We start from the raw sequence: 56,770 nt of genomic DNA, 5'->3' as shown, positions 1-56,770 counted from the left end.
CGCCGAGGCGGGGGTGCCTGTCACCGGTGTCGAGGACGTCACCGGCTTCCCCGAGTGCCTCGACGGGCGCGTGAAGACCCTGCACCCCCGGATCCACGCCGGCATCCTCGCCGACCGCCGTCTCGAGGAGCACAACCGCCAGCTCGAGGAACTCGAGGTGGCACCCTTCGACCTGGTGGTCACGAACCTGTACCCGTTCGTCGAGACCGTGGCGTCCGGCGCGTCCGAGGACGAGACCATCGAGCAGATCGACATCGGCGGGCCCACGATGGTGCGCGCCGCAGCGAAGAACCACGCCTCCGTCGCGGTCATCACCTCCGCCGACCAGTACCCCGGGCTGTTCGAGGCGCTGGCGAACGGCGGCTACACGCTGGAGGAGCGCAAGCAACTCGCCGCGGCCGCGTTCGTGCACACCGCCACCTACGACGTCGCCGTCGCCTCCTGGATGGGCAACGTCGTCACCGACACGTCCGGCGGCTCCGGCTTTCCGGGCTGGGTGGGTGCCACCTGGGACAAGGTCGCGGACCTTCGCTACGGCGAGAACTCCCACCAGAACGCGGCCGTCTACCGCAACGGCTACGGCGACGCCGGCCTCGCGGGCGCGACGCAGTTGCACGGCAAGGAGATGAGCTACAACAACTACGTCGACGCCGACGCCGCGAGGCGGGCCGCCTACGACTTCGCAGAGCCGGCCGTCGCGATCATCAAGCACGCCAACCCCTGCGGCATCGCCGTGGGTGCCGACGTGGCGGAGGCGCACCGGAAGGCACACGCCTGCGACCCAGTCTCCGCGTTCGGCGGCGTCATCGCCGTGAACCGGCCCGTGAGCGTCGACATGGCTCGCCAGGTCTCCGAGGTGTTCACCGAGGTCATCGTGGCCCCCGACTACGAGGACGGCGCCGTGGAGGTGCTGGCCGCCAAGAAAAACCTGCGCATCCTCGTCGCCGACGCGGCCCGCAACAGCGGCATCTCCCTGCGGGAGATCGACGGCGGCATGCTGCTGCAGGAGACGGACGCCATCGATTCCGAGGGTGACGCCCCGACCAACTGGCAGCTGGTCTCGGGCGAGGCCGCCGACGAAGCCACGCTGCGCGACCTCGAGTTCGCCTGGCGGGCGGTGCGCGCGGTGAAGTCGAACGCCATCCTGCTCGCCGCCGACGGTGCGTCGGTGGGCGTCGGCATGGGGCAGGTCAACCGCGTCGACTCCTGCCACCTCGCCGTCGACCGCGCCGGGGACCGCGCGCGCGGTTCCGTCGCCGCGTCGGACGCGTTCTTCCCGTTCGCGGACGGCGCCCAGGTGCTGATCGACGCGGGCGTGAAGGCGATCGTGCAGCCCGGCGGCTCCGTCCGGGACAAGGAGGTCGTCGAGGCGGTCGCCGCCGCTGGCATCACCATGTACTTCACCGGCACCCGCCACTTCTTCCACTGAGGAGCGCCATGACCGCCAAGACCCTCGACGGCAAGCTGACCGCCGCCGCGATCAAGGCCGAGCTGACCGAGCGCGTGGCGCGGCTGCGGGACCGTGGCGTCCTGCCCGGACTGGCGACGGTCCTCGTCGGCGACGATCCCGCCAGCCACAGCTACGTCCGGATGAAGCACCGCGACTGCGAGCAGGTGGGCATCAACTCCATCCGCGTCGAGCTGCCCGCCGCCGCGACCGCCGCGCAGGTGGAGGAGGCGATCGTCGGCCTCAACGAGAACGACGCCTGCACCGGCTACATCGTGCAGCTGCCGATCCCGAAGCACCTCGACGAGAACTGGGCGCTCTCGCTGATCGACCCGGACAAGGACGCCGACGGGCTGCACCCGATCAACCTCGGCCGCCTGGTGCTCAACGAGCCCGCCACGCTGCCCTGCACCCCGCGCGGCATCGTCGAATTGCTGAAGAGGCACGGCGTCGAGTTGCGCGGCGCGGAGGTGTGCGTGATCGGGCGCGGCGTGACCGTGGGGCGCCCGCTCGGGCTCATCCTCACCCGCCGCAGCGAGAACTCCACCGTGACGCTCTGCCACACGGGGACCCGCGACCTCGCCGACCACACCCGCCGGGCGGACATCGTCATCGCCGCGGCCGGCGTGCCCGGGATGGTGACCGCCGACATGATCCGGGAGGGCGCGGTGTGCGTCGACGTGGGCGTGAGCCGCGTCGACGGCGTCACCACCGGCGATCTCGCCCCGGACGTGTGGGAGAAGGCCGCGTGGGTCACGCCCAACCCCGGTGGCGTCGGCCCCATGACCCGGGCCATGCTGCTGAGCAACGTGGTCGACCGGGCCGAAGCGCTGCATGCCTGACCGGCCGCCGATGGCGGACCAGCCCGACCGGCCGGCGGAGGCGTTCCCGAGCACCCTGTGGCCCCTGCTCGTCGTGCTGCTCATGGTGGGCGTCGGCGTCGTGTACGGCGCCTTCGAGCACTGGCGCCGCGCGACGGTCGCCGTCGGCGGGGCGATGGGCGTGGCGGGGTTCCTGCGCCTCGTCCTGCCGCCCCGGGTGGCCGGACTGCTGGTGGTGCGCCGCAAGGCGTTCGACGTGACCGTCTACCTCTTCCTGTCGGTGGCCATCGTGATCGTCGCGTTCGTCGTGCCTCCGGCGCGCTGACGCGAGTGAACGACGGGTTGCCACCAGTTCCGGGCCGCGGACGCCGTCCTTGCGCCGGCGGGTTATTCTCTGTGCGTGCAGGACATGGACACCCGCGACCGGGACGCTGACGACTACGCCGATTCCGTGTTGGACGGCCCGACCCCCAGGGACCGACATCTGCTCTTCGGGGAGATGCTGGTCTTCGCCATCATCTCGCTGGTGGCGTCCTTCGTCCTCTCCTACGACGCGGTGCTCCTTGCGGCCAACCCGGACGTCGCGCTCGCATGCTCAATCAACTCGGTCTTCGACTGCGCCGAGGTGGGCCGGAGCTGGCAGGCGCAGGTGTTCGGCTTCCCGAACGCGTTCCTGGGCCTCATCTCCGAGCCGGTGGTCATGACGATCGCCGTCGCCTCGCTCGCCGGGGTGCGCTTCCCCCGCTGGTTCATGATGACGGCCAACGCGGTGTACCTGCTCGGCGTGATCTTCGCCTACTGGCTGCTGTACCAGTCCACCTTCGAGATCGGCGCCCTTTGCCCGTGGTGCATCACGGTCACGATCGCGACGACGTTCGTCTTCTACTCGATGACCTACTGGAACATCCTCGAGGGCAACATCCCGTGGTCCGCCGAGACGCAGGCCAAGGCCCTCCGCTTCGCCCGCGGCGGCTGGCTCACCATCGCGCTGATCGCCTGGCTCGCGATCGTCGTCGTCATGGAAGTGGCCGTCTGGGTGCTGCCGCCGCTGGGCTGAGGCCGGTTCACGCGCCCCTCGCGGGGAGCGGTAGAGTCGGGGTCGTACGTCGACCCTTTCTGAGAGGAACCCGATAGTGAGCACTGCCGCTCCCGTGAAGATCGCCGTGACCGGCGCAGCCGGCCAGATCGGCTACAGCCTGTTGTTCCGCATCGCCAGTGGCGCGGTGCTGGGCGACACCCCCGTCGAGCTGCGACTGCTCGAGATCACCCCGGCGCTGAAGGCGCTCGAGGGCGTCGTGATGGAGCTCGACGACTGCGCCTTCCGGACGCTCGCCGGCGTCGAGATCGGCGACGACCCGAAGAAGGTCTTCGAGGGCGCCAACCTGGCAATGCTCGTCGGTGCCATGCCGCGCAAGGCCGGCATGGAGCGCGGCGACCTGCTGAGCGCCAACGGCGCCATCTTCACCCAGCAGGGGCGTGCGCTCAACGACGTGGCGGCCGACGACATCAAGGTGCTGGTGACCGGCAACCCGGCCAACACCAACGCGCTCATCGCAATGACCAATGCGCCCGACATCCCGAACGAGCGCTTCAACGCCCTGACGCGCCTCGACCACAACCGGGCGCTGTCGCAGCTGGCCGCGAAGGTCGGCCGCCCGGTCACCGCCATCCAGCACATGACCATCTGGGGCAACCACTCCGCCACCCAGTACCCCGACCTGTTCAACACGCTGGTCGACGGCCAGAGCGCCGCCGAGCTCGTGAACGACCAGGAGTGGCTGGAGCAGACCTTCATCCCGACCGTCGCCAAGCGCGGCGCGGCCATCATCGAGGCCCGCGGCCTGTCGTCGGCGGCCTCCGCCGCCAACGCGACGATCGAGCACATGCGCGACTGGGTCGGCGGCACGCCGGAGGGCGACTGGGTGTCGATGGCCGTCCCGTCCGACGGCTCCTACGGCGTCCCGGAGGGCCTCATCTCGTCGTTCCCGTGCACCGTCACCGACGGCAAGTACGAGATCGTGCAGGGGCTCGAGATCAACGAGTTCTCCCGCGCCAAGATCGACGCCTCCGTGGCGGAGCTCGAGGACGAGCGCAAGGCCGTCACCGAGCTGGGCCTCATCTGACCCGTTGACGACGGAACCCCCGGCGAGCGCATGCTCGCCGGGGGTTCTGCGTCCGGTCGGTCAACCGTGGGTCAGCTGGGCTGCTCGGTCCAGCGCGGCGGGACGTCGGAGCCGACCTCCTCGGCGTGCTCCGCCTCTTCCTTCGTCCTGTGGACGATGCCGTAGGAGTGGTGGACGGGCGCGTAGATCGTGTACAGGCTGATGGGCTCGTCACCGGTGTTGCGGACGTCGTGCCAGGTGCCGGCGGGCACCTGGATGCTCCAGCCGTCGGACACCTCCTGCTCGAAGTCGAGCTTGTCCTTCTCCGGCCCCATCACGCACACGCCCTTGCCGCCGTCGATGCGCAGGAACTGGTCGGTCTCCTCGTGGACCTCGAGCCCGATCGACTCGCCCGGCGGGATCGACATGAGGGTGACCTGGAGGAAGTGGCCGGTCCAGACGACCCGTCGGTAGACATCGGTCTGGAGCGCCGCCTCCTCGATGTTGAAGGCGTTGGGCCTGGGTCCGTGGTCTTCCATGGATGCTCCTTTCGTCGCTTTCCACCATGTTGTCAGCACCCCGGTCCACCCGTCCGCGGAACCGGGAAAAGGCCGCGGGCGCCGCGTCCCCCGGGGAGGGAGCAGCGCCCGCGGGTTCGGGGGTCAGTGGTCGAGTGCGCCCTCGGCGCCGGCTCCGGTCATGGAGCGGACCTCCATCTCGGCGGCCTTGTCGGCGAACCGGTCGCCGTCGGGCTTCACGACGGAGCCCAGCCAGCCGAGGAAGAACCCGAGCGGCACGGAGACCAGCGCGGGGTTGTCGAGCGGGAACCAGGCGAAGTCCACGCCCTCGCCCAGCATCGACGTCGGCGAGCCGGAGACGGCGGGGGAGAAGGCGATCAGGATCAGCGCCGAGAACAGGCCTCCGTAGATCGACCACGTCGAGCCGGCCGTGGAGAACTTCTTCCAGTACAGGGAGTACAGGATCGACGGGAGGTTGGCGGAGGCGGCGATCGCGAAGGCGAGCGCCACCAGGAACGCCACGTTCTGGTCCTTGGCGAAGATGCCGCCGGCGATGGCGAGGATGCCGATCACGAGCGAGGTGATCCGCGCCACCTTGACCTCCTGCGCCGGATCGGCCCTGCCGTCCTTCATCACGGAGTTGTAGATGTCGTGGGCGAAGGACGCCGACGCGGTGATCGTCAGGCCGGCGACGACCGCGAGGATGGTGGCGAAGGCCACACCGGCGATCACGGCCATGAGCACCGTGCCGCCCAGTTCGTAGGCGAGGGCCGGGGCGGCGGCGTTGGCGCCACCGGGCATGCCGGCGATCGCGTCGGGGCCGACGAGCCACGCCGCGCCGTAGCCCAGCACCATCGTGAAGATGTAGAAGGCGCCGATGAGCGCGATGGCCCAGGTCACCGAGCGGCGGGCCTCCTTCGCGGTGGGCACCGTGTAGAAGCGCATCAGCACGTGCGGCAGGCCTGAGGCGCCCAGGACGAGGGCGATGGAGAGCGAGATGAAGCCGAGCGGGTTGTTGCCGTAGCGGCTCATCGGCTCGAGGATCGCCTCGCCGATGCCCCGCTCGTCCGTCATGTGGCGGGCCACGGCCTCGGAGAGCAGCGCGGAGAGGTTGAAGCCCTTGAGCGCGAGGATCCAGATGGTCATGATGAGGACGCCGGTGATCAACAGGATCGCCTTGATCATCTGCACCCACGTGGTGCCCTTCATGCCGCCGATCAGCACGTAGCCCACCATGATGGTGCCCACGATGGCGACGACGACGTTCTGGCCGAGGTCGTTCTCGATGCCGAGCAGCAGCGACACGAGGCTGCCTGCGCCGGCCATCTGGGCCAGCAGGTAGAAGAACGAGACGGCCAGCGTGGACACCGCGGCGGCCATGCGGACCGGCTTCTGCTGCATCCGGAAGGAGAGCACGTCGGCCATCGTGTACTTGCCGGTGTTGCGCAACGGCTCGGCGACGAGCAGGAGCGCGACCAGCCAGGCGACGAAGAAGCCGATGGAGTACAGGAAGCCGTCGTAGCCGTACAGCGCGACGGCGCCGACGATGCCGAGGAAGGACGCCGCCGAGAGGTAGTCGCCGGCGATGGCGAAGCCGTTCTGGCGGCCGCTGAACTGCGCGCCACCGGTGTAGAAGTCGCCGGCCTTCTTCTTGGCGCTGCCCTGGGAGACCCGGATGACGATGGTCATGGTGACCACGACGAAGACGGCGAAGATGGAGATGTTGATGATCGGGTTGCCGACCGTTTCGAGGGCGATCACAGTGCGCTCCCTTCGAGGTCCTCACGCAGCCTGGCCGCGATGGGATCGACCTTCTTGTTCATGTGGCGGATGTAGAGCCAGGTGATGAGGAACGTGGTCACGAACTGCAGGAGCCCGAGGATGAGCCCGAGCGTGACCTCGCCGAAGACCTTGATGGACATGAAGCCCGGTGCGAACACCGACAGGCCGACGTACAGTGCGTACCAGACGATGAACGCCACCGTCATCGGGAAGGCGAAGCCGCGGAAGACTCGTCGCAGTTCGCGGAAGTCGTCCGACCCCTGTACCCGGCGGAACTCCGCCGTGGGAATCTGACCCTTGCCGGGGGGTTGCCCGTGGGCTCCCGGCAGGTCCGCGTCGGGATGGTGGACAGAGTTGGCCATGGGTACTCCTTCGTCCCAGAACGTCGTTGCAACGCAACCTATCGGAGGTAGCCTGCCCCAAAAGCGGGTCACTTACAAGAGCCTTCGTATATCTTTTTCGCGGATCGTATATGGTCCCCGTTTCCGGTCCAGAACGGGCGCGAAGCCATTTGCAATACAGTGTGGCCATGTCCGAACTTGTCCTGACGTTGCAGTGCCCTGACCGGCCCGGCATCGTCCATGCCATCACCGCGGCGATCGTCGCCGCGGGCGGCAACATCACCGAACTCCAGCAATTCAGTTCGCCCGATTCCGGGCAGTTCTTCACGAGGATCGAGGTGCAGGGCTCGGATGCCGCGGAACTGCGGGAGGCGGTGGGGGTGCAGACGGCCGAGTTCGGCGCCAGCTTCCACGTCGACGACGCGACGAGGAGGACCCGCACGCTGATCCTCGCCTCCAAGGCCGGCCACGCACTCAACGAGCTGCTCTACCGCACGCACTCCGGCACGCTGCCCATCGAGGTGGTGGGCGTGATGGCCAACCACGACGTGCTCGCCCCCATGGCGCGGTTCTACGGGGTGCCCTTCGAGCACCGCTACGTGACGCCGGAGTCGAAGCCCGACTTCGAGGCGGAGATCCGCCGCGTCGTCGATGAACAGGACGTGCAGCTCGTCGTACTGGCGCGCTACATGCAGATCCTGAGCCCCGAGCTCTGCGCCTTCCTCGAGGGCAGGGCGATCAACATCCACCATTCCTTCCTGCCCGGCTTCAAGGGTGCGAACCCCTACCGCCAGGCGCACACCCGGGGCGTGAAGCTCATCGGTGCGACGGCGCACTTCGTCACCGGCGACCTCGACGAGGGGCCCATCATCGAGCAGAACGTGGTCCGGGTGGACCACACGATGAGCGTGCCCAAGCTGGTGCAGAAGGGCCAGGCGCAGGAGTCGCAGACGCTCGCCGAGGCCGTGCGGCTCTTCGCCGAGCACCGGGTGCTCGCCGACGGTCACCGCACGGTGATCTTCCGGTAAGCCCATGTGGATGGACATCGCGCTCATCGCGCTCTTCATCGTCATCGGCGGCACGTTCGCGGCCGCCGAGATGGCGCTGGTCACCCTCCGCGACTCCCAGGTGCGCCAGCTCGCCACCAAGGGGAAGCGCGGCCGAGCCATCGAGCGGCTCACCCACAACCCGAACAACTTCCTGTCCGCGGTCCAGATCGGGGTCACCGTCTCGGGCTTCCTGTCCGCGTCGTTCGGCGCCTCGGCGATCGCACCGACGGTGGCGCCCTGGCTCGAGGGGCTGGGCGTGCCCGACGGGCTGTCCGACACCATCGCGCTGGTCGGTCTGACGCTGATCATCGCGTACTTCTCGATCGTGGTCGGCGAGCTCACGGCCAAGCGGCTGGCGATGCAGCGGGCGGAGACCTTCGCCCTCGCACTCGCCCCGCTCGTCTCGGGGATCGCGAGGCTCATGAAGCCGGTCATCTGGCTGCTGGACGTCTCGACCAACGCACTGGTGCGCATCCTCGGCGGCGATCCGGACCAGGCCCGCGAGGTCGTGACCGACGAGGAACTGCGGCAGATGGTTTCCAGCTCGGAGACGCTGGGCTCCGAGGAGCGGCGGATCGTCGACGAGGTCTTCCAGGCGGGGGAGCTGAGTCTCCGCGAGGTGATGGTGCCCCGGACCGAGGTGGACTTCCTGCCCGTGGACATGCCGATCCAGAAGGCCTACCGGGAGGTCCGCGGCGCGCCCCGGTCCCGCTACCCCGTCACGGAGGGTTCGGCCGACCGCGTGATCGGGTTCCTGCACGTCCGGGACCTCATGGACGTGGAGGGCACCGCGCGCGGCGGTGACCTGCGCAGCCTCGTCCGCCCGATCCTGAACCTCCCCGAGACCGTGAAGATCCTGCACGCCATGACGGCCATGCGGAAGGCCAGCTCCCACATCGCGATCGTCCGCGACGAATACGGCGGCACCGCGGGCATCGTCACCCTCGAGGACCTCATGGAGGAGCTGATCGGCGACATCACCGACGAGTACGACGTGGACCAGGTGCAGCGCCCCGAGATCGACCAGGTGGACGGCCTCACGACGATCGAGGAGTTCGCCGACCTCTCCGGGTTCGTGATCCCCGAGGGCCCCTACGACACGGTCGCGGGCTTCTTCATGACGGTCAAGGGCTCGCTGCCCGAACTCGGGGACACCGTGACTGTGCACCTCTTCCCCGTCCAGCCGTCCGACGACGAGGAACCCCGGGCGCTGACCTTCGAGGTCACCGAGATGGACGGCCGCCGCGCCGCCTGGTTCAAGCTGAAGCGGGAGGACGACGTTGCCTGACGACGGCGCCTCCCTCCTGACGGGGCCCGACGTCGCCCCGCTCCTGCAGGCCGCCGTCCGCCACGCGGGCGGTGAGCTCGTCCACTGGCAGCTGGACCACGTCGACCAGGCGCCCGAGCAGTCCACCACCGCCACCTACCTGGCGACGGTGCAGTGGCCGCACGGGCGACGCACCGAGTTGCTGGGGGTGTCGGCACGCTCCGGCGAGCTGCAGCCCAGCGACGCCAACGCGGAGATCTTCGCCGACGGCAACCGCCGCGTCGCCGTCTGGGTGTACCCGAACGACCCGGACCTCCCCGGTCTGGCGCGGGCCGCCTTCCCGGACCGCATGGCCGAGGTCCTGACCGCCGGGGGGCTCGCTCCGGCCCCGCTCACCGGGGACCAGCTCTCCCTGTCCATGATCGGCTACCGGCCGCGACGGCGCGCAGTGGTGAAGGTGCAGGTCGGGCCGCTCGTCTTCTACGTGAAGGTGCTCCGTGAACGGCACTTCCACGGGGTGCACCAGCGTCACCTGCTGCTGCGTGACGCGGGCATCCCCGCCCCCGAGGTGGCGATGACCACCGAGGACCACCTGCTCGTCACGCGGGAACTGCCGGGCGAGCCGCTGGCGCGCGCGCTGTTCGCGCCCGGCGACCCGTGCACTCCTGAGGCGCTCATCGAGCTGCTGGACTCCATGCCGGCCGCTGTCACCGGGCTGGAGCGTCGTCCGCCCTGGGCCGACGCGGCCGCCCACTACGGACGCCTCGTCATCGCCCCGTTGCCGGAGGCCACGAGCGACGTCGAGTGGCTCGTCGACAAGATCGAGCGCGGCCTCGCCGGCTATCCGCCGGGTGACGAGCCGACGCACGGGGACTTCCACGAGGGGCAGGTCCACGTGGCCGACGGCCGGGTGGTCGGGATCCTGGACGTGGACACGATCGGCCCGGGCCGACGCGCCGACGACCTCGCCTGCCTGATCGGCCACCTGTCGACGATCCAGCGGATGAACCCCGTCCAGGAGGCCAAGGTCCGCGAACTGCTGGCCCGCTGGGTGCCGGTCTTCGACCGGCGGGTCGACCCCGTCGAACTCCGGCTCCGTGCGGCCGCCGTGATCCTTTCACTGGCCACCGGCCCGTACCGCGGGCAGGAACCCGACTGGCGCGAGCAGACCCTTTCCATGGTGCGCGCCGCGATGGCGCTCGTGCAGCAGGTGGTCTAGGTCGCGGTCAGATAACGATTGGGGTGCCGGATTAGTTGTCGGATCATCACACGCAATAATCTCAATCAACCTGATTGCTTCCAAGGAGGAACAAAAAGTGAAGAAATCGCTAATGCGCGTCGGCGCGCTCGCCGCTGCGTCGCTGCTCGCGCTCAGCGCCTGTGCGGAACCGCCCGCCGAGAACACCGCCGCCCCTACCAACGACGCCAGCGCGACGGCCGGTGAGAGCTCCGCTCCCGCGGAGACCGAGAGCGAAGCCACCAACGCCGACTTCAAGGCCTGCATGGTCTCCGACTTCGGAGGCTTCGACGACAAGTCCTTCAACGAGACCTCGTACAACGGCCTGCTCCGCGCCGAGGAGGAGCTGGGCATCGAGGTCAACGAGATCGAGTCCAACGCCGAGTCCGAGTACGCCGGCAACATCCAGTCGATGATCGACGAGGGCTGCAACATCATCGTCACCGTCGGCTTCGCGCTGGCCAACGCCACCGAGGCCGCCGCCAAGCAGAACCCCGACGTCGACTTCGCGATCGTCGACTTCAACTCCTTCGAGGGCGTCGACAACGCGAAGGGCCTCCTGTTCAACGCGGCGCAGCCCGCCTTCCTGGCCGGCTACACCGCGGCCGCGATGACGGAGACCGGCGTAGTCGGTACCTTCGGCGGCGCCAAGTACCCGACGGTCACGATCTTCATGGACGGCTTCGACCAGGGCGTGAAGTACCACAACGAGACCAAGGGCACCGACGTCCAGCTGCTCGGCTGGAGCGAGGAGGCCCAGGACGGCCAGTTCATCGGCGGCAACGACCCGTTCGGTGATATCCCCGGTGGCAAGAACACGGCGTCGACCCTCATCTCGCAGGGCGCGGACATCATCATGCCCGTCGCCGGCCCCGCCGGCCAGGGTGCGCTCCAGGCGGCCCAGGAGTCTGGCGGCAAGGTCAACGCCATCTGGGTCGACACCGACGGCTACGAGTCGGCCTCCGAGTTCGGCAGCGTCATCATCACCTCCGTCGCCAAGGGCATGGACGTCGCCGTCTTCGAGGCCATCGAAGCCTCGATGAACGACGAGTTCACCTCCGAGGAGTACATCGGCACCCTCGAGAACGAAGGCGTCGCGCTCGCCCCGTTCCACGACTTCGAGGACGACCTGCCCGAGGGCCTCACGGCCGAGCTGGACGACCTGAAGGCCAAGATCATCTCCGGCGAGATCGAGATCACCTCTCCCTCGCAGCCGTGATCCTGCACTAGCCGGACGCCGCCTCTTGGCGGCGCCCGTCGGACGGGAGGGGCGCCCTCGGGTGCCCCTCCCGTTTCTCACTCGGCAACGGTGCCGAGCCACTATGTTTGTTACCGCCGACGACGGCGAGGAGGAACCTTGAGCACCACCACCCACAGCGCTCCAGTGCTGCACCTCGAGGGCATCACGAAGCGCTTCGGATCGTTGACCGCCAACGACTCCATCACGCTCGACATCACCCCCGGCCGGATCCACTGCCTCCTCGGCGAGAACGGCGCCGGCAAGTCCACCCTCATGAACGTCCTCTTCGGGCTGCTTGAGGCCGACGAGGGCCGGATCACGATCGGCGACCAGCCCCTGCTGGCGAAGGGCCCGAAGGAGGCCATGGACGCCGGCATCGGCATGGTCCACCAGCACTTCATGCTCATCCCCGTCTTCACCGTCGCGGAGAACATGGTGCTCGGCTCCGAGCCCGGCCGCGCCGGGTTGCTGAGCATCAGCGACGCCCGTGCGAGGGTCCGCGAACTCTCCGAGCGCTACAAGCTCGACGTCGACCCCGACGCCCTCGTGGAGGACCTCCCCGTGGGCCTCCAGCAGAGGGTCGAGATCCTGAAGGCGCTGGCCGGCGGCGCCCGCTACCTCATCCTCGACGAGCCCACCGCCGTGCTCACACCGCAGGAGATCGACGAGCTCATGGCCGTCATGCGGGCCTTGCGCGACGAGGGCCGCGCGATCGTGTTCATCACCCACAAGCTCCGGGAGGTGAAGGAGGTCGCCGACGACATCACCGTCATCCGCCGCGGCAAGGTCGTCGGCCAAGCCACGCCGGACGCCTCCGAGACCGAGCTCGCCTCGATGATGGTGGGCCGCGACGTGTCGCTCCAGGTGAGCAAGGCGCCCGCCCGGCCGGGCGAGCCGCGCCTCGTCCTCGACGGAGTCACCGTCGCCGCGCCGTCGGGGGCGGTCGCGGTGGACGACCTGTCGCTCACCGTGCGCGGCGGGGAGATCGTCGTCATCGCGGGCGTCCAGGGCAACGGCCAGACCGAACTCGCCGAGGCGCTGCTCGGCACGCTGCCCGTGGCGATCGGGACCGTCACCCTCGACGGCGTCGACATCACCGACGCGCCCCCGGCGGAGACGCTCAGAGCAGGGCTCGGCTACGTGCCCGAGGACCGGCGCCGCGACGGCTTCGTCGGCGAGTTCTCCATCGCTCAGAACCTGGTCATCAACAACCTCCGGGAATTCGCCAACCGCGGCAACCTGAGGCTCGACGCCATCGAGGCCAATGCGATCGAGCGGATCGAGGAGTTCGACATCCGCACGAGCTCGCACACCGCCCCCCTCAACTCGCTCTCGGGCGGCAACCAGCAGAAGGTGGTGCTGGCGCGGGAACTCTCGCGGGACCTCAGCCTCCTGCTGGCCAACCAGCCCACCCGAGGCGTCGACGTCGGCGCCATCGAGTTCCTCCACAAGCGCATCGTCGCCGAGCGTGACGCCGGCACCGCCGTGCTCATCATCTCCACGGAGTTGGAGGAGGTCGAGTCGCTGGCGGACAGCATCGCCGTGATGTACCGCGGCCGCATCGTCGGCATCGTGCCGCCGGACACGCCGCGCGAGGTGCTGGGCCTGATGATGGCCGGCGTGAGCTACGAGGACGCGATCGCGGGAAGGGAAGGCAGCGGTGAGTGAGGCCAAGCGCGTCGAGGAGGCGCCACCGAAGGACCACAAGCCCGAGACGAAGCCGAAGGCGTCGTACAGCAAGTGGCTGAACTCGGCGGCGGTGACCTTCTGGTCCCTCGTGCTGGCGTTCATCGTCGGCTCGATCGTGATGATCATCCTCGACCCCGAGGTGGGGGAGAAGTGGGGCTACTTCTTCGCCCGGCCGGGTGACGCGCTGGGCGCCTCGTGGGAGAAGATCTCGCTGACGTACATCTCCCTGCTCCAGGGCTCGTTCGGCTCGTGGGTGGCGTTCACCGAGACCACCGCGCAGGCGACGCCGCTCATCCTCGCCGGGCTCGGCATCGCGCTCGCCTTCCGGGCGGGCCTCTTCAACATCGGTGGCCAGGGCCAGGCGATCATGGGCGCCATCTGGGGCGCGTTCATCGGCTTCACCGTCAAGGGCCTGCCGCTGTTCGTGCACCTGCCGCTGGTGATCCTCGTCGGCGTGGCGATGGGCACCATCTGGGGCGGCATCGTCGGCTTCCTCAAGGCCAAGACCGGGGCCCACGAGGTCATCGTGACCATCATGATGAACTACCTCGCCGTCTACCTGCTGCAGTTCCTGCTGCAGCGGCCCGCGTTCATGGCGCCCGGCCGCAACGACCCCATCGGCCCCGTCGTGGAGTGGTCCGCGACGATGCCGCGCCTGGCCGGCAGCCGCCTCCACCTCGGCTTCCTGCTCGCACTGTTGGCGGTCGTGCTGGTCTGGTGGATCCTCGAGCGCACCACGCTCGGCCTCCGCATCCAGGCCGTGGGCCTGAACCCCCACGCCGCGGCGGTGGCGGGCATCAACGTCTCCCGGGTGACCATCGTCACCATGGCAATCTCCGGCGCCCTGGCCGGCATGGCCGGTGTGAACGCGGTCACCGCGCCGGAACTCATCACCAGCTTCCCGACCCAGCTCTCGGTCGGCATCGTCGGCGCGATCGGCTTCGACGCGATCACGGTCGCGCTCCTCGGGAGGTCGCGCCCCGTCGGCGTGCTGCTGGCAGGGCTGCTGTTCGGCGCGTTGAAGGCCGGCGCCCGCACGATGCAGGTGCGCGCCAACACGCCGTCGGACCTCGTCGACCTCATCCAGGCGCTGATCGTCCTGTTCGTCGCCGCGCCCGCCTTCGTGATGTGGGTGCTGCCGTTCCTGCGCCAGCGCAAGACCTCCCGTACCCCCAAGCCGAAGGCGGTGGCCGCATGAGCACCACGGTGATTCCCGACGCGCCCGTGAGGACCAGCAAGACCGTCGAGTCGCCGGCCAAGCGCCGGCAGCGGCTCTCCTCGGGCACGCTGATCGCGATCGTCGGCCTCCTTCTGGCCGTCGCCGCGTTCACGTCGACGGGTACGTCGCGGATCGCGCTCTCGGACGCCTTCGACGAGATCAAACTGCCCACCATCGAGGTGCCGGCCGTACCCGTGGTCGCGCTCGCTGCCGCGGTGCTGCTGTTCGTCGGCGGGTTCTTCGTCGCCAAGCGGGTCCCCAAGCCGTACTCCACCTGGCTGGGCGTCCTCGCGGGCGTCGCGCTGCTCGTCGGCTTCATCGTCTGGGTGGCCGCTGACGCGCCGCTGCCGTTCACGCTCACCAACCAGCTCAACGGCACGCTGCAGTACGCCACGCCGATCATGCTCGGCGCCATGTGCGGCGTCCTGTCGGAACGCGCCGGCGTCGTCAACGTGGCCATCGAGGGCCAGATGCTGACGGCCGCGTTCACCGCCTCCGTCGTCGCCGGCCTCACCAAGAACCTGTGGGCGGCGCTCTTCGCCGCTGTGCTGGCGGGGGTGCTGTCGGCGGTCCTGCTCGGCATCTTCGCGTTGAAGTACCTGATGGACCACGTCGTCCTGGGCGTCGTCATCAACCTGCTCGCGACGGGCTTCACGGGCTTCATGTTCCACCAGCTGGTGAAGGACAGCCCCGACCTGAACGCGGTGGCCGTCATGCAGCCGGTGGCCATCCCGGGGCTCAGTCAGCTGCCTTTCGTCGGGCCGATCCTGTTCGTGCAGCGGCCGCTGTCCTACATCGCCATCGTGTCGGTCGTGGTCGTCTGGTTCGTCCTCTACAAGACCAAGTGGGGCCTGCGGGTCCGCTCCGTCGGTGAGCACCCCCACGCGGCCGACACCGTGGGCATCAACGTGGTCGGCACCAAGTTCTCCTCGGTGCTGCTCGGCGGCGTCTTCGCGGGCCTCGGCGGCGCGTTCTTCACGATCGGCAACTCCGGCGCCTTCCAGACCACCGGGGTCACGGCCGGCAACGGCTTCATCGCGCTGGCGGCGGTGATCATGGGTCGCTGGCACCCGGTCCTGGCTGCCCTCATGGCGCTGTTCTTCGGGTTCTCGAGGCAGCTGGCGCAGACCGTGGGCCCGCTGCAGACGCCGATGCCCAGCGAGTTCCTCCAGGCCCTGCCCTACCTGATCACGATCATCGCCGTCGCGGGCCTCATCGGCCGTGTGCGCGGGCCGGCCGCGGACGGCGTCCACTACGTGAAGGGACACTGACGTGGCCGTGGACTGGGACGTCCTGCTCGAGGAGGCGCGCCGCATGACCCGGCTCGCCTACGTGCCCTACTCCGGGTATCCCGTGGGGGCGGCGGCGCTCGTCGACGACGGCAGGCTGGTCTCGGGCTGCAACGTGGAGAACGCCGGCTACGGCGTCACGCTCTGCGCCGAGTGCGGGCTGGTCTCGGAGCTCGCCAAGACGGGGGGCGGCCGCCTCGTCGCGTTCGTCTGCGTGAACGCCGACGGCGACGTGATCATGCCCTGCGGACGGTGCCGCCAGCTCCTGAGCGAGCACCGCTCGCCGGAGCTCACCGTACGGACTCCCGAGGGCGTGCTGCCGTTCGACCAGGTGCTGCCGCAGGCGTTCGGGCCGGGGGACATCGCGGCGGTCACGGGCCGCGCATAGCGGCGCCGCCACCAAAGGTCCTAGGGTGTAGCGCATGGATCTGGAACAGCTGAAGAGGCTGCCGAAAGTCGCCCTGCACGACCACCTCGACGGGGGACTCCGGCCGCAGACGGTCGTCGACCACCTGGGAGAGGTGGGGCACGAGATCCCCACCACGGACGCGGACCTGCTCGCCGAGTGGTTCTACGACGCCGCGAACTCCGGCTCGCTCGTGCAGTACCTGCAGACCTTCGACTACACCGTCGCCGCGATGCGGACCCGTGACCACCTGGTGCGCGTCGCCAGGGAGGCCGTTGAGGACCTTGCGGCCGACGGCGTCGTCTACGCCGAACTGCGGTACGCCCCCGAGCAGCACATCACCCGCGACCTCGGCCTCAGGGCCATCGTCGAGGCCGTCCGGGACGGCCTCCAGGAGGGCATGGACCTCGCCGCCGCGCAGGGCCGCACGATCCTCGCGAAGCAGATCGTCACGTCGATGCGACACGGGGACCCGACCAACGAGATCGCGGAGCTCGCGATCGAGTACCGCGACCAGGGCGTCGTCGGTTTCGACATCGCCGGAGCGGAGGACGGGTTCTCCGCGCACCGGTTCGTGAAGGTGTTCGAGTACCTGCGTCGCCACAACTTCCCCTACACGATCCACGCCGGCGAGGCGGTCGGGCCCGAGTCGATCTTCGACGCGCTCCAGATCTGTGCGGCCCGGCGCATCGGCCACGGGGTGCGACTCGTCGAGGACATCGAGCTGGGCGGGGACACGCCACGGTTCGGGCGTCTGGCGCAGTACGTCCTGGACCAGCAGATCCCGTTGGAGGTGTGCCCGTCGTCCAACCTGCAGACCGGCATCGCCGACGAGATCGCCCAGCACCCCGTCGGCGTGCTGCACGACCTCGGCTTCAACATCTCGATCAACTGCGACAACCGCCTCGTCTCCGGCACGACGATGTCGCGCGAGTTCGCGCTGGTGGCCGAGGCGTTCGGGTGGGGCCTGGACGACTTCCGCCGCATCACCGTCGAGGCGATGCGCGCGTCCTTCGCCCACCACGACGAGAAGCAGCGGCTCCTGGACGAGATCATCCTGCCGGGCTATGCCGGCTGAGATCGTCGCGGCCGCCGACGGCTCGTCGCTCAGCAACCCCGGCCCGGCCGGCTGGGCCTGGTACATCGACGACGACCATTGGGCCGCGGGCGGCTGGGAGCACGGCACCAACAACATGGCCGAGCTGATGGCCGTGCTCAACCTGCTCGAGTCGACGGTCGACGACCCGCGCCGGCTCCGCATCCTCTGCGACTCGCAGTACGTCATCAACTCGCTGACGAAGTGGCTGCCGGGCTGGAAGCGGCGCGGTTGGAAGAAGGGCGACGGCAAGCCGGTGCTCAACGTCGAGCTGATGAAGGCGCTCGACGAGGCGCTGCGCGGCCGCGAAGTGCAGTTCGAGTGGGTCAAGGGTCACGCCGGCCACCGGCTCAACGAGGCCGCCGACCTGCGCGCCCGCCGCGCCGCGGAGGCGTTCCAGGCGGGCCGGCGGCCGGACCCCGGGCCGGGGTTCCGCGGCGCGGTGCTGGAGGCCGCAGAGGCGCGGTTCTCGGTCGGGCAATCGGACCCGGAGCCGGACCTCTTCTCGCTCGGTGAGCCCGCGCCCCAGCCGCCCGCGACTCCCGGCACGGCGTCGCCGCGGGTCAAGGCGGTGCTCCTCAATCACACCCGACAACTGCTCGACAGCCGTACCCGCGCCGACGTGGCGAAGCTGGCTGAACTGCTGCACCCTGAGTTCGTCGCCCACACCGTCCGCGGCGTCGAGCGGGTCCTGGACGACGGGCCGTGGAGCCCGACGACGAGCGAGTTCGAGGTGCTGGCCGTCGACGCCTACGGTGACGACGTCGCCGGGATGCGGTGGCGGCACGACGGGAACCTCAGGTTCTCGCTCTGGCAGCGGACGCCCACGGGATGGCGGATGAGGTTTGCTCAGGTGACCCCGGGCGAATGACGTACAGGGATTTCTGACCTCGCCCGGGCGTACGATCCGGGCAACCACTAGGGAGGGAATCTCAATGAAGATCTTCAGGAATCCGAAGGGGCTGGCCGCGATCGGTGTCGCTTGCGTCCTCGCGCTCACGGCCTGCGGGGGCGGGAACGACGGGCCCGCGGACCCTGACGGTGAGGGCTCGGATGATGCGGGCAGCGGCGTCGACTTCGGGGGCGAGGCGTCCGGCACCCTCAAGACACTCGGCTTCAACCCGAGCGACGAGGTGGGCCTGTCCCGGTCGGACCTCGCCGCGGAGAAGCTGTCCGGCGTCACCGTCGAGATGGACACCGCCAACTTCGACCCTCAGAAGTTCGCCGCGCTCTCGGCCGCCGGCACGCTGCCCGACGTCGTCCAGATGGACCGGCAGTCCATCGCGACGTATGCGCAGCAGGGGCTGATCATGCCGATGGACGAGTGCTTCGCCTCGCAGGAGATCACCCCGGACGAGTACTGGTACCCCGCGGTGATCGGCGACGTCACCTACGACGGCTCCGTCTACGCCGCGCCGCAGTTCTTCCAGCCGTCGATCATCATCATCAACAAGGCGCTCACCGAGCCGGCGGGTGTGACCGCGGAGCAGTTCGACTCGTCGGACCCGGAGGCGCTCGTCGCGCTGGCGAAGCAGCTGACCGTGATGAACGGCGCCCAGCCCACCCAGCTCGGCTTCGACCCGGACATCCCGGGCTCCATCGTCACCTGGCTGACCGCGTTCGGCGGCAAGGTGATGGACGACGAGGGCAAGCCGACGCTCGACGACCCGGCCAACGTCGAGGCGATGAACTTCCTCATCGAGCTGTTCGACGCGCAGGGCGGCTACGCCGAGGTCACGTCGTTCAAGCAGACCTGGGACGTGTTCGGCGACCAGAACCAGTACGTGCAGAACCAGGTGGCCGCCGCGCTGTGGGCCCAGTGGTACATCAACGTGCTTTCCAACGTGAAGGACGAAGTGAGCCTCGACGCCCAGCCGCTGCGCGACGCCGACGGCAACCCGTTCGGCTACGCCGGTGGTAGCGCCCTGGCCATCCCGGCCAACGCCGAGAACCCCGTCGCCGCGTGCCAGTGGATCACGACGGTCACCAGCCTCGACGCCTGGAAGGCCGCCGGTGAGGCGCGTGCCCAGACGGTGGAGGAGAACGACGCGATCTTCACCGGCATCTTCACCGGCTCCCCGGAGGCGGACCAGGCCATCAAGGACGCGCACGTCGCGCCCAGCGGCAACGAGGACTTCGACAAGCTGATCGAGACGGCCTACTCGGTGCTCGAGGACACGCGCACGTTCGGCGGTTCGCCGGTCGGTGCCCCGATCGACGAGGCCATCAAGCAGGCCGCCGGTGCGGCGATGGGTGGCGAGAAGTCCGTTGAGCAGGCGCTGGCCGACGCGCAGGCGCAGGCGATGAACGAGTGGGACAGCCTCGGCTGACCTCGCGGCACAACAAGGAAGGGGCGGCCGGAGCCGCCCCTTCCTTCATGTCCGCGTCGCCTGCGGCTCAGCCCTTCAGGCCGCCGCTGGAGAGGCCCTGGATGAAGTACCGCTGCCCGAAGGCGAACAGCAGCAGCATGGGCAGCGTCACGACGAGCGCCGCGACCATCACGTACTGGTAGTCGCCCTCGCCGCCGGCGGTGGGGGAGAACTGGGTCATCGCGTAGTTGATGCCGAGCGGGACCGTGTAGTCCTCCACGTCGCCGAAGTTGAGGTAGATCAGGGCGCCGGTGAAGTTGTTCCAGGCGGCCTGGAACTCGAACAGGAACACGATGATCGCGCTCGGCAGCGTGAGGGGGAACGCGATCCTCGTGAAGAGGCCGAAGTAGCCGCACCCGTCCACGCGGGCGGCCTCGAACAGCTCGCGGGGCACGCCCATGTAGAACTGCCGCATCAGGAAGATGTAGAAGGCCGAGCCGAACAGGGCGCCGCCCCACAGGGGGACGTGCGTCCCCAAGAAGCCCAGGTACTTCCAGATCAGGTAGTTCGGGATCAGGGTCACGGCACCGGGCAGCATCATCGTCGCGAGGACGATGCCGAACAGGATGTTCTTCCCCGGGAACCGGAAGTAGGCGAACCCGAACGCGACGGCGGAGGAGGCGAGCGTCATCAACAGCGCCGCCGCGACCGCGATGAAGATCGAGTTGCCGAGCCAGCTGAGCAACGGCAGCCGGTCCCACACCTCGACGTAGTTCTCGGGCGTGAACGTCTTCGGGATCAGCCGGTTGTCGAACACCTCTCCGCGGGGTTTCAGGCTCGCCGAGACGAGCCACAGCAACGGGTACATGAAGAGGGCCGCGAGCGCGAGCAGGATGATCCAGCGGATGCCCTCGAAGAGCCACTCCCGCAACCGCCACCCCTCGGGGCCGCGACGCCTCGGCGCCGGGGCCGGGGTGCCGGGCGCGCGGACGGCGGCGGTGATCTCGGACTGGTTGGTGGCGGTGGTGGTCATCGTTTGCCCCCTTCGTAGTAGACCAGCCGTTCGCCGACCTTGAGCTGCACCACGGTGATCAGCAGGATGATCACGAACAGCAGCCAGGCCATGGCGGCGGCGAGCCCGAAGTTGAACTGTTGGAAGGCCTGCTGGTACAGGTACACGCCGTAGAACAGGGCGGCTTCGGGGGCCGCGGAGTTCGCGCCGTCCCGGTAGAACAGCAGGTACGCCTGGTCGAACACCTGCAGCGACGCGATCGTGAGCGTGATGACGATGAAGAACAGCGTCGGGGAGATCATCGGCAGCGTGATGTTGCGGAAGCGGCTGAGTCGGCCCGCCCCGTCGAGCGCGGCCGACTCGTAGAGCTCCTTCGGGACCGCCTGAAGCGCGGCGAGCAGGATCACGGCGGACCCGGCGACGCTCCACGCCGACATCACGACGATGGAGGGCTTCACCCAGTCCGGGTCCAGCAGCCACTGGGGGCCCTGGATGCCGATCATGTCGAGGCCCTTGTTGATCGCGCCCTGGTTGCCGTTGAGCAGCAGCAGGAAGACCGCGGCGGTGGCGACGGCGGGCGTCATCTTCGGCAGGTAGTAGATGACGCGGAAGAGACCCGCACCCCGTCGCACCGAGTTGAGCAGCATCGCGATGAGGAGCGCCATGGAGACCTCCACGGGGACCGCCATCAGTGCGAAGGTGAAGGTGTTGCCCAGCGAGCGCAGCACGCGGGGGTTCTGCGCGAGCTGCTCGAAGTTCTCCGTCCCCACGGGGTCCATGGTGTTGGTGGCCAGGTCGTAGTCGGTGAAGGACAGCACCAGGCTGTAGCTCATGGAGATCACGGTGAACACCAGGAAGCCGATGATCCACGGCGTGATGAACAAGAGTCCGGCGATGGCCTCCTTGCGGTTGTACTTCTCGCGGGACCTCTGCGCGCGCCGGCCCCGTCGCGGCTGGTACTCGGCGGCCAACTGGCGCGTCGCCATCGGACCCCCTGGATCGGCGGATGCCGTAGTCATGGCCCCCTCCCCTCTCGGTACGCTTCTGTGTTGGTCATGATGCACCTCGGGAGGGTCGCTTCTCCGTGGGGAGCGGCTGGCGCGGGGCCGGAGCGGCGCCTCGGCCCGGGTCTGGGGCCGTTCGCAGGTGGTGAGGGGCCACGTCGCCGGACGATAGACTGACCGCCATGTCCGACATTCTCAACGCCGTCGCCTGGCCCTACGCCAACGGCCCCCGTCACATCGGCCACGTGTCCGGCTTCGGAGTCCCCTCCGACGTCTTCTCGCGGTTCATGCGAATGCGCGGGCACAACGTGCTGATGGTGTCGGGATCCGACGAGCACGGCACGGCGATCCAGGTGAAGGCGGACCAGGAGGGCCTCACCGCGCGCGAGACGGCGGACAAGTACCACGCACAGATCGTCCGCGACCTGCAGGGGCTGGGGCTGAGCTACGACCTCTACACCCGCACCACGACCCCGAACCACGCCGCGGTGGTCCAGGACGTCTTCACCGCGCTCCACGACAACGGCTACATCTTCGCCGAGACGCAGATGGGGGCGATCTCTCCGTCGACCGGGCGTACGCTGCCGGACCGGTTCATCGAGGGCACCTGTCCCCACTGCGGCTACACCAACGCGCGCGGCGACCAGTGCGACAACTGCGGCAAGCAGCTCGACCCGGCCGACCTGATCGACCCGAAGTCGCGCATCAACGGGGAGACGCCGGAGTTCGTCGAGACCGAGCACTTCTTCCTCGACCTGCCGAAGCTCGCCAAGCAACTGGGGGAGTGGATCGACACCCGCACGGACTGGCGGCCGAACGTGCTGAAGTTCAGCCACAACCTCCTCGAGGACCTGCGGCCCCGCGCCATCACCCGAGACCTGGACTGGGGCGTGCGGATCCCGCTCGACCAGTGGCGCGACGCTCCGATGAAGCGCATCTACGTCTGGTTCGACGCCGTGATCGGCTACCTCTCGGCGACGAAGGAGTGGGCCAAGCGCTCCGGCGACCCGGAGGCCTGGCGCCGGTTCTGGAACGAGCCCGACACCAAGTCCTACTACTTCATGGGCAAGGACAACATCGTCTTCCACTCGGTCATCTGGCCCGCCATCCTGCTCGGCTGCAACGGTCAGGGCGAGGCGGGCGGCAGTACGCGCGAGTCGCTGGGCGAACTCCAGCTGCCCACGGAGGTCGTGAGCTCCGAGTTCATGACGATGAAGGGCTCCAAGGTCTCCAGCTCGCGGGGCGCGTCGATCTTCGTCACCGACTTCCTCGCGGAGTTCGGGCCGGACGCCCTGCGCTACTACATCGCGGTCGCCGGCCCGGAGAACCAGGACACCGACTTCACGTGGGAGGAGTTCGTGCGGCGCACGAACTTCGAGCTCGCCAACGAATGGGGCAACCTCGTCAACCGGTCCATCTCGATGGCGCACAAGAACGTGGGCGCCATCCCGGAGGCCGGCGAGCTCAGTGACGAGGACAAGACCCTGCTCGACGAGTCCCGCCGCGCGTTCGACACCGTCGGCGACCACATCGAGGCGCGCCGTTTCAAGGCCGGCATCACCGAGGCGATGCGCATCGTCGGTCTCGCCAACAAGTACCTCTCCGACATGGAGCCGTGGAAGCTGAAGGACGACCCCGTCCGCCGCGACACGGTCCTCCACGTCGCGCTGCAGGTGGTCTCCGACTGCAACACGCTGCTCACCCCGTACCTCCCGCACTCGGCGCAGAAGATCTTCGAGGCGCTCGGCGGGGAGGGTCTGTGGGCCGCGCAGCCGCAGGTCGTCGAGGTCAGCGACGGCGACCTCACCTACCCGACCCTGCAGGGCGACTACGACGCGCAACTCGCGAAGTGGGAGCACCGGCCGATCGTCGCTGGGACGCCACTCGCGAAGCCGTCGCCGCTGTTCGCGAAGCTCGACGAGAAGCTCGGCCAGACCGGGCCCAGCTGGGCCCCGATCCCCGCCTAGGAGTCGGCGCCCGCGGCGCGCCGCACCAACCGGAGCGCCCGCCGCATCGGCATCGGCTCGAAGCCGGCGGCCAGCGCCGCCTCGCGGAGCCTGGGCTCGTCGCGGTAGAGGGCCACGCCCCGCCGGAGGAGCACCGTCGGGCGCTTGCGCTTCTCCTTGAGGTCGCGCGCCAGGCGGCGGGAGAAGTTGTTGGCGCGCGGACGGTCGAGCCATATCGCGCGTGCCGGCAGCCCGGCCCGTCGGACCGCTGCAAGCGTCTGGGGGGCGAACACACCCTCCGCGAGTATGACCTTCGAGTCATGACAGTCGAGGACCCGCGCGCCCACCCGTCGGGACAGCGAGATGTCGTAGACGGGCACCTCCGCCACGCCCTCGTCGAGCAGCGTGCGCAGCGCGGTGAGCGCCTCGTCGGCGTTCCAGGAGCGGGCGTCGTCCCAGTCGGTGATGCCGATCGGGGAGCGGGGCAGGCCGGGGTGGTCGAGGTCGTGGTAGAACTCGTCGAGCGACAGGGCCGCTACGCCGCCGAGGCGCGCCAGCCGGGACTTGCCGCTGCCGGAGGGCCCGGCCACCAGGAGGAGGGTTCGCGCGTTCACCACGAACCGACGCTACCGCCCCCGAACCCGCCACCGCCACTGAAGCCCGAGCCGCCGGAGGAGCCGCTCGAGGCCTGCGCCGCGGCGTACGACGCCGCGGAGGCGGACATCGCGGAAGAGAACGAGTTCGAGAAGCCGTGCATCAGCGAGGCGAAGTAGTAGGGCGACACGTAGGCGTCCGCGAGCAGCCAACGCGTGTCGGTCTGGTAGCGGCCCTCCTGCTCCAACTGCGCGAAGACCTTGCCCCAGCGGTCGGCGACGCCGAAGATCATGGCGTAGGGGAGGTAGCGGCTGAAGACGTCGATGCCCTCCTCGAACTTGATCTGGTTCGCCTCCGCGGTGCGCAGGTACAGCTCGAACCCGCGCGCCTGCGCCAGCATCGCGGAGCCCTCCGCGGTGCGCTGACTGGCCTCCCCGGCGACGAGGAACAGCCCGAGGGCGAGGATCAGGAACGGTAGCCCCACGAGCGCCAGCGACTGGTTCCACAGCAGCACCCCGAGCCCCGCCCCGACGAGCGCGGAGAGGACGGCCAGCGAGATGTAGCCGGCGCCGGCGGTGCGGGGGTTCTTGGTGAACCAGCGTCGGTGCACCATCGCGCTGTAGAGGCCGCTACGGGCCCCCGACATCACGGTGTGGAAGTCCTTCTCGCGCAGTTCCTCCATCGTGCGGGTGCGGGCGCCCTTGAAGATGCGGTGCAGGAGCGTCGACTCGAACTCCTGCAGCGCGGAGGTGTCCTTGCCGGTGAGCCGCATGGTGAAGTTGCGGCCCGAGCGGTCCGGGATGATCTGGAGGTAGCCGCGAACGGCGAGGTCGATGAGGGTGGCCGACACGTCGATCCCGTCCGCCGTCGCGTCGATGAGCGTGCCCACCTCGCCCGGGGTGGCGCCCTTCGGTGGCTGGAACTGCACGGCGACCGGGATCTTGCTGGTGTCCTGCAGGCCGACGCGTCCCTCCTCGCCGCGGGTGGGTGTGGTGCCGGGGGTGAGGCCCAGGTACACGAGGTCGCGTTTGTTGCGGCGGTGCAGCACGGCGGATCCCGCGATCGCCGCGACACCGAGGGCACCGGCGACCGCGTAGCCACCGACGCCGGGCGTGAGGTTGGACATCAGCGACGGCACCCGGGTGCGGACCTGCTCCACGCCGCCGAAGGTGCCGGCGGGGAATCCGGCGACGACCTGCAGGGGTTGGCCGGGCGGCAGTTGCGCGAGCTGCGACACGGCCCTGCCCTCGCTGATCCGTGCGTCGCACTGCTGGTCGTACGCGGAGCCTGTGAAGCAGGCGGCACGCTCCACAGGCACCGGGCCGCCGACCGTGACCGTGAGGTCGGTCACGTCGGAGTCGTTGCCGCTGAAGACGTTCCAGTTGAACTCGTCGAGGCCGGACTCGGGGTGGTCGCTCACCACGATGCCCGACAGGGTGAACTCGATCCGGTAGTCCTGGGCAGAGTAGTTCACGACGTCCTCGTTGCCGATCCGCCACACGACGGCGGTGCTGGAGGTGTCGACGCTGAGGTCGGTGCGCGCGCCCGTCGACGAGCTCACCCGGGGCCGGGAGTACTCGAAGTTGTACCAGTAGTCGCGGTCGTTGCCGTCGTACTGCTTGGTGGAGAACTGCAGGATCGGCCCGCGGCCGGAGAACTGCCCGAAGTCCATCGTGAAGTCCATGACCACCTCGGCCACGCCGTCGTCGCGAAGGTTGACGTCGACGTCGTAGCGGGTGATGGGAGCGCTGGTGGCCGCCTGCGCCGGCAGGGCCGGGAGCAGGACGACGAGGAGACCGAGGAGAGCAGCGATGAACGCCCGGCGGATCATGCCCCTACTGTACCGACGAGGCGCCCGGGGCGGTTCCGCTGGGAGACGTTGCACCAAGCTCGGTGCAAGGTCTCCCAGCGGAGCGGCTCAGGCGTCGACGCCGAGGGCGGCGGCCATCTCCCGACGCAGGTCGGCGAGTTTCCCGGCCGCCTCGGCACGGGCCGCGGCGACGTCGTCGCGCGGGTCCAGCCGCACCTCGAGGTAGCACTTCAGCTTCGGCTCGGTGCCGCTCGGACGGGCCACGACGTGCACCCTCCGCCCGGTCAGCTCGACGGCGTCCGTGGGCGGGAGCCCGTCCTTGCCGCCGCTGAGGTCGTCGACGGCCACCGGCTCGCCGAGGAGCGTCGCGGGAGGGTTGGCGCGCAGCCGCGCCATCGCGTCGGCGATGAGGGAGAGGTCGGCGACGCGGACCGACAGCTGGCTCGTCGCGTGCAGCCCGTAGCGGGCGGCGATCTCGTCGAGCCGGTCCGCCAGCGTGCGGCCCTCCGCCCGGAGCTCGGCGACGATGCGCAGCACGGTGATCGCGGTGGAGATCCCGTCCTTGTCCGGCACCGCCTTCGGGTCGACGCAGTAGCCGATGGCCTCCTCGTAGCCGAACGCCAGGTCCGGGACGCGACCGATCCACTTGAACCCGGTCAGCGTGGTGCGGTGCTCCCGCCCGGCGTTGCGGGCCATGGTGCGCAGGAGGGTGGAGGAGACGACCGAGTTGGCGAACACCCCCGGGACGCCGCGGCGGATCGCGTCGTCGCCGAGGATCGAGCCGAGCTCGTCGCCCGTCAGCATCCGCCAGGCTCCGTCGATTCTGGCGGCGACGGCGCACCGGTCGGCGTCGGGGTCGTTGGCGACGACCACGTCGGCCTCGGTCTGCTCCGCCAGTGCCAGCGCGAGGTCGATCGCGCCGGGTTCCTCAGGGTTGGGGAAGGAGACGGTGGGGAACTCGGGGTTCGGGTCCGCCTGCTGCGCCACCTCGTGCGCGGCCGGGAACCCGGCCGCCGCCACAGCCTCGCGGACGACGCGGGTGCCGACGCCGTGCATCGCGGTGTGCACCCAGTTGACGTCGCGGGGCGCCACGTCGGGGACGAGGGACGCCACCCTCGCGACGTAGGCCTCGCGGAGTTCGTCTCCGACGATCCTGCGCTGGTCGGCGCGGGGGAGGGAGGCCCAGTCGCCGGCCGCGACGGCGGCGATCTCCTGGGCGATCTCGGTGTCGGTCGGCGGCACGATCTGGGACCCGTCGCCCAGGTAGACCTTGTAGCCGTTGTCCTGCGGCGGGTTGTGCGACGCGGTGACGACGACACCGGCCACGCAGCCGAAGTGCTGGATGCCGAAGGCGACCACGGGGGTGGGGGTCGGCTCGTCGACGAGCAGGACCTCGAAGCCGGCGCCGGCGAAGATCTCCGCGGTGTCGAGCGCGAACTCGGCGCTCTTGTGCCGGGCGTCGTAGCCGACGATGACCTTGCCGCCCTCGTGGCGCTGCCGCGACAGCCAGCGCGCGAACCCGGCGGCGGCCTGGGTGACGACGACGCGGTTCATGCGCGACGGGCCGGGGCCGAGGGGGCCGCGCAGGCCGGCGGTGCCGAACTCGAGCGGGCCGGCGAACGCGGCGCGCAGCTCCTCCAAGGCGGTGCCGACGAAGTGCGGGTCGTCGGCCTGGGCCTGCACGATGAGCTGGTCGAGCTGCTCTCGGGTGTCGGGGTCGGGGTCGGCGTCGCGCCAGCGGGTGGCCTCGTCGATGAGTTCCATCGTCGTCCTCCTCACAGCGCCGCGACGACGACGCTCAGCAGGGACGCGAGCCGGGGCCCGGCGTCCTTGCCCGCCTGCAGCACCTCCGCGTGGTCCAGATGGTCCTCGCTCATGCCCGCGGCCGCGTTGGTGACCAGCGACAGGCCCAGCACCTCCAGCCCGGCCTCGCGTGCAGCGATGGTCTCGAGCGCGGTGGACATGCCGACGAGGTCGCCGCCCAGGATGCCCGCCATCCGCACCTCGGCCGGGGTCTCGTACTGGGGACCGTGGAACTGCACGTACACGCCCTCCGGGAGCGAAGCGTCGACGGTGTGCGCCAGGTCGCGGAGCCGCTTGGAGTAGGCCTCCGAGAGGTCGACGAAGGTGGCCCCGACGAGCGGGGTGGCGCCCGTCAGGTTGATGTGGTCCTTGATGAGCACGACCGTGCCGGGCGCCCACTCGGGGTTCAGGCCGCCGCAGCCGTTGGTGAGCACCAGCTGCTTCGCCCCCCATGCCGCCGCCGTGCGGACGCCATGGACGACCGGCGCCACGCCCCGGCCCTCGTAGAAGTGCGTGCGCCCGGTGAAGACGGCGGCGGTCCTGCCGCCGGCGGTGCGGACGACGCGCAGCTGGCCGCCGTGCCCGGCGACCGCGGGCTTCGCGAACCCGGGCACCTCCTCCAGCGGTGTCTCGGCGACCAGCTCCCCGAGCTGGTCGGCTCCCGCGGACCAGCCCGAGCCCAGCACGAGGGCGACGTCGATCGTCGGGGAGAGGTTCCGCAAGTGGGCCGCGGCGGCTTCGGCGAGGTCGAACGGAGATTCAGTCATGGCCGGAAGTCTAGGGGCTGAAGATTCCGGCCGGGGCCCATCCGGAGGGCAGACTGAACGCCATGAGAATGATCACGCTGGCCGACCGGGAAGTACCGGTGCTGGGGCAGGGCGCGTGGAAGATGGGTGACTCGCGCTCGGGGTGGGACGACGAGGTCGTGGCACTGCGCACGGGGATCGACCACGGCATGACGCTCGTCGACACCGCTGAGATGTACGGCTCCGGCCGGTCGGAGCAGCTCGTCGGCGAGGCCATCCGGGGGCGGCGCGACGAGGTGTTCCTCGTGTCCAAGGTGATGCCGTCGAACGCGAGCCGGAAGGGAACGATCCGGGCCTGCGAGGCGAGCCTCCGGCGGCTGGGCACCGAGCGGCTCGACCTCTACCTACTGCACTGGCCGGGCTCGTACCCGCTGGAGGAGACGTTCGGCGCCTTCGACGAGCTGCGCCGACAGGGGAAGATCGGCGCCTGGGGCGTGTCGAACTTCGACCGCCCGCTCATGGTCAGGGCGTCGTCCGTCGCTCGCCGGCAACGGGCGGAGGACCCGGCGAGCCAGGACCGCCCGGCGACCAACCAGGTCCTGTTCAACCTGCGGCGTCGCTGGCCCGAGGCGGGACTGCTCGACGACCTGCGCGGGGCGGGGGTCCCGCTCATGGCGTACTCGCCCATCGACCAGGGCGCCCTCGCCGAGGGCGGGCCGCGAGCGGCCGCCCTGCGCGCGGTCGCCGAACGCCATGGCGCGACGGCCGCGCAGGTCGCGCTGGCCTGGGTGGTCTCGGTGCCCGGCGTGTTCGCGATCCCCAAGGCCTCGACGGAGCAGCACGTCCGCGAGAATGCCGCCGCCGCGGACATCGTGCTCTCCGCGCAGGACCTCGCCGACCTCGACGCCGCGTTCCCGCCGCCGGAGCACGACGCACCGCTCGAACTCATCTGACGCAGGGGAGTCTTCCGGCGCACCGTCCGGACGCAGGCCCGACCCGGCGACGGCTTCCTGTGGAAAGATGAAGGGCGTGACCAAAGTAGTGATCATCGGTGGTGGACCTGGCGGTTACGAGGCGGCCCTCGTCGGGCAGCAGCTCGGCGGAGACGTGACCCTCATCGAACGCGACGGGATGGGCGGGGCGGCGGTCCTCACCGACTGTGTGCCGTCGAAGACCCTGATCGCGACGGCCGAGGTGCTCGTGCGGATCGAGACGGCCAAGCAGCTCGGGCTCCGGGTCGAGGGCGGCATCGACGCGATCTCGGTGGACGACGCCGCGGTCAACAAGCGCATCGTCGACCTGGCGCTCGCACAGTCCAACGACATCGCCGAGCGACTCAAGTCCGACGGCGTGAAGATACTGAAGGGCCGGGCGCGGCTGGAGGGCCCCCGTCGCGTCATCGCGCAGCTGGACAACGGCGACGAGCGGTTCTTCGACGCCGACATCGTCCTGCTCGCCACCGGCACCACCCCGCGCGAACTGCCCGACGCGCCGAACGACGGCGAACGCATCCTCAACTGGAAGCAGCTCTACGCGCTCGACCAGCACCCCGAGAAGCTGATCGTCGTCGGCTCCGGCGTGACCGGGGTCGAGTTCGCCTCCGCCTATCACGCGCTCGGCTGCGACGTCGCCCTCGTCTCCTCGCGGAAGCAGGTCCTCCCCGGGCAGGACAGCGACGCGGCGGCAGTGCTCGAGCGCGCGTTCACCTCACGAGGCATCGACATCGTCGGGGAGTCCCGCGCCGCCGGCGCGCGCCGCGAGGGCGACAGCGTCATCGTCACCCTCACCGACGGTCGGGAGATCAAGGGGACCCACGCGCTGTTCGCCGTGGGCGCCATCCCGAACACCCAGGACCTGGGGCTCGAGAGCGCCGGAGTCAACGTCACGGAGTCGGGCCACATCCCCGTCGACCGCGTCTCCCGCACCAACGTCCCGGGCGTCTACGCCGCGGGCGACGTCACCGGCGTCTTCCCGCTCGCGTCCGTGGCCGCCATGCAGGGCCGCATCGCGATGTACCACGCGCTCGGCGACGCGGTCACCCCGCTCGACATCAAGCAGGTCTCCTCGAACGTCTTCACGTCGCCCGAGGTGGCGACGGTGGGCATGACGCAGGAGGAGGCCGACACCGGCGCCATCAAGGTCGCGACCGTGATGGTGCCGATGGCGAGCAACGCCCGATCCAAGATGCAGAACTTCAGGGACGGGTTCGTGAAGCTCTTCTGCCTGCCGACGACGGGCATCATCGTCGGTGGCGTCATCGTCGCGCCCCGGGCCTCCGAACTGATCCACGCCGTCACGCTGGCGGTGTCGCAGCGGATCACCGTGGACCAGTTCAGCCAGGCCTTCACCGTCTACCCGTCGATGTCCGGCTCCGTGGCCGAGGCCGCCCGACGGCTGCATCGTCGCGACGAGGAACTGCTGACGAGCTAGGAGCGAGCGCTTCGAGACGCTCGTTCCTCGCTCCTCAGCGATCGGGGCGGGTCAGCCCCGCAGCTCGGGGAAGTCCTCGTAGCGGAAGTCGGACACCTCGACGTCGGAGTCGTGCTCTCGGGCGCGCAGCACGACGCGGCGCACCTTGCCGCTGATGGTCTTCGGCAGGTCGGCGAACTCGACCCGCCGCACCCGCAGGTAGGGAGCGAGCCGCTCCTTGGCGTGCCTCAGGATGGACAGCGCGGTGTCGCGGTCGGGTGCGAAGCCCTCGGCGAGCTTGACGTACGCCTTCGGTACCGCCAGCCGGATCGGGTCCGGGGCGGGCACGACGGCGGCCTCCACCACGGCCGGGTGCTCGATCAGGGCGGACTCGAGCTCGAACGGGGAGATCTTGTAGTCCGAGGCCTTGAACACGTCGTCGGTGCGGCCCACGTAGGTGATGTAGCCCTCGTCGTCGACGGTGACGAGGTCGCTGGAGTGGTAGCGCCCGTCCGCCTGCGCCGTCTCCGCGCCGCCGATGTAGCCCGACATCAGGTTGTACGGCCACGGGGCGAGGCCGAACGTGATCTCGCCGTGGCGCGACTCCTCGCCGGTGTCGGGGTCGATGATGCGCGCGTCGACGCCCGGCATGAGCTTGCCCATGGAGCCCGGCTTCACCGGCTCGCCGGGCGCGTTGCCGATGGTGCACGTCGTCTCGGTCTGGCCGTAGCCGTCGCGGATCGTGAGCCCCCACGCGCGCTCGACGGTGGAGATCACCTCGGGATTGAGCGGCTCGCCGGCGCCCACGATCTCGCGCAAGGCTGACGGCTTGGCGCCCAGGTTCGCCTGGATCATCATCCGCCACACGGTGGGCGGGGCGCAGAAAGTCGTCACCTTCGCGTCCTCGAGCTGCCGCAGCATCTCGGCGGCGTCGAAGCGGTGGTAGTTGAAGCTGAACACCGTCGCCTCGGCCAGCCAGGGCGAGAAGAAGCTCGACCAGGCGTGCTTGCCCCAACCGGGGGAGGAGATGTTGAGGTGCACGTCGCCGGGGCGGACGCCGATGAAGTACATCGTCGAGAGGTGGCCGACCGGGTAGCTCAGCTGCGTGTGCACGACGAGCTTGGGGTCCTTCGTCGTGCCGGAGGTGAAGTAGTACAGGACGGGATCGCCGGCGTCGGTCACCACCTCGCGGGGAGTTGCCGGCAGGGACGCGGCGTCCGCCATCGGTAGCCACCGGTCGTGGGCCGGCCCGGTCGTGATGAACACCGGACCCTCGATCCCGTCGAACTTGTGCTCGTCCTCGGGGTTGGCGACGACGGCGCGCACCCCGGCGGCGGGGATGCGATCGGCGAGGTCGAGTGGCTGCAGCGCCTGCGCCGTGGGGAGTATCACGGCGCCGATCTTCATGACGGCGAGCATCGCCTCCCACAGCTCGATCTGGTTGCCGAGCATGAGCATGACGGTGTCGCCCTTGCCGAGGCCCTGCGCGGTCAGCCAGCCGGCCAGCCGGTCGGAGCGCTCCACCAGTTCGGCGTAGGTGTGGCGCTCGTCGCCGCCCTCGGTGTCGCGGATCCAGAGGGCCGGCTTGTCGCTGTCGCGACCGATCGCGTCGAACCAGTCGATCGCCCAGTTGAAGGCGCCGGAGATCTCGGGCCAGCGGAACTCGCGACGGGCGACGTCGCCCTCGCCCCGCCACGAAAGGAGCGCGTCCCTGGCTTCGCGGATGGCGTCGGTGGCTGCGGACATCAGGCTCTCCCTACTACCTACGGTTGCGTAAGTACCGACCCAGAGTAGCCCCGTGTTCCCGGTCCGGAGCAGGCCCGAAACGGGCGTCTCTCTGCCGCCCGCGCGGCCGCTGTGCACTACCTACAAGTCAACCGGAATCAGTCTTGTAGGCGGCTGTAGACTGGATCCCGACCCAAAACCGTTAGGACGCGCCGTGGATTTCCTTCTGTTGATGTTCATCATCTTCGTGATCCTCGGGCCTGTCATGGGCTACAGCCGGTACACGAACCGTCAGCAGATGCCCCCCGGCCAGCAGCCCCAGGAGTTGTACGGCCCCCAGCCGTTCGGCCAGCCGGGTCCGTACGGGCAGATGACGCCGTACGGTCAGCCGGGCCCGTACGGCCGGCCGCAGTACCAGCAGCCGATCACCGCCGAGGCGTTCAACGCATCCAAGGCCGCCCTCGAGGACGACATCACGACGTTCGGCGGCGAGCTCCGCGACCTCGACCTCGAGGTCGTCGGGCGTGAACTCTCCCCGGAGGCCAACGAGGACTACACCCGGGCCCTGGACGCCTACGACGGAGCCAAGACCCAGCTCGAGCGCACCCGCTACGCCGACGACCTGAAGCGCGTCGCGGAGATCCTCGAGGACGGGCGCTTCGCCGTGGCGACGGTGAAGGCCCGCGTCAACGGGCGCCCGCTTCCCGAGCACCGCCCCCCGTGCTTCTTCGACCCCGCCCACGGCCCATCCGCGGAGGACATCATGTGGGCGCCGCAGGGCGGTGCCCCACGCAAGGTCCCGGCCTGCGCGGCCGACGCCCAGCGCGTCCGCCTCGGCAACGACCCCTCGATCCGCATGGTCGGCTACGGCGCGCAGATGGTGCCCTACTGGGACAACCAGGCCTACGCGCCGTATGCGCAGGGTTACTACGGCCGGTACGGCATGGACCCCGCCATCCGTGGCCTCGCGCAGGGCGCGCTCATGATCGGCGGCTTCTCGCTCCTCATGGGGCTGTTCGGCGAGTAACCCGGAGCGGTCCGGTACGGAGACCGGCTCCGGACCGCCGCCTCACTCGGCGTCGACGATCTCCAACAGGATGTCGCCGGCCGACACCGCCTGCCCCTTCGTGATCTTCAGGTGCTTGATGACCCCGCCGCGGTGGGCGTCGAGCGGCTGCTCCATCTTCATCGCCTCGATGACGGCGATCGTGTACCCCTCGGCCACCGCCTCACCCTCCTCGACGTTCACCTTGACGATCGTCCCCTGCATGGGCGCGGGGAAGGCGTTGCCGGTGGGCGCGGACACCTTGGCGCCGCCCCGGTCGCGCTTGGTGGGCTTGCGCTTGCGGGGCTGTGCCGCCGGCGCGCCGAGCCCGCCGGGCAGCTTCACCTCGACGCGCTTGCCGTTGACCTCGACGGTGATGACCTCCGGCTCGGGCGCCTCGTCGGGCTCCCCGATGGTGCCGGCGTAGGTGGGGATCTGGCCGTCGAACTCCGTCTCGATCCAGCGCGTGTGCACCGTGAACTTATCGCCGACGAACGCCGGATCGTCCAGGACCGCCTTGTGGAACGGCAGCACGGTGGGCATCCCGTCGACCACCATCTCGTCGAGGGCGCGCCGCGCCCGCTCGATCGCCTGCCCGCGGCTCGCGCCGGTGACGATGACCTTGGCGACCAGCGAGTCGAACGCACCCGGCACCGTCATGCCGACGTGGTAGCCCTCGTCGACGCGGACGCCGGGCCCGGTGGGCGGGTTCCACTTCACGAGCGTGCCGGGGGCGGGCATGAAGTTGCGGCCGGCGTCCTCGGCGTTGATGCGGAACTCGATGGAGTGCCCCCGGATCTCCGGGTCGCCGAAGCCGAGAGGTTCCCCGTCGGCGATCCGGAACTGCTCGCGGACGAGGTCGAGGCCGGTGACCTCCTCGGAGACGGGGTGCTCCACCTGGAGGCGGGTGTTGACCTCGAGGAAGGAGATGGTGCCGTCGAGGCCGACGAGGAACTCGCAGGTGCCGGCACCCACGTAGCCCGCCTCCCGGAGGATGGCCTTCGACGAGTCGTACAGCCGCTGGACCTGGTCGTCGCTGAGGAACGGCGCGGGGGCCTCCTCGACGAGCTTCTGGTGCCGGCGCTGCAGTGAGCAGTCGCGCGTGGAGACGACGACCACGTTGCCGTGCTGGTCCGCGAGGCACTGGGTCTCGACGTGGCGCGGCTTGTCCAGGTAGCGCTCGACGAAGCACTCGCCCCGGCCGAACGCGGTGACCGCCTCGCGGGTGGCCGACTCGAAGAGGTCGGGGATGTCCTCGATGCTGCGCGCCACCTTGAGTCCGCGGCCGCCGCCGCCGAACGCGGCCTTGATCGCGACGGGGACGCCGTGCTCGCGCGCGAAGGCCACCACCTCGTCGGCGTCCGCCACCGGGTCCTTGGTGCCGGGCACCAGCGGCGCGCCGACCTTCTGCGCGATGTGGCGCGCCCTGACCTTGTCGCCCAGCGCCTCGATCGCGGACGGGGGAGGGCCGATCCAGGTGAGGCCGGCGTCGATGACGGCCTGCGCGAAGTCGGCGTTCTCGGCGAGGAACCCGTAGCCCGGGTGCACCGCGTCAGCGCCCGAACGCCGCGCCACGTCGATCAGCTTCCCGATGTTCAGGTACGTGTCGGCGGGTGTCGCACCGCCGAGCGCGTACGCCTCGTCGGCGAGCTTCACGAACAGCGCGTCGGAGTCGGAGTCGGCGTACACCGCCACGGACCCGATGCCGGAGTCCCGCGCCGCCCGGATCACGCGCACCGCGATCTCGCTGCGGTTGGCGACGAGTACCTTCGAGATGGCCACATTGCCCCCTGTCTTCAGGTTTGAGTCACTTGGGAGTCTAGCCATCTCCACTTGGAGGTGTGACTAGAGTCGTGATCCGTGGGCACCCCCGACTTCATCCTCGAGCTGCGCCGCCACGTCGGCCACGCTCCCCTCTGGCTGACCGGCGCGACGCTGGTGTGCCTCCGCGACGGCGACACCGGCCCCGAGGTGCTGCTCGAGCAGCGCGCCGACAACGGGCTCTGGACGCTGGTCAGCGGGATCATCGACCCGGACGAGCACCCCGTCGAGACGGCCCGCCGCGAGGCGCGGGAGGAGGTCGGCGTGGACGTGGAGGTCGGCCGCATGCTGTGGTGCCTCGTCGGCGACAAGATCACCTACGGCAACGGTGACGTCGTCCGCTTCCTCGACCACGGCTTCGCCGGCCGCGTCGTGTCCGGGGAGCCGCACGTCGCCGACGACGAGTCCGTAGCCGTGGGCTGGTTCCCGGTCGGCGCGCTGCCCGAGCCCCACCGGCCCCGGCTGCCCCGTCTCGTCCGCATCGCGGTCGAGGAGCCGGCGGACGTGGTCTTCTCGCTGGACGGTGATCGATGAGGACCGGCACGCGGGTCGTGGCCGCGCTCGCAGCCGTCGTCGCGCTCGCCGGCTGCACCGGGGAGGAGCCGACGATGACGCCCGCCACCCAGCCGGCGCAGACCCCCGCCGTCCCCGCCGACGGTGTCGCGCTCACCGACCGGGGGTTCGAGTTCGCCCCGGCCGGCCTGTCCGTGCCTGCGGACGCCATGATCGTCGAGGAGATCGACCAAGTGAACAACGTCACAGTCGTGTTCTCCGCGCCGACCGGCGCCGAATTGGCCGCCTACTACCGTCGGGTGCTGCCCGAGCTGGGCTTCACGATCACCGACGACGCCAACAACTCGCTGCTGTTCTCCGATGACCAGTGGGACGGCGCCTTCACCGCCAACGGCGCCTACTCCGCGCTGACGCTGCGCACCGACTGGGAGTGAGCCGTCACCGGTCCCAGAGGGTGTGCCAGCCGACGCCCATGTCGATCACCATCTGCCGCACCAGCGGCAGGCTGATGCCCACCACGTTGTACGGGTCGCCGATGATGCTCGTCACGAAGGCCCCGCCAAGCTTGTTGATCGAGAAGGCGCCGGCGGCGTTGATCGGCTCGCCGGTGGCCGCGTAGGCGATGGCCTCGTCGTCGGAGATGTCGGCGAAGTTCACGGTGGTGGACCGCACCTGCACCTGCGCCTGCGAGTCCCCGTCGCGGCGCACCATCACGTAGTGGCCCGTGTGGATGATCGCGGTGTGACCGCGCATCCGGCGCCACAGGGCCACCGACGCCCGCTCGGTGCGCGGCTTGCCGTGCACCTTGCCCTCGAACTCCAGCACGGTGTCGCAGGCCAGCACGATGACGTCACGGTCCGGCAGTTGCTCGGCGACCTGCGCCCCCTTGGCCTCCGCCAGCCTCGCGCACAGCGACGTGCCGACAGGGTCCTGGATGGCGCTCTCGTCGAAGCCCGACGGGATGACGTCGGCCCGGATGCCGGCGGTCTCGAGCACCTGCTGCCGGGCCTCCGACTTGGAGGCGAGCACCACCCGCATCAACGGCGCCGCCACGCTTCGCGCCCGGGCACCAGCGGCGTGCGCATCACCCGGTAGTAGGATTTCCACCCGCCGGCCAGCGGCCGGTCGTCGGCGGAGTGCAGCCGCCGCGCGCGGCGCTTCGCGTTCAGCACCGCGACGAGGGCCGCGAACTCCTCGTCGGTGAGCGGGGTCCCGGTGATGGTGCGGAGCTGCTCGGTCATAGGGGAATGTTCCCATGCTTCTTGGGCGGCATCTGCCCGCGCTTGGTCCGCAGCAGCCGCAGCGCGCGGATGACCTGGGCCCGGGTCTCGTGCGGGTAGATGACCTGGTCGACGTAGCCCCGGTCCGCCGCGACGTACGGGTTGGTGAGCTCGTCGTCGTACTCCTGCACGAGCTTCGCCCTTTCGGCGACGGGGTCCTCCGCGGCCCCCAGCTGCTTGCGGTAGAGGATCTCGACCGCGCCCTGCGCGCCCATGACGGCGATCTGGGCGGTCGGCCAGGCGAAGTTGATGTCCGCGCCGAGGTGCTTGGAGCCCATCACGACGTACGCGCCGCCGTAGGCCTTGCGCGTGATGACGGTCAGCAGCGGCACCGTCGCCTCCGAGTAGGCGTAGATCAGCTTGGCGCCGCGGCGGATGATGCCCCGGTGCTCCTGGTCGACGCCGGGCAGGAAGCCGGGCACGTCGACGAACGTCAGGACGGGGATGTTGAACGCGTCGCAGGTGCGGACGAAGCGCGCCGCCTTCTCGGAGGAGTCGATGTCCAGGCAGCCGGCGAACACCGTCGGCTGGTTCGCGATGATCCCGATCGAGCGGCCCTCGATCCGGCCGAAGCCGGCGAGCAGCGAGCGCCCGAACAGCGGCATGACCTCGAGGAACTCGTCGTCGTCGAGGACGTTGCGGATGATCTCCAGCATGTCGTAGGGCTGGTTGGGGGAGTCGGGGATCAGGGTGTCGAGCTCGCGGTCGTGGTCCGTGATCGTGAGGTCTGCCTCGTCCTCGTCGTAGATCGGCGGGTCCTCGAGGTTGTTCTGCGGCAGGTGGCTCAGCAGGTCGCGCACGTACTCGATGGCGTCGTTCTCGTCGGCGGCGAGGTAGTGGGCGTTGCCGGACTTGGTGTTGTGCGCGCGGCCGCCGCCGAGGTCCTCCATCGAGACGTCCTCGCCGGTCACGGTCTTGATGACCTGCGGCCCGGTGATGAACATCTGCGACGTCTGGTCCACCATCACGACGAAGTCCGTCAGCGCCGGCCCGTAGACGTGGCCGCCCGCGGCCGCGCCCATGATCAGCGAGATCTGCGGGATGACGCCGGACGCGAGCGTGTTGCGGCGGAAGATCTCCCCGTAGAGCGCGAGGGAGACCACGCCCTCCTGGATGCGGGCGCCGCCGCCCTCGTTGATGCCGATCAACGGGACCCCGGTCTTGAGCGCGAAGTCCTGGATCTTCACGATCTTCTCGCCGTACACCTGCCCCAGCGCGCCGCCGAAGATCGTGACGTCTTGGCTGAACACGCACACCGGCCGGCCGTGGATGGAGCCGGTGCCCGTGATGACGCCATCACCGAACGGGCGCTTGGCGTCCATGCCGAACGCCGAGGTGCGGTGCCTCGAGAACTGGTCGAACTCGGCGAAGCTGCCCTCGTCGAGGAGCGCGAGGATGCGCTCGCGGGCCGTCATCTTGCCCTTGGCGTGCTGCTTTGCGACTGCGTCCGCCGAACCCGCGTGGATCGCCGCGTCGATGCGGCTCCCCAGTTCGGCGATACGACCCGCAGTGGTATGGGTGTCGATCTCCATGGCCCTCACCATAGCGCCCGGCGCCTTCCCGCCTCGGCGAGTTCCGCGAACGTACCGGGCCGCGACGAGGGGTATAGCCTGCTGCGGTGATCGCTGCACTTCCCGACGCCGACGCACTGCGCTCGCGCCTCCCGTCCACGACGATGTGGGGCCCGATCGACGTCGTCGCCACGACCGGTTCCACCAACGCCGACCTCTCCTCCGCGGCCCACGACGGCGCCCCCGGTGGCCGGGTCCTGGTGGCGGGGGAGCAGACCGCCGGCCGTGGCCGGCTGGCCCGCACCTGGGCGAGTCCGGCGGGCGCGTCGGTGTCGATGTCGGTGCTGCTGCAGCCGAAGCAGGACTGGTCGAGGTGGGGGTGGCTGTCGCTGCTCGCGGGCCTGGCGGTGTCGTCGTCGCTGGAGGCGCTCGCGCCCGAGGGCGTGCGGGTGGCGCTCAAGTGGCCGAACGACGTGCTGCTCGACGGCGGCAAGGTGTGCGGGATCCTCTCCGAGCGGGTGGAGTCGGCGGCGGGGCTGCGGGCGGTCGTCGGGATCGGGATCAACCTCACGCTGACCCGCGACCAGTTGCCGGTGCCGACCGCCACGTCGCTCGCCCTGGCCGGGTTCGACGTGACCGCGACGGACGTCGTCGCCGGCGTGCTGACGGAGTTCGAGCGCTACTACCGCGTCTGGGAGGCCGAGGGGACGCTGCGCGACGACTACGTGGCGCGCTGCGCGTCGATCGGGACGCCGCTCACGATCTCGGTCGCCGGGGAGCCGCCGCGGTCGGGTGTCGGGCGGGGCGTCGACGTCGACGGCAGGCTCGAGGTGGAGACCGCCGCCGGGCTCGAGCGATTCGCCGTCGGGGACGTCATCCACGCCCGTCTCGCGTGACAGACTGATCCGCATGGCGTTCAACGAGAAGCACCTCGGCGACGGCGAGGAGCTCGTCCTGAGGCTGCGCACGCACCCCAAAGTGCTCATCTGGCCGGTCGTCATCCTCATCCTCACCGGGGCTGCGGTCGGGGCCGGGCTGGCCTTCCTGCCCGCCGACTGGAAGCCGCTCGGGGTCTGGGCGCTGGTGGCCGTGGCGCTGCTCGTCGTGCTCGTCTTCGTGGTGCTGCCGTGGCTGCGCTGGTACACGTCGCAGTTCGCCGTGACCGACCGCCGCATCATCACCCGCCACGGCATCCTCAACCGCCGCGGCCACGACGTGCCGCTCAGGCGCATCAACAACGTCAACTACGAACGCGACCTGCTGGACCGCGTCCTCGGCTGCGGCACCTTGGTCCTCGAGACCGCTGCCGGTCAGCCGTTGGTGCTCCCCGACGTGCCCGACGTCGAGCGCGTGCACGTACGGATCACCGACCTCCTGTTCCGGGTCGGCCCCGACGGCGACGCCCGCGGCGAGTAGCCGCCCCCGCGGTCGGCCGCGGTCAGGGCCGTGGCCCGGCGGGTAAGGTGCTCCCGTGCGTTACTCAGTGGGAATCGTCGGGGGCGGGCAGCTGGCCCGCATGATGCATCAGGCCGCGATCAGCCTCGGGATCGACGTCCGGCTGCTGGCCGAGGGCGAGGGCGTCTCGGCCGCGCAGGTCATCCCGGACGCGTTCGTCGGCGACTACACCGACCACGACGACCTGCTCCGCTTCGCCGAGGGCGTCCAAGTGCTGACCTTCGACCACGAGCACGTGCCCACGAAGCACCTGCGTGAGATGACCGACGTGGCGGTGCGGCCCGGCCCCGACGCGCTGCAGTACGCCCAGGACAAGGCCGACATGCGCGAGCGGCTGAGCGCGCTCGGCGTGGCCTGCCCCGCATTCAAGGTGTGCGAGGGCGTCGAGGACGCGGTCGCGTTCGGCGACGCGCAGGGCTGGCCGATCATCCTGAAGACCTCGCGCGGCGGCTACGACGGCAAGGGCGTGTGGAAGGTGGACGGTCGGGCCGAGGTCGAGGAGGTGTTCGCCTCGAAGCCCGAGGTGTCCGCGGGGGAGCGGGTGCGCATCGTCGCCGAGGAGTTCATCGACTTCGTCCGTGAGCTGTCGGCCATCGTCGTGCGGTCGCCATCGAACCAGCTGGTCGCCTATCCGATCAGCGAGACGGTGCAGACCGGCGGCATCTGCGTCGAGACCACCACGCCGGCGCCCGGGCTCGACCCCGACCGCGCATCCGACCTCCAGGCCATGGCCATCCGGATCTCCACCGAACTCGGCGTCGTCGGGATCCTCGCCGTGGAGCTGATGGAGGCGCCGGACGGCCGCATCGTCGTCAACGAGCTGGCCATGCGCCCCCACAACACCGGCCACTGGACCATGGACGGGGCCGTCACGAGCCAGTTCGACAACCACATCCGCGCCGTCCTCGACCTGCCGCTCGGCGCCCCCGACCTCCGCGCGCCCGTCGTCGTGATGGCCAACGTGCTCGGCGGCGACGAGGAGGACCTCACCGGGGCCCTCCAGCACGTCTATGCGCGCGACCGGCACGCCCACGTGCACCTCTACGGCAAGGAGGTGAAGCCGGGCCGTAAGGTCGGGCACGTGACCTGCTACGGCGACGACCTGGACGACGTGCGCCGGCGCGCGCGGGACGCCGCCAACTACCTGATGGGGAGGAACGATGACTGATCCGCTCGTGTCGATCGTGATGGGGTCGGACTCCGACTGGCCGACGATGTCGGCCGCCGCCGACGCGCTGGACGAGTTCGGCGTCCCCTACGAGGCCGACGTCGTCTCCGCGCACCGGATGCCGGAGGACATGGTGCGCTTCGGCCGCGAGGCGCACGGCCGCGGGATCAGGGCGATCATCGCCGGCGCCGGCGGCGCCGCCCACCTCCCCGGCATGCTCGCGGCGCTGACCCCGCTGCCCGTGATCGGCGTCCCCGTCGCGCTGAAGTATCTCGACGGCATGGACTCCCTGCTGTCCATCGTCCAGATGCCCGCAGGCGTCCCCGTCGCGACGGTGGCGATCGGCAACGCCCGCAACGCCGGACTCCTCGCGGTCCGCATCCTGGCGGCCTCCGACCCCGCCCTGCAGGAGCAGATGGTGGACTTCCAGGCCGAACTCCGGGAGCTGGCCACGGCGAAGGGCGAGAAGGTCCGCTCGCACGCGCGCGGACGCTGAGCGTTCCGACGAGGAGTCGCGGTCCGGGCCGGTGCCGGCACGAGCCCGCCGACTACTTGTGATACTTCTCGAGCTCTGCGGTGTCGCCGGCTGCGATCGCGGCGAAGACCTCCTCGCTGGCCTCCTCGTCCCAGAGCACCGACGACCCAGCGCTCGTCTGGGCCGCCGGGTTCGACACGGGTACGGTCATCGAGATGCCGGAGCCGGTGAACCCCGAGATGAGGCCCACGCCAGCGCCGAACATGGTCGGGATCCCGGTGTCGGACGTGCGGGCCAGCGACGAGGCGGTGCCCATGTTGAGGTCCCACCAGCGCTTGGGGTTGAGGACGGTCATGGGGTTGATGGCGCGCTTCACGATCTGGCCGATCACCTCGCGCTGGCGCTCCATCCGGCCGAGGTCACCGCGGGGGTCGGCCTTCCGCATGCGGACGTAGGCCAGGGCGGTCGGTCCGTCGAGAACCTGGCAGCCGGCGCCGATGTCCAGGTGCGAGTCCTTGTCCTGCATCGGCTGCTCGGGGCAGACCTCCACGCCGCCCACGGCGTCGACCATGTTGGCGAGCCCGGCCATGCCGACCTCGAGGTACCCGTCGACCTTGATGCCCGTGTTGTGCTCGATCGTCCGGATCAGTAGGGGAGGGCCGCCGTAGGCGAACGCGGCGTTGAGCTTGTTGTCACCGCGGCCGGGGATCTCGACGAACGAGTCGCGGGGGAGCCCGAGCAGGACCGACTTCCCGCCCGGCGGGGTGTAGAGCAGCATCATCGTGTCCGTGCGTCGCCCGTCGGTGGAGCCGGTCCCGAGCCGCCGCTGTTCCTCGGGGGTGAGGTTGTCCCGGACGTCGGAGCCGACGAGCAGCACCGCGGTGCCGGGCTGGTCGGGGAGTTCGCTGTCGTACCCCTCGACGACGTCGATGGTGGACCAGGCGAAGATCGGCGTCCCTACCAAGAATGCGAGCCACAGCACCAGCAGGGTCAGGAACAGGTTGCGGATCGGGTGGCGACGACGCCGGCGCCGATGACGCTGCGGCGGCGGTGCGGCCGGCGGCGGACCGGAGGGGCCGGGGGCGCGGGCCGGGGGCGCCTCCTGGCGGTAGACATCATCAGCCGGGTAGCTCTGACGAGGATCGGGGTAGCCCTGCCGGGGGTCGGGGTAGCCGCCCTGCTGGGGCCCGCCGGACTGGCCGAGCACCCGCGTGTGCTCGTCGTCATCGCGGTAGAGCCAGTCCAGGTCGTCGCTTTTCACACGCACACGATACCCGCGCCGAATGTCCGCCGGTCGCGGCGCGCCTCGTCCTCGACGGCGCAGGGCTGCGACAATACTGGGGCCCAACCACCCCTAGGAGAACACTCGTGCCGAACGCCGCCTCGGATGCACGCCAGGTGCACAACCGTCGCGCGGTGGGCTTTCTGGTGATGTCGGCGCTGCTACCGGGCTCGGTGCAGCGGTTCGCGGGAAACCGCCGTATCGGGGCCCTCGCGCTCCGCACCTGGGGCGCCGTCGTCGCCCTGGTCGTCATCGTCGGGCTCGCCGCGTGGCTCGCCCCGGGACCGACGGTGTCCGTCCTGCTCACCCCTTGGGTGACGGTCCTGGCGAAGGTGCTGTTGTGGGGCCTCTTCGCGGGCTGGCTGCTGCTGCTCCTCGACGCGTGGCGGCTGGCGCGCCCGATGGACATGCCGAGGCGGCACCGTCTCGCGATGACGCTGGGGGTCGGCCTCCTCGCGATCACCGTCGGGTTCACCACCGGCTACATCGCGAACGCGTTCACCGCAGCGGGAACCGTGGGGGAGGTGCTTCCCGGGGGCGGCGACGTGGAGGAGAAGGCCGGCCGCTACAACGTGCTGCTCCTGGGCCTCGACTCCGCCGACGACCGCATCGGGATCCGGCCGGACTCGATCAATGTCGCCTCGGTCGACGCTGAGACAGGCCGCACCGTCCTGTTCGGCCTACCACGCAACATGCAGGGGGTGCCCTTCGCGGAGGACTCGCCCATGCGGGAGCCCTTTCCCGACGGCTTCCGCTGCCCGGAGAACGAGTGCATGCTCAACGCCGTCTGGACGGCGGGGGAGGCCCACGCCGCCCTGTTCCCGGAGGGTGTCGACCCCGGCCTGCAGGCTACGAAGGACGCCGTCGGCGCGACGCTCGGCCTGGAGCTCAACTACTACGCGATGGTCGACATGAACGGCTTCAGCTCCATCATCGACGCCATGGGCGGCATCGAGATGGACGTCATGAAGCGCATCCCGATCGGGGGCGGTGGATCGCCGGTATCCGGATACATCGAGCCGGGTGAGGGCGTGCTCCTCGACGGCCGCAACGCGCTCTGGTTCGCCCGTTCGAGGCACCAGTCGAGCGACTACGAGCGCATGCAGCGCCAGAAGTGCGTCCTCGCCGCGATGGCGAACCAGCTGGACCCGATGGTCGTCGCCACCCGGTTCGTCGAGCTGTCCCGGGCGGGCAAGGACCTGCTGCGCACCGACGTGGGCCGCGGCGAGGTCGTCGAGCTGGCGGAACTCGCGCTGCGGGGGCGCAACCTCGACATCGCCTCGGTGAACTTCATGCCCCCGCTCATCCCCAACACCGCCGACCCGGACTTCGCGCTCATCCGCGACACCGTCGCCCAGCACATCGCGGACGCCGAGCGCGCCGACGAGCAGCTCCCCACCGCCTCGCCGAGCGCCGCCGCCTCCCAGTCGGAGTACCCCTCAGCCGCCGCGGCGCCCACGTCGGCCTCGCCCGTCGACACCGAGACGGGCTCCAAGGCCGAGCCGTCGGAGTCCGGGACGGCATCGACGGCGTCGACCGCCGAGGGCGATCCGTCGGCCTACGTGGAGGAGACGGAGACCGACGCGCTGGCCGTCGTCTGCTCCGCCGCCTGAGCGCGGCTCAGTCGGCGATCCGGCTGGGGCTGTTGATCGAGATCGTGGCGTGGGTGGTGACGTGCTGCACGTGCGCACCGACCATGAGCCAGCCCGACGCGATGGTGCCGAGCACGTCGGCGAGGTCGCCGTCGAGCCTGGTGGCGAAGTGGTCGGAGCCGCTGAAGGTGCCGTTGTCCTTGGCGAGCCGGATCGCGTCGTAGATGCCGGTCATGTGCTCGCCGCCGCCGTGCCCGTCGAGCAGCGGGTAGAGCGACCAGTGCGCCCGCGCCCGCACGCCGGTGGGCTCCAGCGCGACCGGGGCCCCGCCGATGGCCGTGACGCCCGGGGGCAGCTCGCACTGGAGCTCGCCCGGGCAGCCGCGCGACAACAGGATCCCGGCCGAGAGGTGGGCGCCGCTGGCCGCCGCGTGGGCGATGACGTCGCGCAGGTAGCGGAGGATGTCGGCCTCCCCGCCGGCGACGAACGTCGAGATGTCGCCGGTCTCGACGGTCAGCCCGGACGCGTCGGCCGCACCCAACGCGTCGAGGATGATCGCCACGTACCGGTCGTCGTAGACCGACAGCGTGAAGCGGGCGCCCACCCCGTACTGGGCGGGGGTCAAGGTGTCGGCGGAGGGATCGGGCTGCAGCGTCACGCGGGTCTCCTTGTCTCGGACGGGTTCCCACGGTAGCGTGCTGGCCGACACGGGAGTCCGGGAGAGACCGGGCTGAGAGGAAGGTTTCCTGACCTTCGACCGTCGAACCTGATCTGGGTAATGCCAGCGCAGGGAGGCACCTCTTACAACGACCCGTGCCCTGTTCAGCACCACGAAAGGGGCACGTCACATGCGACGTCCATCCATCGCCGCCCTCACGGCAGCACTCCTCCTGACAGGCTGCACCTCGGCGGCCGCACCCCAACCGACCCCCGAGTCCGGACGCGCGGAGCCGACGCGGGTCACCTTCGCCCTCGACTGGGCCCCGAACACCAACCACACGGGCGTGTACGTGGCGCAGGAACTCGGCTACTTCGAGGAGGCCGGTCTCGACGTCGAGATCCTGCCCTACGCCTCCACCCCGGTCCCCGAGCTCGTCTCCGGCGGGGCGGCCGACTTCGGCATCGGGGGCCAGGGCGGCGTCCAGCTCGGCCGCACCGCGGGCTTGGACATCGTCTCGGTGTACCGGGTCACGCAGTCGGAGGTCGGCGAACTCGTCGTGCTGGCCGACCGCGACGACATCGACAGCCCCGCGGACCTCGAGGGCAAGATCTTCGGGGGCTTCGGCTCCCCGCTCTACCGAGCCATGGTGCGCACGATGATCGAGCACGACGGCGGGCGCGGCGACTTCACGGAGGTCGTCCTCGACACGGGCGCCTACGAGGCACTCTCCTCCGGGACGGTGGACTTCACACTGTCGGTGTCGACGTGGGAGAGCATCCAGGCGGAGATCGAGGGGCGGCCGTACAAGTCATTCCAGTACCAGGACCACGGCATGCCCGACGTGCAGGCCGTCGGCATCATCTCGTCCGACGCCTACCTCACCGCCGAGCCCGAGGTGGCGCGGAAGTTCGTGGCCGCGGTCCAGCGCGGCTACCAGTACGCCGCGGACCACCCGAGGGAGGCCGCGACGCTACTCGTCGACGCGAACCCCGACACGCTGGGCGGCGCCGAGGAACTGGTCACCAAGAGCCTCGAGACGCTCGCGAAGGACGGGCTCTTCGTCGCCGACGGGGTGGTCACCGGCTCGGCCGACCCCGAGCGCTGGGAGGAATACGGGGCGTTCCTCGTCGAGAACGGCATCCTCGTCGACGAGTCGGGCAACACGGTGACGCAGGCGCCGGACTGGGCCGACTACTACACCGACGAGTTCCTCGACCGGTGACGCGTCGGCTGCGGGCGCACTGGCCCCCGGTCGCCGCGGCGGTCCTGCTGCTGGGCGCGTGGCACGCGGTGGCGGTCTCCGGGATGCTGCCGGCGACCGTCCTGCCCACCCCCGTCAGGGTCGTGGAGCAGGTGTGGCTGCAGCGGGAAGCGCTGCTCGGACACGCGCTGCCGACGCTCACCGCCACCGTGCTGGGGTTCGCGTTGTCGGTGGCGAGCGCGGTGGTGATCGCGACGGCGCTCGACTTCTCGGCGCTGCTGCGCCGGGCGGTGCTCCCGCTGCTCGTCGTCAGCCAGACGCTGCCGATGATCGCGCTGGCGCCGCTGGTGGTGCTCTGGTTCGGGTTCTACCTGCTGCCGAAGGTGCTGCTCGTGGCCTTCCTCACCTTCTTCCCGATGACCATCAGCCTCCTGCGGGGCTTCGCCGCGGCCGATCCCGACATGCAGGCACTGCTGCGGTCCATGGGGGCCGGCCGGTGGGGGGTCTTCCGCCACGTCCGTGCGCCGAGCGCGGCGCCGTACTTCTTCTCGGGACTGCGGGTCTCCATCACGTACGCGGTCGTCGGGGCGATCTTCGCGGAGTACGCGGGCGCGGTGGCGGGGCTGGGCGTCTACATGCAGTCGGCGAAGAACGTGTTCCGCACGGATCTCGTCCTCGCCGCGGTCCTGGTGAGTTCCATCGTGACGCTGCTGCTCTACGCGCTCGTCGTGGCGCTCGAGCACCTTCTGCTGCCGTGGCTGCGCGTCGAGCGGGGCCTGCCGTGAGCGCGCTGTCCGTGCGGGGCCTGGGCAAGCGCTTCGGCGAGACCACGGTGCTCGACGGCGTCTCGTTCTCGGTCGAGCCGGGACGGGTGACCAGCGTCATCGGGCCGAGCGGCAGCGGCAAGTCGACGCTGCTGCGGATCCTCACCGGCGAACTGGACCCGGACGCGGGCTCGTTCGAGGTCGACGGCGCGCCGGTCCGGAACGCACAGCGTCCCTTCGCCTTCATGCCGCAGCGCGACGCCCTGCTGCCCTGGCGGCGGGTGCTCGACAACGCCGCCCTCGGCCTCGAGATGGCGGGCGTCCCGCGCAGGCAGGCGCGACGGCGGGCCTCGGAACTCTTCGACACGTTCGGCATCGGAGGGACCGAACGGCTCTGGCCGCGGCAGCTCTCCGGCGGCATGCGGCAGCGCGTCGCACTGCTGCGCACCGTCGTGCAGGAGCGGACGATGCTGCTGCTCGACGAGCCGTTCGGCGCACTGGACGCCATCACGCGCGAACAACTCCAGCGCTGGCTGCTCGGCATCTGGGAACGGCACCGGTGGAGCATGCTTCTCATCACGCACGACATCCGCGAGGCCGTGCGCCTCTCCGACGAGGTGCTGGTCCTCTCCGCCAAGCCGGCCCGGATCATCGGCCGCGTGCGGGTGGACCGGGCCATCCCGCGGGGCGACGGCTTCGTGCTCGACCCGGAGGCACGGAGGCTGGAGCACGAACTGCTCAAGCTGCTGGCCCGGGCCGCGCCCGGGCCCGGAGCGACGATGATGGGATGACGGCTAGGCTCTCTCCCATGAGCGTGAGCGTCGTGATGCCGGTGCGCAATGAAGAGCAGCACCTGGAGGCAGCCGTCGCACGGGTGCTCTCCCAGGACTACGACGGCGAGCTGGAAGTGATCCTCGCGGTCGGCCCCTCGGAGGACGCCACGCTCGCGATCGCGCAGCGGCTGGCGGACGCCGACGCCAGGGTGCGGGTGGTCGACAACCCCTCCGGATACACGCCGTCAGGCCTCAACCGGGCCATCGAGGCCGCCCGCCACGACGTGATCGTCCGGGTCGACGGCCACGGGGAGCTGAGCCCCGGCTACATCCGGCGGGCCGTCGAACTGCTGGAGCGGACGGGGGCGGCCAACGTCGGGGGCGTCATGGACGCCGTCGGGCGGACCCCCTTCGAGCGGGCGGTCGCGGCGGCCTACAACTCGCCCTACGGGCTGGGCGGCGGCGGCTTCCACCACAGGGACACCCCCGAGGGCCCGGCTGACACGGTGTTCCTCGGCGTCTTCCGGCGCGAAGTACTGGAGGAGGTCGGGGGGTACGACGAGGGCATGCACCGCGCCCAGGACTGGGAGCTCAACTACCGGCTCCGCAGCGCCGGCCACGTCGTCTACTTCTCGCCGGACCTGCACGTGACCTACCGCCCGCGCTCGACGTTCCGGGCGCTGGCGAGCCAGTTCTACCTCACCGGGCGTTGGCGCCGGGAGGTGGTCCGCCGTTACCCGGAGACCGCGTCGTTGCGCTACCTCGCCCCGCCCATCGCGGTGGCGGGCGGGTTCGGCGGGCTCGGCGCCGGGCTCGTCGGCCTCGCGCTGCGCCACCGACTGCTGGGGCTGCTGCTCTTCGTGCCGCTCGTGTACGTCGTGTTCAACCTCTACGCCTCGACGAAGATCCCCACCGACGCCGCCGCCAGGCTCAGGTTGCCGTTCGTGCTGGCCGTGATGCACACCTGCTGGGGCCTCGGATTCCTCCGCGGCGCCCCCGAATGACCCGAAAGGCGCCCATGTATCCCCACGTGCGACGGGACGAGTCCGTGTCCGAAACCTTCGGCGGACGAGAGATCGCCGACCCCTACCGCTGGCTGGAGGACGCCGACAGCGACGAGACGAAGGCGTTCGTCGAGGCGCAGAACGCGGTCTCGCGCCCCATCCTGGACCGGCTGCCGGCGCGGGCCAGGTTCGTCGAGTCGCTGGATGCCCTCCTCTCGGCGCCGACGCGGTCCGTCCCGTTCGAGCGGGGCGGCCAGGTGTTCGCCTGGCACAACGACGGGCAGAACCAGCCCCGCCTCGTCAGGGCGTCGAGCTGGGAGGCGCTCGAGGAGGCGGAGACGATCCTCGACCCCAACACGCTCTCCGGCGACGGCACCCGTGCGGTGTCGGTGGCCAGCGTGAACGAGGACGCGACACTGCTCGCCTACGCCATCGCCGACGGTGGCTCCGACTGGCGCACCATCCGCGTGCTGGACCTCACGACGCTCGAGGACCTGGGCGTCGAGATCGAGTGGACGAAGTGGAACGCGCCGGTCTGGCTGCCGGGCGCGCGCGGCTTCACCTACTGGGCCTACCCCGCGCCGTCGGGCAACGCGCTCACCGATGAGATGCCGGCCGGCACCCTGCACGCCTACGACGTCGGCGCCCGCGCCTCCCGCGTGGTCTGGGAGCCGCCGATGGACCGCATGTTCGGTTACCACGGTCCCGCCGACGACGACTGGTTCCTGCTCACCACCCGCATCGGCGGCGAGAAGGGCAACGACGTCCACGCGCGTCGCCACGACGAGGCCGAGCTGCGCTGCATCGTCGAGGGGGGCGAGCAGGAATGGCACCCGATCGGCATCCGTGACGGGGAGGCGATCCTCCTCACCGACGACGCCGCGCCACGCTACCGGCTGGTCGCCGTCGATCTCACGACAGGTGACCGCCGCGAACTCGTCGCCGAGCACGGCGAGGACGTGCTCGAGAGCGCCAGGCTCACGGCCACCGGCCTCGTCGGCGTCTACCTCCACGACGCGCAGTCCCGCGTCCAGCTCTTCGGGGCCGACGGGGCACCCGGCGACGAGCTGCCCATCGGCGACGGGGTCTCCGTCACCGGGCTGGCGGCCCGTGACACGTCGAACAAGATCTTCCTGGGCACCCAGAGCTTCGTGGACCCGGGCACGAGGTTCGCCGGCGAGGTCGACGGCGGCCGGTTGGTGCGCTTCGACAAGATCCCGCGCCCCGTCGGCGTGGTCGAGGCTGAGGCCACCACCCGGCGCCTGCGCATCCCGTCGACCGACGGGGTGGAGGTACCCGCGTTCGTCGTCACGCGCGGCGAGCCGCAGGGGCCCCGCCCGACCCTGGTGTGGGGCTACGGCGGCTTCAACATCCCCGTCACACCGGCGTTCCGCGCGATCTTCGCGGCCTGGGTCGCGGCCGGCGGCAGGCTCGTGGTGCCGAACCTGCGCGGCGGCGGCGAGTTCGGGGCCAACTGGCACGAGGCCGGTACCAAGCAGAACAAGCAGCAGGTGTTCGACGACCTGTACGCCGTGGCCGAGCGGCTCATCGACGACGGCCTCACCACCCCCGAGCAGCTGGCGCTGCACGGCCGCTCCAACGGCGGGCTCCTCGCCGGCGCCGCCCTCACGCAGCGCCCGGAGCTGTGGTCCGCCGTGCTCCCCGGCGTCGGCGTGCTGGACATGCTGCGGTTCCACAAGTTCACCATCGGCTGGGCCTGGACCCGCGACTACGGCGATCCCGACGAGGACGGCGTGGCCGAATACCTGCTGAAGTACTCGCCGCTGCACAACGTGCGGCCGGTCACCTACCCGCCCACGCTGCTCACCACGGGCGACCACGACGACCGCGTCGTCCCGGCCCACTCGTACAAGTTCGCGGCCGCGCTGCAGGCAGAGGGGATGGGCGGCCCGTTCCTGCTCGCGGTGGACACGCGGGCGGGCCACGGCGCCGGCAAGCCGCGCGACGCGCAGGTGGAGGAGTTCGCGGACCAGCTGGCGTTCGCCGCGCACCACACGGGGCTGAGGGTCAGCTGACCCTCTCCGAGGCGGAGATCCGTCCGACCTCGCCGTCGTCGAGCCCGGCGACGATCACGCTCGACCCGCCGCCCAGTACGGGTGCCACCAGCGCTTCGGCGAGGAAGTCCCACCCTGCGACGGGGTCCCGGAAGAGCCGCCGGTCCCGCCTGGGTGCGACGCGGTCGCGCTCGGCATTGGTGACGCCCGGCCACGCCGCGCCCTCACCGTCGGGAGCGCCCGGGAGCGCGGCGTCGGGCTGGGCGAGCACCTCCGCGTAGTCCGTGGCGTCCGCCGGCGGCTGCGGGAACCCCCGGCCGAGCGGGTGCAGCGAACAGGCGACGGTCACCCGGCCGCGGCGCGGATCGTCGGGTCCGACCACCGCGAACGCCGCCGCATCGGCCACCCCGGGCCGCACCTCCGCGCCGGCGAACCAGGCGGCCGCCGCCCACACGAGGCTCACCCAGTGGCCGGGGGCGGTCTCCGCGAGCCCGAGCGACAGGGGCTCGTCGGCGTCGCCGCCGAGGTCGTCGAACAGGTTCGCCGTCTTCATCACCCAGTTCGCGAAGGTGGTCCCGGACAACTCGATGCGGGAGTCGGCGTCGTAGTAGGTGATCAGGGGAGCGGCGCCAAGGCGCGACACGGCGTCGTGAAACATGCCAGACATCGTAGTGGGCGCTCGCCGACCGCTACCGTGCTGGCATGCGTTATGTCGTCATCATGGCGGGGGGATCCGGGACGAGGCTCTGGCCCCTGTCGCGGCAGGGCCGCCCCAAGCAGCTGCTCGAGCTCTTCGAGGGGAAGTCGCTGCTGCGGCTGGCCTTCGAGCGGCTCGAGGGCCTCGTCGACGTGGACCGCATCCTCGTCTGCACCGGGCGGGCCTACGCCGACGACGTCCGCGCGCAGCTGCCCGAACTTCCGCCGGGGAACCTGCTCGGGGAGCCCGAGGGCCGCGACTCGCTGGGGGCCGTCGCGTGGTCCAGCGCGGCCCTGCAGGAGCGCGATCCCGATGCCGTCGTCGCGATGGTCACGGCGGACCAGGTGATCACCCCGGCCGAGGACTTCCGGGCCAGCCTGCGCATCGCGTTCGACGCGGCGGAACAGGTCAGCAACTCGCTCGTGACACTCGGCGTCGTGCCCACCTCGCCCCACACCGGCTACGGCTACCTGCACCGGGCCGAGGAGGTCCTGCCCGGGGTCTTCCGGGTGTCCGAGTTCAAGGAGAAGCCGAGCGCAGACGTCGCCCGCGGCTACGTGGACAGCGGCGAGTACTGGTGGAACGCCGGCATGTTCGTCTGGCGTGCCGCCACCCTGCTGGCACAGCTGGACCGCCTCCGCCCCGAGTACGCCGCGACGGTGCGCGAGATCGCCCGCCACCCGGAGCGGCTCGACGGACTCTTCCCGACTCTGGAGCGGATCTCCGTCGACTACGCCGTGATGGAGCCCGCATCGACCGGCGACACCGGTGCCGTGGTGCTGACGGTGCCGCTCACCGTGGCGTGGAGCGACGTCGGCGGCTACCTCAGCTACGCCGAACTGCTGCCCTCCGACGACCGCGGCAACACCCGCAGCGGCAACACCGTGAGCCTGGACTCGTCGGCTTGTATCGTCCTCAACATGATCGGGCCGGACCACGTCGTCGCCACCCTCGGGTTGGAAGGCATGCTCGTGGTCGCCACGAAGCAAGCCACGCTCGTCGCCCGCCTCGACGACGCCGAGCGCGTGAAGCAGCTCGTCGCGAAGGTCTCGGAGGAGTGCGGGGTCGAGCTGGCATGAGGGATCGGGAGGCCGGCCACACCAGCAACGCCCTGTCGCTGCTGGCGCTGGCGCTGGTCGTCGTGGGGCTGCTCGAGGCGATCGGTATCGGCCTGCTCGTCTCGCGGCACGGCGTCCCGGCGATGCGCGACGAGATCACCTCGCCCACCGCCCTCTGGACGCTCTGGTTGGCGGTCGTACTCACCGTCCTGAGCGACGCCATGCGGCCCGGCGTGCGCTACGCGGTCGCCGTCGCGGCGCTCGTGGCCGGCAGCTTCCGTGCCGGCCTCGAGGTCGTCGCCCGGAGCGCCGAGCTGGCAGGCGACGACGCGTCACTGGTGGCGCTGCGGACGATGCCGCAGCTGCTCGGGCCTCTGATCCTCGCGCTGTGGGCGCTCGTCGACGCGCTGCGCCGCAGGGACGCCCGGCGGGCGGTCGAGGCCCGACCGCCCATCCCGGCCCCGCGCCTGCTGCCGCCACTCGGACGCCCGGGTTCCTCTCCCGGCACCCCCACGGTCCGACGGCCGGCCCCTGCGCAGAGCGCGGCGGGAACCGCGGTTCTGCCGGGACAGAGCTGGACCAGCGTCGGCTCCCCGTGGCCCCGGGCGGTCGAGGAGGACCCGGATGGTACGCTCGTCCGTCCGCCCCGACGACGCGCGGCGAACTGATTCCAGGTCAACGCTTCGTAACGCTTCGGCGTGTCGCGTTGCGGATCCGAGGAAAAACGCCGAACCGCTTGACAGTGTTCGAATAACACGTGTGTAATTCATGGGTAAAGGAGGGGCCCGTGAACGAAGAAATGATGTTGCTGCTCGACAGCGACGAGGACGGTGCCTTCGCCTGGCAGGCGGAGGCGCTCTGCGCTCAGACCGACCCCGAAGCGTTCTTCCCCGAGAAGGGCGGGTCCACCCGTGATGCCAAGCGTGTGTGCCAAAGCTGCCCGGTCCGCACGCAGTGCCTGGAGTACGCTCTAGCCAATGACGAGCGCTTCGGCATCTGGGGCGGCCTTTCCGAGAGGGAGCGGCGAAAGCTGAAGCGCGCAGCCGGCTGACTGGAGGACGCGTGAGCGAACCCGACGAGGGGCACCGCTTCAAGGACCTGTGGGCCTGGGCCGACGAGGAGGGTGAGGAGCAACACGTCCCGCCCGTCGACCCCGCGTTCGTCACTGCGGTGATGGTCGTCCGCGACGCCGGCGGCTGGCTCGACCAGCAGCTGGCCGCGCTCGACGACCTGGACCCGCGCCCCGCCCGGATCGTCGCCGTCGACGCCGGCTCGGAGGACGACTCGCCGCGGATCCTCGCCGAGGCGCTCGCGTCAGGGAGCATCGACGAACTCGTCACCGTCGGCCGCGACACCACCTTCGCAGAGTCCGTGCTGGCCGGCTCCGGGGACTCGACGCCGCCCTGGCTCTGGATCCTCCACGACGACTCCGCCCCCGAACCGGACGCGCTGGGCCACCTCCTCGCCGCCGCACCAAGCGCCGACGTGCTGTTCCCGAAGCTCCTCGCCCCGCGCCGGCGCAACTACCCCGACGTCATCGCCGAGGCCGGCCAGTCGATCTCGCGCACCGGGCAGCGGGTCGGTGCGGCCGAGGAGGGCGAGATCGACCAGCACCAGATCGAACCGAGCGCCATCCTCGGCGGCTCCACCGCGGGCATGCTGGTGCGCGGCGATGCCTGGCGCGAGCTCGGCGGACTGGCGCCCGAACTGCCCGGCAGCCGCGACGGCGTCGACTTCGGCTGGCGTGCCAACGTCGCCGGCTGGCGCGTGGTCACCACCCCGCTGGCCGCGCTGGTGCACCGCAGCTCGGGGCGCACGCAGGAACGTCCCTCGCGGGTCCATCCGCACTACGACGACCGGCTGGCGGCCCTCCGCGTGGTCGGCGCCCGGGGGACCGGCGGTGCCCGCCTCGCGCTGAGCAGCTGGGCGAGGGCGCTCGGCTTCCTCCTCGCGAAGTCCCCGGCCTACGCCGCCGCCGAGCTGAGGGCCCACCGTCGCTATGCCGCCACGCCCGAGGCCACGCGCGCCCTCGCGGCCCGCATCCCGGAGGGCGACGCCAGCTACGCCGAGGACCTGCTGCCCGAACGGTTCTGGGCCGTCCGCAACGCCCTGGACCGGATCGGCAGCGGCATCATGGACCGCTACCGCGACTTCACCGAGCCGGACACCACCCTCGACGACCTCACCTCCGACGAGTTCAGCGCGCACAGCAGCACCCAGCGGCGCCTCGTCTCGCCCGGCGCGCTGCTGGCGACGGTGTTCCTCGTCGTCGGTATCGCCGCCGCCTGGCGGCTGTGGGGCGCGGGGACGCTCGTCGGCGGGGGGCTGCTGCCCGCCCCCGATGGGGTGACCGCCGCTTGGGAGGCCTACGGTGCCGACGGCGCCCCTTGGTTGGGCATCGCCGCGGTGCTCGGCACCGCCGCGCTCGGCCAACCGCTCATCGTGAGCTACGCGCTGGTGCTGCTCGGACCACTCCTGGCCGCCCTCGCGGCCCACTCGCTGCTCCGCTCGGTGGGGGTCGCGCCCTGGCCGAGTTCGATCGCGGCCGCGGCATGGGCGTCGTCGGTGCTCGTGCTCGGTCTGCCGGCTGCCGGAGACGTGAGCGGGCTGGTGCTCGCGATGGCCGGTCCGTTGCTCGTCAAGGCGTGCCTTGCGGTCGCCACCGACGACTCCATCGGTGCCGAGAGCCTGCGGGCCCCCGCCCGCGCCGCCTTCTGGCTGTTCGTCGTCGCCGCGTTCTGGCCCTTCGCGCTCCTGCTGGCCACCGCCGGTGCGGCCGCGGTCGTGGTGTGGCAGCGGGCGCGGTTTGCGCAGTGGGCCGTCCCTGTCGTCGCCGTGTGGCTGCTCTTCGCGCCCTGGTTGCCCGAGCTGTTCCGGAACCCCGGTCGCTGGCTGACGGGTGCCGACCCGCTGGCGTGGCCCGACCTCCCCCCGTCGGGGTACGCGCTCCTCGTGGGGCGGATCGTGGAGTCCGGGATCCCCGTGTGGCTGAGCGTCAGCTTCACCGTCGGGCTCGCGCTTGCGGCAGCCTGGTCGCTGACACGCGTTCCGTCTCCGGCCGCCCGTTGGGCCGTGGCCGGCGTCATCGCCGTCGGGCTCGTGGCCGGCGCCGGGGCGTCCCGGCTCGCCGTCACCGTCGACGGCGACCAGACGCGCGCCCTCGTCACCGCGTGGGCCCTCGTCGTGGTCGGGGGAATGATCGCGGCGGTCGTCCTGGCGCACCCCGCCGACGGCCGCGCGCGGCGTGATCCCGCGCTCCTGGCGGTCGCGGCGGTCGCCGCGGTCGCGGCCGGGGCTTGGCCGTTCGTCGGCCTGCAGGGACCCGTCCGGACCGACCCCGCCAACCTGCCCGGATACGTCTACGACGTCGTGGGCTCGCCCCGCGCCAGCCGCGCCCTGCTGATCGCAAAGGCCGACGGCCGCCTCGAGTGGAACATCGTCGACCGGGAACGCCCGCGCTGGGGATCGGGCGAACGGGCGCCGGCGGGCGAGTTCGGCACCGACTTCGAGGGCCTCGTGCAGGCATTCTCCGGCGGCAACGTCCCCGAGGACCTGGCCGAGCGGCTGCGCACCCTGGCGGTGTCGCACGTCTGG

Annotated in this window: 53 protein-coding genes and 1 riboswitch (2 of these 54 cut by a window edge); of the genes, 36 read left to right on the top strand and 17 right to left on the bottom strand. The window is 70.5% G+C overall.

The genetic code is table 11. From position 1 onward, the window contains the following. The 5 genes from purH to BLR46_RS06545 form a co-directional block, all read left to right on the top strand. Positions 1–1,429: the 3' portion of a bifunctional phosphoribosylaminoimidazolecarboxamide formyltransferase/IMP cyclohydrolase gene (purH, locus tag BLR46_RS06565; RefSeq protein WP_093250159.1), read on the top strand. Its footprint begins 131 nt before the window's first position; 1,429 of the gene's 1,560 nt are visible here — the last part of the coding sequence; the start codon falls outside the window, past its left edge; its stop codon occupies positions 1,427–1,429. A gap of 8 nt (positions 1,430–1,437) precedes the next feature. After that, complete coding sequence (locus BLR46_RS06560; protein WP_093250156.1) at positions 1,438–2,289, top strand: bifunctional methylenetetrahydrofolate dehydrogenase/methenyltetrahydrofolate cyclohydrolase; 852 nt, start codon at positions 1,438–1,440, stop codon at positions 2,287–2,289. Then, positions 2,282–2,593 carry a DUF3017 domain-containing protein gene (locus BLR46_RS06555; RefSeq protein ID WP_093250153.1) on the top strand — a complete coding sequence of 104 codons (312 nt, stop codon included), beginning with the start codon at positions 2,282–2,284 and terminating at the stop codon, positions 2,591–2,593. Before BLR46_RS06560 ends, BLR46_RS06555 begins: the two co-directional genes overlap by 8 nt. 84 nt (positions 2,594–2,677) lie before the next feature. Beyond that, a complete protein-coding gene (locus BLR46_RS06550) occupies positions 2,678–3,325 on the top strand; it encodes a vitamin K epoxide reductase family protein (RefSeq protein WP_093250786.1) in 648 nt (215 codons plus the stop codon). A gap of 76 nt (positions 3,326–3,401) precedes the next feature. Beyond that, entirely contained in the window at positions 3,402–4,391 is a 990-nt protein-coding gene (locus BLR46_RS06545; RefSeq protein ID WP_093250152.1) for a malate dehydrogenase, read from the top strand. A gap of 71 nt (positions 4,392–4,462) precedes the next feature. Here BLR46_RS06545 and BLR46_RS06540 read toward each other — a convergent pair whose 3' ends face one another. The 3 genes from BLR46_RS06540 to BLR46_RS06530 form a co-directional block, all read right to left on the bottom strand. After that, positions 4,463–4,909 (bottom strand): cupin domain-containing protein, encoded by a 447-nt coding sequence (locus BLR46_RS06540; protein ID WP_093250149.1) that lies wholly within the window; start codon positions 4,907–4,909, stop codon positions 4,463–4,465. A 123-nt stretch (positions 4,910–5,032) separates the two neighbouring features. After that, the gene (locus tag BLR46_RS06535) at positions 5,033–6,649 is read right to left on the bottom strand and encodes a solute symporter family protein (RefSeq protein WP_425441380.1); all 1,617 of its coding nucleotides are present in this window, start codon (positions 6,647–6,649) and stop codon (positions 5,033–5,035) included. Next, positions 6,646–7,032 (bottom strand): DUF485 domain-containing protein, encoded by a 387-nt coding sequence (locus tag BLR46_RS06530; RefSeq protein ID WP_093250145.1) that lies wholly within the window; start codon positions 7,030–7,032, stop codon positions 6,646–6,648. Before BLR46_RS06530 ends, BLR46_RS06535 begins: the two co-directional genes overlap by 4 nt. Before the next feature lie 167 nt (positions 7,033–7,199). On the opposite strand from BLR46_RS06530, the gene purU reads away from it, so the two are divergent. The 11 genes from purU (at position 7,200) to BLR46_RS06475 (ending at position 19,833) form a co-directional block, all read left to right on the top strand. After that, the gene (gene purU / locus BLR46_RS06525; protein WP_093250142.1) at positions 7,200–8,039 is read left to right on the top strand and encodes a formyltetrahydrofolate deformylase; all 840 of its coding nucleotides are present in this window, start codon (positions 7,200–7,202) and stop codon (positions 8,037–8,039) included. A 4-nt stretch (positions 8,040–8,043) separates the two neighbouring features. Then, positions 8,044–9,348 carry a hemolysin family protein gene (locus BLR46_RS06520; protein ID WP_093250130.1) on the top strand — a complete coding sequence of 435 codons (1,305 nt, stop codon included), beginning with the start codon at positions 8,044–8,046 and terminating at the stop codon, positions 9,346–9,348. Further along, entirely contained in the window at positions 9,341–10,546 is a 1,206-nt protein-coding gene (locus tag BLR46_RS06515) for a phosphotransferase family protein (RefSeq protein WP_093250127.1), read from the top strand. Before BLR46_RS06520 ends, BLR46_RS06515 begins: the two co-directional genes overlap by 8 nt. A 97-nt stretch (positions 10,547–10,643) precedes the next feature. Then, entirely contained in the window at positions 10,644–11,783 is a 1,140-nt protein-coding gene (locus BLR46_RS06510) for a BMP family lipoprotein (protein ID WP_176761688.1), read from the top strand. A 138-nt stretch (positions 11,784–11,921) separates the two neighbouring features. Continuing rightward, positions 11,922–13,472 carry an ABC transporter ATP-binding protein gene (locus BLR46_RS06505; RefSeq protein WP_245701561.1) on the top strand — a complete coding sequence of 517 codons (1,551 nt, stop codon included), beginning with the start codon at positions 11,922–11,924 and terminating at the stop codon, positions 13,470–13,472. Next, positions 13,465–14,691 (top strand): ABC transporter permease, encoded by a 1,227-nt coding sequence (locus BLR46_RS06500; RefSeq protein ID WP_245701559.1) that lies wholly within the window; start codon positions 13,465–13,467, stop codon positions 14,689–14,691. Before BLR46_RS06505 ends, BLR46_RS06500 begins: the two co-directional genes overlap by 8 nt. Then, positions 14,688–15,983, top strand: coding sequence for an ABC transporter permease (locus BLR46_RS06495; protein ID WP_093250122.1), 1,296 nt, complete (start codon positions 14,688–14,690; stop codon positions 15,981–15,983). Before BLR46_RS06500 ends, BLR46_RS06495 begins: the two co-directional genes overlap by 4 nt. Position 15,984: 1 nt before the next feature. Next, a complete protein-coding gene (locus tag BLR46_RS06490) occupies positions 15,985–16,389 on the top strand; it encodes a cytidine deaminase (RefSeq protein ID WP_218118372.1) in 405 nt (134 codons plus the stop codon). 34 nt (positions 16,390–16,423) lie between these two features. Next, positions 16,424–17,485 (top strand): adenosine deaminase, encoded by a 1,062-nt coding sequence (locus tag BLR46_RS06485; RefSeq protein ID WP_093250120.1) that lies wholly within the window; start codon positions 16,424–16,426, stop codon positions 17,483–17,485. Next, positions 17,475–18,374 (top strand): ribonuclease HI family protein, encoded by a 900-nt coding sequence (locus BLR46_RS06480; RefSeq protein WP_093250118.1) that lies wholly within the window; start codon positions 17,475–17,477, stop codon positions 18,372–18,374. The genes BLR46_RS06485 and BLR46_RS06480 overlap by 11 nt, the downstream gene beginning before the upstream one ends. Positions 18,375–18,438: 64 nt before the next feature. Further along, positions 18,439–19,833: an ABC transporter substrate-binding protein gene (locus tag BLR46_RS06475; RefSeq protein ID WP_093250115.1), complete on the top strand. Its 1,395-nt coding sequence runs from the start codon at positions 18,439–18,441 to the stop codon at positions 19,831–19,833. Between the two features lie 67 nt (positions 19,834–19,900). On the opposite strand, the gene BLR46_RS06470 is transcribed toward BLR46_RS06475, so the two are convergent. Further along, on the bottom strand, positions 19,901–20,845 hold the full coding sequence (locus BLR46_RS06470; protein ID WP_093250113.1) for a carbohydrate ABC transporter permease: 945 nt from the start codon (positions 20,843–20,845) through the stop codon (positions 19,901–19,903). After that, complete coding sequence (locus BLR46_RS06465; RefSeq protein WP_093250110.1) at positions 20,842–21,843, bottom strand: carbohydrate ABC transporter permease; 1,002 nt, start codon at positions 21,841–21,843, stop codon at positions 20,842–20,844. Before BLR46_RS06465 ends, BLR46_RS06470 begins: the two co-directional genes overlap by 4 nt. A gap of 167 nt (positions 21,844–22,010) precedes the next feature. Here BLR46_RS06465 and metG point away from each other — a divergent pair, with 167 nt between their 5' ends. Next, complete coding sequence (metG, locus tag BLR46_RS06460; RefSeq protein WP_093250109.1) at positions 22,011–23,795, top strand: methionine--tRNA ligase; 1,785 nt, start codon at positions 22,011–22,013, stop codon at positions 23,793–23,795. Here metG and BLR46_RS06455 read toward each other — a convergent pair. The 4 genes from BLR46_RS06455 to BLR46_RS06440 form a co-directional block, all read right to left on the bottom strand. Then, positions 23,792–24,391, bottom strand: coding sequence for a uridine kinase family protein (locus BLR46_RS06455; protein WP_245701557.1), 600 nt, complete (start codon positions 24,389–24,391; stop codon positions 23,792–23,794). The two genes, metG and BLR46_RS06455, sit on opposite strands and share 4 nt — an antisense overlap. Further along, complete coding sequence (locus BLR46_RS06450) at positions 24,385–26,199, bottom strand: DUF2207 domain-containing protein (RefSeq protein ID WP_093250108.1); 1,815 nt, start codon at positions 26,197–26,199, stop codon at positions 24,385–24,387. The genes BLR46_RS06455 and BLR46_RS06450 overlap by 7 nt, the downstream gene beginning before the upstream one ends. Positions 26,200–26,286: 87 nt before the next feature. Beyond that, positions 26,287–27,942 (bottom strand): phospho-sugar mutase, encoded by a 1,656-nt coding sequence (locus tag BLR46_RS06445; RefSeq protein WP_093250107.1) that lies wholly within the window; start codon positions 27,940–27,942, stop codon positions 26,287–26,289. A gap of 11 nt (positions 27,943–27,953) precedes the next feature. Beyond that, the gene (locus tag BLR46_RS06440) at positions 27,954–28,748 is read right to left on the bottom strand and encodes a purine-nucleoside phosphorylase (RefSeq protein WP_093250106.1); all 795 of its coding nucleotides are present in this window, start codon (positions 28,746–28,748) and stop codon (positions 27,954–27,956) included. A gap of 62 nt (positions 28,749–28,810) precedes the next feature. On the opposite strand from BLR46_RS06440, the gene BLR46_RS06435 reads away from it, so the two are divergent. Next, the gene (locus BLR46_RS06435) at positions 28,811–29,680 is read left to right on the top strand and encodes an aldo/keto reductase (protein WP_093250105.1); all 870 of its coding nucleotides are present in this window, start codon (positions 28,811–28,813) and stop codon (positions 29,678–29,680) included. Positions 29,681–29,756: 76 nt separating this feature from the next. After that, a complete protein-coding gene (locus BLR46_RS06430; RefSeq protein ID WP_218118371.1) occupies positions 29,757–31,157 on the top strand; it encodes an NAD(P)H-quinone dehydrogenase in 1,401 nt (466 codons plus the stop codon). Between the two features lie 51 nt (positions 31,158–31,208). Here the strand turns inward: BLR46_RS06430 and BLR46_RS06425 are convergent, their stop codons facing one another. Beyond that, entirely contained in the window at positions 31,209–32,882 is a 1,674-nt protein-coding gene (locus tag BLR46_RS06425) for an AMP-binding protein (RefSeq protein WP_093250100.1), read from the bottom strand. Positions 32,883–33,075: 193 nt separating this feature from the next. Between BLR46_RS06425 and BLR46_RS06420 the strand changes: the two genes are divergently transcribed. Next, positions 33,076–33,888, top strand: coding sequence for a hypothetical protein (locus BLR46_RS06420; protein WP_143008234.1), 813 nt, complete (start codon positions 33,076–33,078; stop codon positions 33,886–33,888). A 42-nt stretch (positions 33,889–33,930) separates the two neighbouring features. Here BLR46_RS06420 and BLR46_RS06415 read toward each other — a convergent pair whose 3' ends face one another. Next, on the bottom strand, positions 33,931–35,733 hold the full coding sequence (locus BLR46_RS06415; protein ID WP_093250771.1) for an acetyl-CoA carboxylase biotin carboxylase subunit: 1,803 nt from the start codon (positions 35,731–35,733) through the stop codon (positions 33,931–33,933). 33 nt (positions 35,734–35,766) lie between these two features. On the opposite strand from BLR46_RS06415, the gene BLR46_RS06410 reads away from it, so the two are divergent. Together BLR46_RS06410 and BLR46_RS06405 are read left to right on the top strand one after the other, a co-directional pair. Continuing rightward, positions 35,767–36,261 carry an NUDIX hydrolase gene (locus tag BLR46_RS06410; RefSeq protein ID WP_093250095.1) on the top strand — a complete coding sequence of 165 codons (495 nt, stop codon included), beginning with the start codon at positions 35,767–35,769 and terminating at the stop codon, positions 36,259–36,261. Further along, positions 36,258–36,674 (top strand): hypothetical protein, encoded by a 417-nt coding sequence (locus tag BLR46_RS06405; RefSeq protein WP_093250093.1) that lies wholly within the window; start codon positions 36,258–36,260, stop codon positions 36,672–36,674. The genes BLR46_RS06410 and BLR46_RS06405 overlap by 4 nt, the downstream gene beginning before the upstream one ends. Before the next feature lie 4 nt (positions 36,675–36,678). Here BLR46_RS06405 and BLR46_RS06400 read toward each other — a convergent pair whose 3' ends face one another. From BLR46_RS06400 to BLR46_RS06390, 3 genes are read right to left on the bottom strand one after another with little or no spacing between them, the layout of a single operon-like run. Continuing rightward, entirely contained in the window at positions 36,679–37,293 is a 615-nt protein-coding gene (locus BLR46_RS06400; protein ID WP_245701554.1) for a Maf family protein, read from the bottom strand. Then, the gene (locus BLR46_RS06395) at positions 37,278–37,481 is read right to left on the bottom strand and encodes an acyl-CoA carboxylase subunit epsilon (protein ID WP_093250088.1); all 204 of its coding nucleotides are present in this window, start codon (positions 37,479–37,481) and stop codon (positions 37,278–37,280) included. The genes BLR46_RS06400 and BLR46_RS06395 overlap by 16 nt, the downstream gene beginning before the upstream one ends. Next, the gene (locus BLR46_RS06390; RefSeq protein WP_093250769.1) at positions 37,478–39,052 is read right to left on the bottom strand and encodes an acyl-CoA carboxylase subunit beta; all 1,575 of its coding nucleotides are present in this window, start codon (positions 39,050–39,052) and stop codon (positions 37,478–37,480) included. Before BLR46_RS06390 ends, BLR46_RS06395 begins: the two co-directional genes overlap by 4 nt. An 86-nt stretch (positions 39,053–39,138) precedes the next feature. Between BLR46_RS06390 and BLR46_RS06385 the strand changes: the two genes are divergently transcribed. The 4 genes from BLR46_RS06385 to purE are packed head-to-tail and all read left to right on the top strand — an operon-like array spanning position 39,139 to position 42,150. Further along, the gene (locus BLR46_RS06385; RefSeq protein WP_245701552.1) at positions 39,139–39,927 is read left to right on the top strand and encodes a biotin--[acetyl-CoA-carboxylase] ligase; all 789 of its coding nucleotides are present in this window, start codon (positions 39,139–39,141) and stop codon (positions 39,925–39,927) included. 13 nt (positions 39,928–39,940) lie between these two features. Continuing rightward, on the top strand, positions 39,941–40,447 hold the full coding sequence (locus tag BLR46_RS06380) for a PH domain-containing protein (RefSeq protein ID WP_093250085.1): 507 nt from the start codon (positions 39,941–39,943) through the stop codon (positions 40,445–40,447). Positions 40,448–40,502: 55 nt separating this feature from the next. Beyond that, on the top strand, positions 40,503–41,654 hold the full coding sequence (locus BLR46_RS06375) for a 5-(carboxyamino)imidazole ribonucleotide synthase (protein WP_093250083.1): 1,152 nt from the start codon (positions 40,503–40,505) through the stop codon (positions 41,652–41,654). After that, entirely contained in the window at positions 41,647–42,150 is a 504-nt protein-coding gene (purE, locus tag BLR46_RS06370; RefSeq protein WP_093250081.1) for a 5-(carboxyamino)imidazole ribonucleotide mutase, read from the top strand. Before BLR46_RS06375 ends, purE begins: the two co-directional genes overlap by 8 nt. A gap of 52 nt (positions 42,151–42,202) precedes the next feature. Here purE and BLR46_RS06365 read toward each other — a convergent pair whose 3' ends face one another. After that, entirely contained in the window at positions 42,203–43,390 is a 1,188-nt protein-coding gene (locus tag BLR46_RS06365) for an LCP family protein (protein ID WP_245701550.1), read from the bottom strand. 107 nt (positions 43,391–43,497) lie between these two features. Between BLR46_RS06365 and BLR46_RS06360 the strand changes: the two genes are divergently transcribed. Further along, a complete protein-coding gene (locus BLR46_RS06360) occupies positions 43,498–45,024 on the top strand; it encodes an LCP family protein (RefSeq protein ID WP_093250078.1) in 1,527 nt (508 codons plus the stop codon). Positions 45,025–45,031: 7 nt separating this feature from the next. On the opposite strand, the gene BLR46_RS06355 is transcribed toward BLR46_RS06360, so the two are convergent. Further along, a complete protein-coding gene (locus tag BLR46_RS06355; RefSeq protein WP_093250076.1) occupies positions 45,032–45,661 on the bottom strand; it encodes a YkoF family thiamine/hydroxymethylpyrimidine-binding protein in 630 nt (209 codons plus the stop codon). 39 nt (positions 45,662–45,700) lie between these two features. Continuing rightward, a riboswitch (TPP riboswitch) is annotated at positions 45,701–45,813 on the top strand. Between the two features lie 38 nt (positions 45,814–45,851). Here BLR46_RS06355 and BLR46_RS15260 point away from each other — a divergent pair. From BLR46_RS15260 to BLR46_RS06330, 5 genes are read left to right on the top strand one after another with little or no spacing between them, the layout of a single operon-like run. Continuing rightward, positions 45,852–46,886 (top strand): ABC transporter substrate-binding protein, encoded by a 1,035-nt coding sequence (locus BLR46_RS15260; protein ID WP_093250073.1) that lies wholly within the window; start codon positions 45,852–45,854, stop codon positions 46,884–46,886. Further along, positions 46,883–47,650, top strand: a complete 768-nt coding sequence (locus BLR46_RS15255) for an ABC transporter permease (protein ID WP_218118370.1) — start codon at positions 46,883–46,885, stop codon at positions 47,648–47,650. Before BLR46_RS15260 ends, BLR46_RS15255 begins: the two co-directional genes overlap by 4 nt. Then, positions 47,647–48,420 carry an ABC transporter ATP-binding protein gene (locus tag BLR46_RS06340; RefSeq protein ID WP_093250071.1) on the top strand — a complete coding sequence of 258 codons (774 nt, stop codon included), beginning with the start codon at positions 47,647–47,649 and terminating at the stop codon, positions 48,418–48,420. Before BLR46_RS15255 ends, BLR46_RS06340 begins: the two co-directional genes overlap by 4 nt. Further along, a complete protein-coding gene (locus BLR46_RS06335) occupies positions 48,417–49,406 on the top strand; it encodes a glycosyltransferase family 2 protein (RefSeq protein WP_093250069.1) in 990 nt (329 codons plus the stop codon). The genes BLR46_RS06340 and BLR46_RS06335 overlap by 4 nt, the downstream gene beginning before the upstream one ends. Before the next feature lie 14 nt (positions 49,407–49,420). Continuing rightward, the gene (locus tag BLR46_RS06330) at positions 49,421–51,442 is read left to right on the top strand and encodes a prolyl oligopeptidase family serine peptidase (protein ID WP_176761687.1); all 2,022 of its coding nucleotides are present in this window, start codon (positions 49,421–49,423) and stop codon (positions 51,440–51,442) included. On the opposite strand, the gene BLR46_RS06325 is transcribed toward BLR46_RS06330, so the two are convergent. Next, complete coding sequence (locus tag BLR46_RS06325; RefSeq protein ID WP_093250065.1) at positions 51,435–52,079, bottom strand: TIGR03089 family protein; 645 nt, start codon at positions 52,077–52,079, stop codon at positions 51,435–51,437. The two genes, BLR46_RS06330 and BLR46_RS06325, sit on opposite strands and share 8 nt — an antisense overlap. 44 nt (positions 52,080–52,123) lie before the next feature. Here BLR46_RS06325 and BLR46_RS06320 point away from each other — a divergent pair, with 44 nt between their 5' ends. The 4 genes from BLR46_RS06320 to BLR46_RS06305 all read left to right on the top strand — a co-directional run. Next, on the top strand, positions 52,124–53,197 hold the full coding sequence (locus BLR46_RS06320; protein ID WP_093250064.1) for a mannose-1-phosphate guanylyltransferase: 1,074 nt from the start codon (positions 52,124–52,126) through the stop codon (positions 53,195–53,197). Then, complete coding sequence (locus tag BLR46_RS06315; protein WP_093250063.1) at positions 53,194–53,844, top strand: hypothetical protein; 651 nt, start codon at positions 53,194–53,196, stop codon at positions 53,842–53,844. The genes BLR46_RS06320 and BLR46_RS06315 overlap by 4 nt, the downstream gene beginning before the upstream one ends. A 131-nt stretch (positions 53,845–53,975) precedes the next feature. Further along, a complete protein-coding gene (locus BLR46_RS06310; protein ID WP_093250062.1) occupies positions 53,976–54,227 on the top strand; it encodes a WhiB family transcriptional regulator in 252 nt (83 codons plus the stop codon). 11 nt (positions 54,228–54,238) lie between these two features. Next, on the top strand, positions 54,239–56,770 hold the 5' portion of the coding sequence (locus tag BLR46_RS06305; RefSeq protein ID WP_093250059.1) for a glycosyltransferase. Its footprint extends 444 nt past the window's final position; 2,532 of the gene's 2,976 nt are visible here — the first part of the coding sequence; it begins with the start codon at positions 54,239–54,241; the stop codon falls past the right edge of the window.

The organism is Tessaracoccus oleiagri, assembly GCF_900103275.1.
Taxonomy (GTDB): Bacteria; Actinomycetota; Actinomycetes; order Propionibacteriales; family Propionibacteriaceae; genus Arachnia; species Arachnia oleiagri.
Note: the sequence above shows the minus strand (reverse complement) of the source record. Positions and strands in the feature narration are given on the sequence as shown.

Coding starts and splice junctions, on each gene's coding strand:
- BLR46_RS06560 (WP_093250156.1), top strand. CDS start 1,438: ATGACCGCCAAGACCCTCGACGGCAAGCTGACCGCCGCCGCGATCAAG.
- BLR46_RS06555 (WP_093250153.1), top strand. CDS start 2,282: ATGCCTGACCGGCCGCCGATGGCGGACCAGCCCGACCGGCCGGCGGAG.
- BLR46_RS06550 (WP_093250786.1), top strand. CDS start 2,678: ATGGACACCCGCGACCGGGACGCTGACGACTACGCCGATTCCGTGTTG.
- BLR46_RS06540 (WP_093250149.1), bottom strand. CDS start 4,909: ATGGAAGACCACGGACCCAGGCCCAACGCCTTCAACATCGAGGAGGCG.
- BLR46_RS06530 (WP_093250145.1), bottom strand. CDS start 7,032: ATGGCCAACTCTGTCCACCATCCCGACGCGGACCTGCCGGGAGCCCAC.
- purU (WP_093250142.1), top strand. CDS start 7,200: ATGTCCGAACTTGTCCTGACGTTGCAGTGCCCTGACCGGCCCGGCATC.
- BLR46_RS06520 (WP_093250130.1), top strand. CDS start 8,044: ATGTGGATGGACATCGCGCTCATCGCGCTCTTCATCGTCATCGGCGGC.
- BLR46_RS06495 (WP_093250122.1), top strand. CDS start 14,688: ATGAGCACCACGGTGATTCCCGACGCGCCCGTGAGGACCAGCAAGACC.
- BLR46_RS06485 (WP_093250120.1), top strand. CDS start 16,424: ATGGATCTGGAACAGCTGAAGAGGCTGCCGAAAGTCGCCCTGCACGAC.
- BLR46_RS06480 (WP_093250118.1), top strand. CDS start 17,475: ATGCCGGCTGAGATCGTCGCGGCCGCCGACGGCTCGTCGCTCAGCAAC.
- BLR46_RS06475 (WP_093250115.1), top strand. CDS start 18,439: ATGAAGATCTTCAGGAATCCGAAGGGGCTGGCCGCGATCGGTGTCGCT.
- BLR46_RS06470 (WP_093250113.1), bottom strand. CDS start 20,845: ATGACCACCACCGCCACCAACCAGTCCGAGATCACCGCCGCCGTCCGC.
- BLR46_RS06465 (WP_093250110.1), bottom strand. CDS start 21,843: ATGACTACGGCATCCGCCGATCCAGGGGGTCCGATGGCGACGCGCCAG.
- metG (WP_093250109.1), top strand. CDS start 22,011: ATGTCCGACATTCTCAACGCCGTCGCCTGGCCCTACGCCAACGGCCCC.
- BLR46_RS06450 (WP_093250108.1), bottom strand. CDS start 26,199: ATGATCCGCCGGGCGTTCATCGCTGCTCTCCTCGGTCTCCTCGTCGTC.
- BLR46_RS06445 (WP_093250107.1), bottom strand. CDS start 27,942: ATGGAACTCATCGACGAGGCCACCCGCTGGCGCGACGCCGACCCCGAC.
- BLR46_RS06440 (WP_093250106.1), bottom strand. CDS start 28,748: ATGACTGAATCTCCGTTCGACCTCGCCGAAGCCGCCGCGGCCCACTTG.
- BLR46_RS06435 (WP_093250105.1), top strand. CDS start 28,811: ATGAGAATGATCACGCTGGCCGACCGGGAAGTACCGGTGCTGGGGCAG.
- BLR46_RS06425 (WP_093250100.1), bottom strand. CDS start 32,882: ATGTCCGCAGCCACCGACGCCATCCGCGAAGCCAGGGACGCGCTCCTT.
- BLR46_RS06415 (WP_093250771.1), bottom strand. CDS start 35,733: ATGGCTAGACTCCCAAGTGACTCAAACCTGAAGACAGGGGGCAATGTG.
- BLR46_RS06405 (WP_093250093.1), top strand. CDS start 36,258: ATGAGGACCGGCACGCGGGTCGTGGCCGCGCTCGCAGCCGTCGTCGCG.
- BLR46_RS06395 (WP_093250088.1), bottom strand. CDS start 37,481: ATGACCGAGCAGCTCCGCACCATCACCGGGACCCCGCTCACCGACGAG.
- BLR46_RS06390 (WP_093250769.1), bottom strand. CDS start 39,052: ATGGAGATCGACACCCATACCACTGCGGGTCGTATCGCCGAACTGGGG.
- BLR46_RS06380 (WP_093250085.1), top strand. CDS start 39,941: ATGGCGTTCAACGAGAAGCACCTCGGCGACGGCGAGGAGCTCGTCCTG.
- purE (WP_093250081.1), top strand. CDS start 41,647: ATGACTGATCCGCTCGTGTCGATCGTGATGGGGTCGGACTCCGACTGG.
- BLR46_RS15260 (WP_093250073.1), top strand. CDS start 45,852: ATGCGACGTCCATCCATCGCCGCCCTCACGGCAGCACTCCTCCTGACA.
- BLR46_RS06335 (WP_093250069.1), top strand. CDS start 48,417: ATGACGGCTAGGCTCTCTCCCATGAGCGTGAGCGTCGTGATGCCGGTG.
- BLR46_RS06330 (WP_176761687.1), top strand. CDS start 49,421: ATGTATCCCCACGTGCGACGGGACGAGTCCGTGTCCGAAACCTTCGGC.
- BLR46_RS06325 (WP_093250065.1), bottom strand. CDS start 52,079: ATGTTTCACGACGCCGTGTCGCGCCTTGGCGCCGCTCCCCTGATCACC.
- BLR46_RS06320 (WP_093250064.1), top strand. CDS start 52,124: ATGCGTTATGTCGTCATCATGGCGGGGGGATCCGGGACGAGGCTCTGG.
- BLR46_RS06315 (WP_093250063.1), top strand. CDS start 53,194: ATGAGGGATCGGGAGGCCGGCCACACCAGCAACGCCCTGTCGCTGCTG.
- BLR46_RS06310 (WP_093250062.1), top strand. CDS start 53,976: ATGATGTTGCTGCTCGACAGCGACGAGGACGGTGCCTTCGCCTGGCAG.